Below are 57,671 nucleotides of genomic sequence, written 5' to 3'. Positions count from 1 at the left end.
ACTGACGGCACAAAAGCATTAGAGGATGGCGGCATTTTTGCTTTACGGATTTTCGCTTCGTCATTCCCCACTTCTTTTCTGACATCTTCCCGAATAACAATCGGGCTTTCGTCAGAGAAAATGACTTGAACGCCTTTTTTGATGCCCTCTTTGCGTAGTTTCGTACGAACGACCTTCGCAATTGGATCAGTGTGCGTTTTTGAGATATCAGCGATTTGAAAGCGTGTCGGATCCGTTTTATTCGCGGCCCCCATGCTGGAGATAAGCGGAATATCACGTTTTAGACATTCTTTCATTAAATGAATTTTATAATAGATGGTGTCTGACGCATCAATGACATAGTCAAGATCATAGTCAAAAAATTGCTCATATGTTTCTTCGGTATAGAACATTTTTAACGCGATCACTTCACACTCTGGGTTAATGTCTGCGATCCGCGCTTTCATTAAATCAACTTTCGGCTGTCCGACAGTTGAAAGCAGCGCATGAAGCTGGCGGTTTACATTGGTAATGTCGACATCATCTTTGTCAACGAGCAAAATGCGGCCAACGCCTGACCGTGCGAGAGCTTCCGCTGCGAACGATCCGACTCCGCCGACCCCAAGCACAGCAACCGTGCTGTTTTTCAGCGTTTCAAGGCCTTCTTTTCCGATAGCTAATTCATTACGTGAAAACTGGTGTAACAAGAACCTCACTCCACATTCGTATTCTGGTTTCATCTATAAAATGGCTGATACTGGAACAGCCGTTTTTCTGCGCACAAAAAATAAAGTCCCAATAGTGCCGTTGCAGCTTTCCTTTGTTTTGAACCCGCTCTCAGCAGGTGGGTGCCCTCTTTTAAATCTTGTAAGTCCTCTTTACCGAATGAAAAGAGGCATGTACGCCATTTAAAAATGCGGGCTCCCAAATCAAAAAAATGTTCGGTCAAAACTAGGTGTACAACTAACACATCAGGACTTTATTTAACTTGTCAAAATCATATCACAGACGATTTTGATTTTCAAGAATCGAACTGCTCATTCAGCTCTTAACTTTTTTCTTGATAGAAAGATGAAGCTCGTCAAGCTGGGCTTCGCTTACTTCCCCTGGCGCTTCTGTCATCAGGCAGCTTGCACTGGCCGTTTTCGGGAATGCAATCGTATCTCTTAGGTTCGTACGTCCTGCGAGAAGCATAACAAGACGGTCTAAGCCGAGCGCGATTCCGCCGTGCGGTGGAGCGCCGTATTCAAATGCTTCCAGCAGGAATCCGAACTGTTCAGCCGCTTCTTCTTGTGAGAAGCCAAGAAGCGCAAACATTTTTTCCTGAATATCCTTTTCGAAAATACGGATCGAACCGCCGCCAAGCTCATAGCCGTTTAAGACAAGGTCATAGGCTTGTGCTTTCATGTTTTCAGGCGCTGTTTCAATCAGCTCAAGATCTTCACGGACTGGCATTGTAAACGGATGGTGAGCTGCGTAAAAACGGCCTTCCTCCGGATCATGCTCTAAGAGCGGCCAGTCGATGACCCATAAGAAATTGAACAGGTTCTCGTCAATCAGCCCGCGTTCTTTCCCAAGCTTTAAGCGCAGGGCGCCGAGTGATGCGGCAACAACTTCGAATGAATCCGCTCCGAACAGCAGCAAATCACCTTCAGCAGCATCAAGCGCTTCGATCAGCTTAGACTGCTTTTCTTCATCAAAGAATTTAGCAATCGGGCCTTTCACTCCATCTGTCTCCACTTTCACCCAGGCAAGTCCTTTTGCTCCGTAGTTAGCAGCAAAAGCGCCAAGAGCATCGATGTCTTTTCTGGAGTAATCGCCGGCACCGCCTTTTACGTTGATGGCTTTTACCACGCCGCCGTTTGCCACAGCTGATGAGAACACTTTAAATTCGGTATCCTTCACAATGTCAGACACATCTGTCAAAAGCATGTCAAATCGCGTATCAGGTTTATCAGAACCGTATTTGTTCATTGCTTCGTCATACGTCATGCGAGGAAGAGGAAGCTTGATTTCCACGCCTTTTGTTTCACGCATAATCTTTGCCATCATCTCCTCAGCCAATGACATGATGTCTTCCTGGCTCATAAAGGACATTTCAATATCGATTTGCGTAAACTCAGGCTGGCGGTCCGCACGCAAGTCTTCATCGCGGAAACAGCGGGCAATCTGATAATAGCGTTCAATGCCGGATACCATCAGAAGCTGTTTAAATAGCTGCGGAGACTGAGGCAGCGCATAGAACTCACCTTCGTGCACACGGCTCGGCACCAAGTAGTCACGTGCGCCTTCAGGCGTGCTTTTGGTTAAAATCGGCGTTTCAATATCAAGAAACCCATTTTCATCTAAAAAGCTGCGGACAGCCTTCGTGACGTTATGCCGCATCTGCATCGTCTGAAACATAGCAGGTCTGCGCAAATCTAAGTAACGATGTTTTAAACGAACGTCCTCTGATACTTCCTCTGCTTGATCAGAAATTGCAAATGGAGGCGTCTTTGCAGCACTTAATACGGTTACTCCATCAGCGTGAATTTCAATGGCGCCTGTTTTTAAATTTGCATTAATGGTGCCTTCTTCACGCGCTACCACTTTCCCTTGAACATCAAGCACGTATTCGTTTCTGATGCCTTCTGCAATAGCAAGCGCTTCTTTTGACACATCAGGGTTAAAAACAACTTGAACAATTCCTGTACGGTCACGCAAGTCGATAAAAATCAATCCGCCGAGATCCCGTCTTTTTTGGACCCAGCCTTTCAGCGTTACAGATTCGCCAATTGCTTTTTCAGTTATATCACCGCAATAATATGTTCTTCCAAACAATACATTCCACTCCTTATCCCTTTTGGTTTGCCTTCATCACATGTATAAATTCATCTAGTGCCACTTCAATCTGTTCGCCCGTCTGTGCATCCTTTACATTGATTTTGTTTTGGGCAAGCTCATCTTCTCCCAAAATCGCAATAAATCTGGCATTCAGGCGGTCAGCTGTTTTAAACTGGCCTTTCATTTTCTTATTTTCATAATCGATTTCGCTGGAAATGCCTGCTTCTCTCAGTTTGTACACCAATGAAACAGAATAATCCTTCGCTTTTTCACCGAGTGTGACGATATAGCAGTCAATTCCCTGATCAACAGGCAGTTCTCTTTTTTCGGCATCAATGGCGGCAAGCAGGCGTTCAATGCTCATCGCAAATCCGATGCCCGGCGCTTCCGGCCCTCCGATTTGTTCGACAAGACCATCGTAGCGTCCTCCGCCGGCAAGTGTCGTAATCGCACCAAAGCCTTCCGCATTGCTCATAATTTCAAAGGCGGTATGGTTGTAATAATCCAGCCCTCTCACAAGGTTAGGATCAATTTCATACGAAATGCCAAGATCGTTTAAGTATTGTTTCACTTTTTCAAAATAAGCGGCTGATTCTTCATTTAAATACGTCAAAATGGAAGGCGCCGATTTCATCAGCTCATGATCTCGGTCTTTTTTGCAGTCCAAGATTCTGAGCGGGTTCGTGTGCAGACGTGACTGACAGTCTGAACAAAATTCTTCGATGCGAGGCTCAAAATGTTTTACAAGCGCTTCTCTGTAGCTTTTGCGGCTCTCTTGATCGCCGAGACTGTTTATGACAAGCTTAACGTTTTGCAGACCTGCTTTTTGATAAATACTCATCGCAAGCGCCATGACTTCGGCATCAATCGCAGGGTCTTTCGAGCCGATCGCTTCAATTCCAAACTGATAGAACTGGCGGTAACGGCCCGTCTGCGGACGTTCGTAACGGAACATCGGCCCTACATAATAAAGCTTTGTCGGCTGTACAGGATTTGCGAAAAGCTTGTTTTCATTAAACGCGCGTACCGCCGCAGCAGTTCCTTCCGGACGAAGCGTCAGGCTTCTGCCTTTGCGGTCCTGAAAGGTATACATTTCTTTTTGTACGATATCCGTCGATTCTCCGACGCCTCTTGCAAACAGTTCTGTATGCTCAAAAATCGGTGTGCGGATTTCTTTATATTGATAAGTGCGGCAAGTATCTCTCATAATTTGTTCAACAAACTGCCAGCGATCTGATTCTCCAGGCAAAATATCCTGTGTTCCTCTTGGAATGTTATATCCCATAGGTAGACCTCCTTATGTATCCTTATAAAATATACAATGATCGGTAATGATGAAAATGAAAAAACTCTCGTCCCTACTATACTTGTATAGTAGGGACGAGAGTTATACCCGTGGTGCCACCCTAGTTGGAATATGATCATATTCCCGCTCGATCCTTTAACGCAGGTTCACGTTCACTGCCTAATAACGGATTCACGCGTTCAGCAGGAAACCTCCGGAGTGTTGTTTCGAGAAAGACGCAATGGGATCCGCTTTCAGCCTGGGGCGGTTCCTCTCTAGCCATGCAATCTGACCTACTCTTCTCCATTATTGGTTCAAAATCATTCATCATTTGCTATGTACTCAATTTCTATTATAATAATGGGATTGAGGTTCTCTGTCAAGCTTTATTCCGGTTGTTTTTCCTCATCGCTGCTTCTTTGGACATAAGACCAAATTCAGATGCTGTTTCAGTGAGATAACCGGTTGTATCGGGGTCTGCATGATCGCTGTAATGCAGATTTGCTTCACCGTCGTGAAATGCGCGCCCCATTTTTGGATGATATTTCATGATTTGCACACCTTTTTGATTGTATTTACGCTTAGTATAAACAAATCATTTTATTTTTATTTAAAAATCAGAAAGGACTTTACGATATTAAGGAAGAATGCTTTTTTTATGATTATCGGAAAGGAGGACACAATGAGCAAGAAATACTTTGTTCTTATTGTATGTATTATCGTCGCCGGGGCTCTTTTCCCGCCTTTTTCATCCGTTACAGCCGCTCAGGGAGAAGCGGTCATCGCAACAGATGAAATGAACGTCAGAAGCGGCCCGGGGCTTAGCTACGGCATTACAGCGGAAGTGAAAAAGGGAGAGCACTACCCGATTTTAAAGGAAGACGGAGACTGGGTGCAGATACAGCTCGGTTCCGGAGAGAAAGGCTGGGTGGTCTCCTGGCTTATTACAAAGGCAGACCAGGTCAGTACAAGCACTTCGGAAAGCAGTGACACTGTGACCTCAACGGACCCCGATCTGCGGATGAGAACCGGGCCGGGCACTTCCTACGAGGTTATCGGCAAATTTCCGCAAGGCAGCCAAGCATCTGTGATTGATCAAGATTCAGGCTGGATCAAGATATCCTATCAAAATGCCACTGGATGGGTATCATCTGAATATGTCACGTCAGGCGGCAGTTCGGCGACTGATGAGAGTGACCAAACCGAATCTTCAAGTTCATCAAAGGGCACAGTCGGTGTTTCTTCACTTAATGTTAGAGCCTCCGCCTCACATGATGCAGCGATTATTACGAAACTGGACCGCGGAACAAAGCTGACGATTCTCAACGATAAAAATGGCTGGGCTCACATTGAGGTGGACGGGCTGAAAGGCTGGGTTGCAAGCCATTACCTTTTGACTAGTTCTGATCCAGCTGAAGACTCAGCAAATACCGGCAGTTCATCCGCCGCTAAAAAAGCCTATATCGTATACGGTGGAACGAATTTAAGAAGTGATGCATCAACATCATCTTCGATCGTTGAACGTGCGGCCAAAGGCGATTCCTATGTCATTACCGGTTCAAAGGGAAGCTGGTATGAAATAAAGCTTGATAACGGGCAGACTGCTTATGTTGCCAATTGGGTGGTCCAAACGTCTAAACGTGCAGAAGAAGCAGGTGAACCGCCTGTCTCTGATTCCCCGTCCGGAAACGGCTCTCTGAACAACAAAACAATTATTGTTGATCCTGGACATGGAGGAAAAGACAGCGGAACAATCGGCTATTCGGGTAAATTCGAGAAAAACCTGACAATCAAAACGGCAAAACTGCTCGCCGGCAAACTCAGATCGGCTGGAGCTGATGTGTATGTGACACGCCAGGATGATACCTTTGTCAGTTTACAGTCACGGGTCTCCACGTCACACTATCGCAACGCTGACGCCTTTATCAGCATTCATTATGACAGTTATGCGGATACTTCCACGAGAGGCAGCACCGCTTATTATTACAGTCCTGCCAAAGATCAGGAACTGGCATCAGATGTACATTCTGAAGTAGTGAAGCGTTCTTCTATTCCTGACCGCGGCGTGTTATTTGGAGATTATTATGTGCTCCGGGAAAACAGACAGCCCGCTATGCTGTATGAGCTGGGATATGTAAGCCATCCGCAGGAAGAAGCCATTGTACATAGCAATTCATACCAAGAAAAAGTAACAGACGGGATCGAAAGCGGATTAGAGAAGTATTTCCAATAAAAAAAGCTGCCTTTTGGCAGCTTTTTTTATTTTGAATCCATAATAAGCGTCACAGGCCCGGAGTTTGTAAGCTGAACATCCATCATTGCTCCAAACGTTCCGGTCTCCACTTTGATTCCTTTTTCACGTAGCAGGTCGTTCCATTTTTCGTAAAGACCTAAAGCTTTATCAGGCTTAGCAGCGTTCATGTAGTTCGGCCGGCGCCCTTTCTTCGTATCTCCGTAAAGCGTAAACTGTGAAACAGATAAAATCTCTCCTCCTATATCTAAAAGAGAGAGATTCATTTTTCCTTCACTGTCATCGAAAATACGAAGATGAACAACTTTATCGGCTAAGTAAGCTGCATCCTCTTCTGTATCCTCGTGAGTGATGCCAACCAGCACCATGAGGCCTTGTCCAATTTGACCAACAACCTCTTCATCCACTGTAACGCTTGCTTCTGTTACTCGCTGAACAACTAATCTCATTTTCTAACCCCTTTAGTTCATGACGCGGCGAACAGAATAGATATCTCTTATCTGTTTAATACGCTCGACGACTTTATGCAAGTGATTGATGTTCTGAATAAAAATCGCCATATGAATGGTTGCCACTTTATTGCGATCCGATTTGCCAGAGACAGATGAAATATTTGTTTTCGTTTCATTTACTGCCTGAAGCACCTCGTTCAGCAATCCACGGCGGTCATAACCTAGAATCTCTATCTCAACATTGTATTCCTTGCGCTTTTGAACCTGTGACTCATGTTCCCACTCTACAGGGATCAGCCGCTCCTGGGCTTCATTTGTTTTGACATTCGGACAGTCTTCGCGATGGACTGAAACCCCTCTGCCTTTTGTGATAAAGCCGACAATATCGTCACCCGGCACAGGATTGCAGCATTTTGATAAACGGACAAGGAGATTGTCGATGCCCTTGACGCGAACACCAGCTTCTCGTTTTCTGCCCTGCGGGTATGGCTTTGGTTCCGCAGTGACTTCCTGGACGATCTTTTCCTGTTCTTCCTGATCACGCTGCTTTCTCTCTTTTTCCGTCAGGCGGTTTGCCACCTGCAAGGCTGTAATGCCGTTGTAACCTACCGCTGCGTACATATCCTCTTCATTTGAGAAATTAAACTTGTCCGCAACCTTCTGGATATTCTCCGGCGTTAAGACATCCTTCACTTCAAAATCCAGATTTTTAATTTCTTTTTCTACCAGCTCTCGGCCTTTTTCGACATTTTCTTCACGCCGCTGTTTCTTAAAGAATTGACGGATCTTATGCTTCGCCTGGGATGTTTGGGCAAGCTTCACCCAATCCTGGCTCGGACCGTAGGAATGCTTGGAGGTGAGTATTTCAACGATATCACCAGTCCGAAGCTTATGATCCAGCGTGACCATTTTTCCGTTTACTTTGGCGCCAATTGTTTTATTCCCGATTTCTGAGTGAATCCTGTAAGAAAAATCAATCGGCACAGAACCGGATGGAAGCTCGATTACATCTCCTTTCGGCGTAAAGACATACACCATATCAGAAAATAAATCGATTTTGAGCGATTCCATAAATTCTTCTGCATCGGTTGATTCATTTTGGAATTCTAAAATTTCACGGAACCAAGAGAGCTTTTTCTCAAAGGTTGCGCCTTCATTGGCCGCCTTCCCTTCTTTATAAGCCCAGTGAGCCGCAACCCCGTATTCCGCAATTTCATGCATTTCAAAGGTGCGGATCTGCACTTCCAGCGGATCGCCTTTAGGCCCGATAACCGTTGTGTGAAGCGATTGATACATATTCGGCTTCGGCATTGCGATATAATCTTTGAATCTGCCGGGCATCGGTTTCCAGCATGTGTGAATGATGCCTAGCACCGCGTAGCAGTCTTTTATGCTATTTACAAGAATGCGGACAGCCAGCAAATCATAAATTTCGTTGAATTGCTTATTTTGCAGCACCATTTTGCGATAAATGCTGTAAATATGTTTCGGACGTCCCGAGAAGTCGGCCTTGATGTTTACTTCTTCGACACGTTTTTTCACTTCATTGACAACCTCTTCGACATAAAGCTCACGTTCTGCACGCTTCTTCTTCATGAGGTTAACAATTCTGTAATATTGCTGAGGATTCAAATAACGGAGCGCCGTATCTTCCAATTCCCATTTAATTTTAGAAATCCCGAGACGATGCGCCAAAGGAGCAAAAATTTCCAGTGTTTCGTTGGAAATTCTCCGCTGTTTTTCCTGAGGCAGATGTTTCAGCGTCCGCATATTATGAAGACGATCCGCCAGCTTGATCAGTATGACCCGGATATCTTGAGCCATAGCGACAAACATTTTGCGATGATTTTCCGCCTGCTGTTCCTCTTGAGATTTATATTTAATTTTGCCGAGCTTTGTTACGCCGTCCACAAGCATTGCCACTTCTTCGGAAAATGCTTCTTTCAGGTCATCGAGCGTCACATCTGTATCTTCCACGACATCGTGCAGAAATCCGCCCGCGATTGTGGAAGGGTCCATTTCAAGATCAACGAGAATGCCCGCAACCTGAATCGGATGAATAATATATGGCTCGCCCGATTTGCGGTATTGCTCGCGATGAGCATCTTCAGCGTACAGATATGCTTTTTCGACAAATGCGATATGCTCATCGGATAGATAGCTGCGCGCTTTATCAATAACTTGCTCGGCAGTCAATACTTGTTCGTTCGCCATGGAATCACCTTTTTTAAAATGTAAACTGTATTGTAGTTTATTATCAAGAAAAAAACGAAAGATGTAAAGAGCAGAAGTTCAAATCGCCAAATATTATATAAAATAAATGTAAAACAATAGGAAAAAAGCACCCTGACATGGAGTGCTTTTTCCGTTATGCGATTATCCTCAGTATTTCATTAATGTTAAAATGTCATAATCATCAAGCTTCTCTCTGCCATCAAGGTAAGAAAGCTCGATTAAGAAAGCGATACCAGCAACAACGCCGCCAAGCTCTTCAACTAGTTTGATTGTGGCTTCAATTGTGCCGCCTGTTGCAAGCAGGTCATCTGTAATAAGCACACGCTGACCTGGTTTAATTGCATCTTTGTGGATCGTTAATACGTCTTTTCCGTATTCCAAGCCGTAGTCCACTTTGATCACTTCACGAGGCAATTTGCCTTCTTTGCGGACCGGCGCAAAACCTACGCCAAGCGCGTAAGCCACCGGACAGCCGATAATAAAGCCGCGCGCTTCAGGGCCGACGACCAAATCAATTTGCTTTTCTTTCGCATATTCAACAATTTGATCCGTGGCATAGCGGTATACATCGCCTTTATCCATCAGTGTCGTAATATCTTTAAATTGCACGCCCTCTTTCGGGTAATCCGGTACAATTGTTACGTATTGTTTTAAATCCATCTGTTTTATGTCCTCCTCGTACTTTCATAAGCCTCTGAATCTTGTTTCATCAGCTTATTCAGCCATTCCTTCAGCTCTTCAGCAGAAGAATAATTCAGCTTTTGGTCCAGTTCCATCAGCTGCTGTTTCTCCTGATATGTTTGTGAGTCTGTTAAGTCGCGTTTCTTTGCTCCGCTTACCACAGACAGCACACCATTCTCTATTTTAACAAAACCTAGATCAAAAAACACCTTTGTCATGAAATTGATTGTTTCAACGGACCAGCCTTTATGTCTTGCAAGCTCTGAACCGTGTTTTTTCACATCAAAAGCGCCTCTTTTCAGCAAGAACGCATAATACCATTTAAAGTGGTCTCTTGCTGGAAAAGTTGATAAAAAGTGGTTCTCATGATTGAGAAAAATAAAATATATTCGCTCAGGCGCCTTGCCTTCCAGCAAATGCGCGAGCATGTCCAACGAAGGCGGCGGATCCAGTAATACAATATATGCACCATCGAGGTTAAACGCCTTCGCTTGATCTTCTGAGCTGATGACGTGCACTTCGCGGCGTAGGTCTTCAGTTTGAAGAAGTGTTGTTGAGTCTTCTTTGAAAGAGACAATGGCCCGCTTAACAGATGGAAGGGCGGAAACTGTGTCTTCCCACATCCGTTTCCCCCTTAAATCAAACAGCTGCCATTCAGAAACAGCAGCATCCTTAATCATAAGCTGCGGTTTTTTTCTATTGTTCCATTCATTGATTGACATCTCACCGACAATTGAAATTCTTGAACCCGGGACGATGCCTTCTTCAAGCTCACCTTTATTAAAACCGACGCAATCAAGCTGAGTTGACTCGTTTCTGACCGTCATTTTGACATGATTTTTATTTGCCCCGATCTTGCGGACATCTTCCAGCACTGCGTTTTCTACGAGCACGTGCGGTTTCGGGTTCAGCATGCCAAAAGGGGACAGCATGTTCATTTCTGTAATGCTTTCAACTGTAATGTCCTCGACGCCGCAGACAAGATCGACTTCCTGTACAGGAATAAAATCCTCTTCCGTAAGCGTATTATCCGCGATTTCATTCAGCCTGTTTCGCAATTCCGGCACATCTTCGGCTTTCAGCGTCATCCCCGCCGCCATTGGATGGCCGCCGAAATGAGGGAGAATATCTCTGCATTCAGAAAGGCTCTCGAATAAATTAAAGCCCCTGATGCTTCGGGCCGAACCTTTAGCGATCCCTTTTTCTTCATCAATGCCAAGCACAATAGCCGGCCGGTAAAAACGATCTACAAGCTTTGAAGCCACAATCCCGACGACTCCTGGATTCCATCCGGCTTTGGCCACGACGATTGCAGCTTGATCCATCCCTTGCTGTTCAACCATTTCAATCGCTTCATCCGTCATTTTGCTGACCATCTTTTGGCGCTCTTTGTTCAGCTCGTCAATCTCAGCGGCGAGCTCTTCCGCTTCAAACGAATCCTCCGACATGAGCAAATGAACAGCGGGATCCGCCTGCTCAATTCTCCCAACGGCATTCAGCCTTGGTGCAAGCTGGAATCCGACTGTTTCTTCATTCGCTTCTCCGATGTCACCGCCTGACAGCTTGATCAGCTCTTTTAAACCCAGCCGATTCGTTCGCCGAAGCCTTTCAAGTCCCAGTGTTGCAATTAATCTGTTTTCGTCATGCAGCGGAACAAGATCGGCAATCGTGCCGATTGCCGCCAGATCAAGCAGTTCATCTGGAAGTTCGCCCAATAAAGCGTGGGCAAGCTTAAACGCCACTCCGACCCCGGCCAGCTCTTTAAACGGGTAAGTGCAGCCCGGCTGCTTCGGGTGGACGATCGCGTGAACATCCGGAAGCTCAGGTCCCGGCTCATGGTGATCCGTAATGATGACATCCAGTCCGAGTTCCTTTGCCACCTTTGCTTCATGCACAGCAGCAATGCCTGTATCAACCGTAATAATCAGAGAGAAGCCCCGTTCTTTAATTGAACGAAACGCCTGTTCATTAGGGCCATATCCTTCTTTAAAGCGGTCAGGTATATAAAAATCAACTTGAGCCGACAGTTTTTGCAGCGTGTGCAGCATCACTGACGTACTGGTAACTCCATCGGCGTCATAATCGCCATATATCATAATCTGTTCTTGTTGTGAAATCGCCTGTTTTATTCGCTCTGCCGCTTCTTTCATGCCCTTCATTTCAAAAGGATCATAAAAATCGGCATCTCTTGTATGTAAAAACAGCCTTGCGCTTTCTGCCGTATCAAAGCCTCTTTTTACAAGCAGGGACGCAACAAGAGGTGTTATATGCAATTGTTCTGTGAGTGATTTGACCTTATCCTGATCTGGTCGCTGGATTTCCCATCGCATTTTTGACGCTAACATAAATTCACCCCTCAACCACCCTATTATACTAGAGCAGGCTGAGGGGTTTCAAATATTATTCGAAAACTAGTCTTTTTTCTCAATCACGGCTGATGCATCCTGTGTGTCGGTCTGATCAGCAAGGTGGGTATCCTCTTGTTTATGTATGGCATTTTTGTTTTCTTTCCGCAGCGTTTTTATTTCCCGCTTTAATTTCATCACCTGAAAAATACCGACAGAAAATACGATCAGCGCTCCCATTAAAACTGAACCCAAAATAACAAGAATGAGCGGCCATTCTGATCTGCCAAACAGGTAATCAACTTCTACGGATCGAACATTAATGACTGCAAAAATAGCAACAATTAAGGTGAAAATAAGTGCGAAAATAATGGTCCATTGTTTATTCATTCTCTTTCCCCCAAACTTTTTATTGAGGTAACTTTCCCTATCAAGGCCGGTTTTAAACACGGCTTAACGCTAAGTTAAGCCTCATTTGCGGTTAATTTTTCCCGGATCAGCCTCTTCAGCCCGTTTCTCTCACCGGAAATCACCAGGGTATCCCCTTCATCAATGACTGTTTCAGATCCCGGATTCAATTGTTTTTTTTGATTCTTTTTAATAATCGCGATGACAGTCACCTGATATTCCTTCCCTGCATCCAAATCACCAATTGTATGGTGAATGGCAGGCGCTCCCGTCTCAGTTTTAAACCATTCTATGATCAAATCATCGAGGGCTGCCTCGACGCTTTCCAATGCTTTCGGTTTATATGCCATTCCGCCGAGAATTGCAGAAATTTGCCTAGCTTCAGCATCGTCAAACTGCACGGAGGCCACACATTCTTCATGATCGTTTTCGTCAAAATAGTACAGCTCTCTCCGGCCGTCATGATGAATGATAATCGAAATCTTATCGTGGTTTCTTGTGATCATTTCAACTTTTTGCCCTATGCCCGGCAGCTCCGATTCGCGAACCCTCATATATAACCCTCCCACATTCTGAAAACCTGTCACAAACACTTTTAACACCATATATATGTTTAAATGTAAGCGTATGTCATTATAGCAAATGTCTATTTTAAGTTCAATGAAACTTCAAAAAACAGGCTGCCCTCAAAGGACAGCCTGATATTTTTTATTGCGCCGAATCTTTTTTCAATTCTTTTCCTTTCCATGCAAGCCAAATTTGTGCGGCAATGTATAGAGAGGAATAAACGCCTGTTAACAGCCCGACCAATAAAGCAATTGAGAAGTTTGTAATAGAAGATGCTCCAAAGATCAGCAATGTCACAACAACGATCACGACAGTTAATACAGTGTTAATAGATCGTGTAAAGGTTTGCTGCAGGCTCAGGTTTACAATATGGTTCAGGTCGGCAAATGTTTTCGGCTTACGCTTTTTCATATGCTCGCGGATCCTGTCAAATGTAACGATTGTATCGTTAATGGAATACCCGATAATCGTCAAGACGGCCGCGATGAACGTAACATCTACCTCAAGCCTTGTAATGCTGAAAAACGTGACAATAAAGAAAGCGTCATAAAGCAGTGAAGCTATTGCGGCAATGGCCATTTTGTATTCGAATCGGATTGAAACGTAAATAATGATGCCAATAGAAGCTATAGCAACTGCATACAGCGCATTTCTTGCCAGCTCTTTACCGACTGTCGGTGAAACTGTGCTGACATTTGGCTCAGAACCGTATTTGTCTTTGAAATACGTTTTTACTTTGGCAATGGTTTCTTTATCTGGCACCCCAACAAAACGGGCAACACCGATATTGCTCTTTTCGCCTGACAGAACGACGGTATCAGGGTCCATACCCAGAGATTCAAAATCCTTCTCCACCTGCTCTGTCGTCAGCTTATGGTCGCTTTGCACTTCAATCCGTGCACCGCTCGCAAAGTCAATGCCAAGATTCAGCTTGAACACGATCAGGATAATAATCCCAGCAATCGTAACCGCACTGGAGAAAATAAAGAAATATTTGCGTTTGCTCGTGAAATCCCATTTTTGGAACGGGGTATGCGGCTCTGTATTTTCGTCCGTATCCTGAATATCCATGATGTGTTTCTTGTTGACGCCGAACCAGCCTTTTTTCCGATCAAGCCATCTGCTTTCCACAAGAAGAGAAAGGAGAAATCTTGATAAGAAAACGGCAGTGATAAAACTTGTCAAAATCGACAGAATCAGCATCGTCGCAAACCCTTTAACAGAGCTTGTCCCAAAGATAAAGAGCACAACCGCTGCAATAATTGTTGTAATATTCGCGTCAAAAATTGTCGCAAATGACCGTCTGTTTCCTGAACGGAAAGCAGAGCGGACCGATTTTCCTAGCTTGAGCTCTTCTTTAATCCGCTCATAGGTGATGATGTTGGCGTCAACAGCCATCCCGACACCTAATATGAGCGCGGCAATTCCAGGAAGTGTAAGTACAGCATTCATCCAGTCAAAAATCTGGAGTGTAATGTATATATAAACTGATAGCGTAATCACCGCAATTAATCCCGGCAGGCGGTAATAGAAAAGCATAAATAAGAAAATGATTGCAATACCGACAATGCCTGCAAACACCGTATCATGAAGCGCCTGCTGGCCGAATTGTGCGCCTACAGATGTTGAATATTTTTCAGTCAGTTTCACAGGAAGCGCGCCGGCGTTTAAAATGCTGGCTAAATCTTTCGCTTCTTGAACCGTAAACTGCCCTTCAATTGTAACGTCAGTTGTGTTTAATTCTTGACTTACATTCGGAGCGGATACATATTTAGGATGCTCTTTTTGAACTTCTTTTTTAAAGGAGTCCCCTTTTTCATAATCCATCCAAATGACAAGCTGGTTATTGGGCGCCATCTTCATGACCTTTTTGGTCACTTCTCCAAATTTATCAGCATCTTTCAGTTTAATGCTGACAATCGGTTCATTTGTTTTGGCATCATATGTTTGTTTAGCCCCGTTTTCGACGAGGTCAGAACCATTCAGCAATTCTTTGTCATTCGTATCCCTGAAAGAAAGCTGAGCTTCAGTCGCCAGAATTTCACGCGCTCTGTTTTGGTTTGTCACCCCAGCGAGCTGCACGCGAATCCGGTTATTTCCTTCAATTTGGATGTTCGGTTCGCTGACACCAAGGACATTGGCCCTGCGGTTCAGCGCCTCTACTGTGCTGACCAGAACGTCTTTTGTGATTTTGTCACCTTTTTTTACGGGCTGTACATCATACAGCACTTCAAATCCGCCTTGCAAATCCAATCCTAACGTAATATTGTTAGCGGCAGGCTTCGTAAAGTAGCCCAAGCCCGTGCCGATCAATAAAACGAAAAGGAAAAACGCAATCAAGCGCCCTTTTTTCATTATGTATATCCTCCCTTAAACCTGTGCGAATCAACCTGCTATCTCAGCAGTTCTTCCAATGCTTCCTGGCCTTCTTCACTTCCCAGCCAATTAGACGATTTAAATGACTCAACGGTTGCATAGTTCATAAATTCGCCAATTTTCACTGATAAAATATCGCTCGTCATTTCATAAATGTGCAGTTCCGTTTTCTTTTTCCACTTCTTATCTGTTAAGTATGACCACAAACTTTCAAGTTCAACATCATCATACCCGAGAATCTTAAACTCTTCCAGTTTGCTGTAAAGAAACGGCCTGACGTGGTCTTTATATAGATCGGCGGGATGCTTCTCCATGAATTCCACGCTCCTTTTTGTTGTTTTTCAAGAAGACTTGTCATGCTTGGACGACATATACGCATATCTTTATTGTATATGATTACAGGTAGTTTGAGAAGGCAGGGGGTAAAAATGGCGAAACAGACGTTTTTAAGGGGCACTCTTATCCTAATCGCAGCAGGAATGGTTACAAGAATGCTCGGGTTTGTCAACCGGGTGGTTATCGCCCGTTTTATCGGTGAAGAAGGAGTCGGGCTTTACATGATGGCGGCGCCTACCTTTTTCTTAGCCACTACATTAACTCAATTCGGTCTGCCGGTCGCGATCAGCAAGCTTGTGGCTGAAGCAAGTGCACGCGGCGATCACCAAAAAACGAAAAATATTTTAGTCATGTCTCTGACGATTACAGGCGTGCTCAGCCTGATTTTTACGCCGCTGTTTCTGTTTTTCGCCCCGGTTATGGCTGAAACAATGCTGACAGATAAGAGAACATTGTATCCGCTCCTGGCCATTACGCCGGTAGTGCCGATTATCGCCATATCAAGTGTGCTGAGGGGATACTTTCAAGGAAAACAGAATATGAACCCGCTTGCCGTGTCTCAAGTCCTTGAACAGGTCGTCCGCATTTCACTGGTCGCTGTGTGCACGACGATTTTTCTCCCTTACGGAATTGAATACGCTGCAGCGGGGGCAATGATCTCCTCAGTCGCAGGGGAACTGGCGTCACTCCTTTATTTATTCATTTGCTTTAAGTATAAAAAGACAATCAAAATCAGAAAGCACTTTTTCCAGTCAATAAAAAACGGAAAACAAACGTTTTCCCAGTTAATGAGCGTATCTCTTCCAACGACCGGGAGCCGCTTTATCGGCAATCTCTCTTGGTTTTTTGAGCCGATTGTTGTCGCCCAAAGCCTTGCTATCGCCGGCGTAGCGACAGTTGCTGCAACAAAGCAATACGGGGAATTGACCGGCTTTGCCATGACACTGCTGACTCTGCCCAGCTTTATTACATATTCTTTGTCGACCGCGCTTGTTCCTGCGATCAGTGAAGGAATGGAGCAGAAAAAATTGCAGGTGGTGGAATATCGCTTAGAACAAGCCATGCGGCTCTGCCTGCTTAGCGGGGGCATTTCAGTTGTCATTCTATTCGTATTTGCGGATGAGCTGATGAGGGTGATGTACGGTTCCTCAGGAGCAGCTGTCTTTATAAAAGTCATGGCACCGTTTTTTCTGCTTTATTATTTCCAAGGCCCTCTTCAGGCTGTGCTGCAGGCGCTTAATTTGGCCGGAGCCGCGATGATGAACAGCTTAATTGGAGCGCTTGTGAAAACAGGCCTTATTTTCGTCCTTGCCACCAGACCGTCTCTCGGGATTATGGGCGCAGCATTAGCCATTGTGACTGGCATGGTGCTCGTCACGCTTTTACACGCCGCAACAGTAAGCAAGGTGCTGCCGATCAGTATCAAAATTAAGGAGTACGCACTCAGTTTCGCTGTTATTGTGATTTCCGGATTCATCAGCTCCGCCATCAAACAATTTGTAAGCTTTGGGGCATCTGAGGCTGTGAATGTCGCTGGATGGGTTGCAATGAGTGCTGCCATCTATATCATCCTTCTGCTCGTTTTCCGTTTAATTAAAAAAGATGAGCTTCGCCGCATTCCTATTATTGGACGTCTGATCATCCGATAAAGATTACGTGCGGTGCCCATCTTTTTCATCAATAAATAACTCTCCGTCAGTAAACGAGCAAAATGAAATAACTGAAGGATTGGTATATCCGTGTTTTCGTAACTTTTCACACAGCCACTTTTTGTCTTTGCCGATTCTGGACAGGTTTTCTGTTTGAATAGAGCCATCTATAATGAGCGGCATTTCGAGCTGCCGATGCTCTCCGCTGTTTTCTTTCTTTACAACAGTCAGTTTGCCTGACGGCTCTAAAATGGCAAATGACACATCGGCTACTCTGTCGATACTATTTTCCCTGAGCTGAACCATTAAATCATCAAAATTATAACGCTGTGACTTCATAGCATCTTCATCAATTTTCCCATATTTGATAATAATGGTTGGCTTACCGTCCACAAGCTGGCGGACTTTTCGGTTTTTTAAAGATAAGTATGCGAATGTCACTTGGATAATCATCAATACAAGCATTGGCAAAATGGTGTGAAATAGATGATCATCTACGTTTTCTATGGCTAAAACGGCAATTTCAGCCATCATGATAAAGACAACGAGGTCTAAAATGCTAAGCTCCCCGATCTCCCGTTTGCCCATAAAACGAAAAATGACCAATATCACAAAATACAATATGATTGTGCGAAACGCAATAGTGAGAAGCTCTTCCATCATTCACCTCCGACTCCTCATAGGATGCAACAAGACGAACAATTTATGTAAGAAAAACCGAACGTATTTCATAAAGCTTTTACGTCTAATTCATGGGATAAGGGAATACATTTTTACAAAGACGAGCCGTCAGCATGTCTGACGGCTTCGTTCAAAAAGTACAGAAGCCTTTTAATACAGGCAGAGAGGAGACATTCATGGAGGAAACGAAACAAGTTGGAAAAGGCATTCTTTACGGCTTAATCGCCATATTCTCAGCCATGCTCCTGACGAGTCTAGCCGTTTCACTATTACTGACCGCAACCTCGCTGGAAGAATCATCATTCAACTGGCTGATCACCGCCATCTCATTTCTTTCTTTATTTATCGGCGGGTTCATTTCAGGCGGGAAAGGGAAGGAAAGAGGCTGGATGATCGGGGCATTGACTGCCTTAAGCTTTTCCCTGATTATTTTATTGTTTCAGTATTTAGGATTCGGAAAGACATTTACAGCAGAACAGCTGCTCTTCCATCTGGGGTTTTTAGGGGTATGCATGCTGGGCGGGATTTTCGGCGTGAACATGAGGGGAAACAGATCTTCCACATAAAAAAGAGCGGGATCACCCGCTCTTTTTTGTTTACTATGTATCGCTCCTGCTGTTATTCAGCAGCAGAAACTTCTCTGATCGCGCGGCGGTCAAACGTAAGACGTGTGTTATCACCAGTCTTAATGACGACTTTGCTTTCGTCGATAGAGTCAACAGTCCCGTGCAATCCCCCGATTGTCACTACTGAATCGCCTTTTTTCAGTTCCTCTTGCATTTGGCGTACAGCCTTTTGCTGTTTTTGCTGAGGACGAATCAGCAAGAAGTAAAGGACTGCAAACATTAAAATAATAGGAACCAATGTGCCTAAAGTGCCTGTCATAATTTTCACCCCTTTCTGTAAGCCTGTCATTCATTTTATTTAGAAGCTTTTCGCATTTGGCTTGTTGTAGCCGTAACGCTCAAAGAACTCTTCTCTGAAATCACCCAGACGATCCTCGCGAATAGCCTGTCTTACCTGCTCCATTAAGTGTAACAGAAAATGAAGGTTATGGTAAGTTGTTAATCGAAGGCCAAATGTTTCATTGCAGCGGATCAAGTGTCTGATATACGCGCGAGTGTAATTTTTACATGTATAGCAATCACATTCTTCATCTATCGGACGGAAGTCTCTTTCGAATTTCGCATTTTTCATATTGAGACGGCCTTCAGCTGTAAACACTGTGCCGTTTCTTGCAATCCGGGTAGGCAGCACACAGTCAAACATGTCAACCCCGCGGATCGCTCCGTCGATCAGCGCGTCCGGTGAACCCACTCCCATCAGATATCTCGGTTTATCCTTCGGCAAGAGCGGTGTTGTAAACTCAAGGACACGGTTCATGACATCCTTCGGTTCACCGACAGATAATCCGCCTATAGCATATCCCGGAAAATCAAGGGAAATCAAGTCCTTCGCACTTTGTGTACGCAGATCTTCATATTCTCCGCCTTGTACAATGCCAAACAGCCCTTGTTCATCCTGGCGGCTGTGGGCATTCAGACAGCGTTCCGCCCAGCGGCTCGTCCGCTCAACAGATCGCTTCATATAATCGTACTCCGCCGGATATGGCGGGCATTCGTCAAACGCCATCATAATATCAGAGCCGAGTGCGTTTTGGATTTCCATCGCTTTTTCCGGAGATAAAAACAGCTTGTCTCCATTTAAATGATTGCGGAAATGAACGCCCTCTTCCTCTATATTACGAAACTTGCTTAAAGAAAAGACCTGAAAACCGCCTGAATCTGTTAAAATTGCGCGATCCCAATTCATAAATTTGTGGAGCCCGCCCGCTTCTTTGACAATATCGTGGCCCGGGCGGAGCCAAAGGTGATAAGTGTTGCTTAAAATGATGCCTGCATCCATTGCTTTCAGCTCTTCAGGCGCCATTGTTTTAACTGTCGCCAATGTGCCGACCGGCATAAAAACCGGCGTTTCAAAGGAGCCGTGAGGCGTGTGCACTTTGCCCAGCCGCGCCCCTGTTTGTTTACATTCTTTTATAAATTCATAGCGTATCGGTTGTTCAGCCACTTTTCATGAGGCCTCCTGTTCTCAAAATTATATTATCAGCATCGCGTCTCCAAAGCTGAAGAAACGGTATTCCTCTTCCACCGCATGGTTATAAGCGCGCAGAACGTTTTCTCTTCCCGCAAGCGCACTGACCAGCATAATCAATGACGATTTCGGCAAATGGAAGTTTGTAATCATTCCGTCAATGGCTTTGAATTCATAGCCCGGATAAATAAAAATAGATGTCCAGCCGCTTGATGCTTTAAATTGCCCATCATGTTCCCCGGCAATCGTTTCAAGCGTGCGTGTCGATGTCGTGCCGACAGAAATAATCCGGCCGCCATTTTCCCTTACTTTGTTTAAGGCTGCAGCCGTTTCTTCTGACATTTGATAAAACTCTGCATGCATATTGTGCTCTTCCACTTCATCGGAACTCACAGGGCGAAACGTTCCAAGACCTACATGCAGTGTGATGAACTCAATTTGCACGCCTTTGTCTTTCAATTGCTGTAAGATTTCTTCCGTGAAGTGAAGGCCTGCTGTAGGCGCAGCGGCAGAGCCAATTTCTTTAGAATACACGGTCTGGTAGCGCTCTCTGTCATCAAGCTGTTCTTTTATATATGGCGGGAGCGGCATTTCTCCAAGGGATTCCAGCACCTCGTAGAAAATACCGTCATATTGAAATTCCATTTTTCTGCCGCCGTGCTCAAGCTCTTCCGTGCAAATGGCCTTCAATCTTCCGTCTCCAAATGTAACAACGGTTCCTTTTTTCACCCGTTTCGCCGGTTTGGCAAGTGTTTCCCACTTGTCACCGGCTTCCTGTTTCAGCAAAAGAAGTTCCACTTTCGCGCCGGTATCCTCTTTTGTCCCGAATAACCGGGCAGGCAGCACACGGGTATTGTTCAGCACAAGACAATCTCCTTCTTTAAAGAAACTGATAATGTTTTTAAACGAGCTGTCAGTCAGCTCTCCTGTTTGTTTATCAAGCACCATCAGCCTTGAAGCATCACGCTGCTCCAACGGCACTTGTGCAATTAAACGTTCCGGTAGTTCAAAATCAAATAAATCGACTTTCATGATATTTCACCTTTATTCTAGTCTTTTGTTATTTCATTCTGCCGAAAAGATTAAGCAAAATTGATAATACCACACTTATGATGATACAAGTGACAACCGGGAAGAAAAACGTGACATTTCCTTTTTTCACAAAAATATCTCCCGGCATCTTGCCGACAAAATGCAAAATTGCTCCGATGATAAGCAAAACAGCGCCAAGAATCATAATGATCTTAGGGAATTCAGTCATATCGGGGAGCCTCCATTTGGAAATGATGATAAACGGCCGGTGTCACGATCCTTCCACGCGGCGTTCTTTGGATAAATCCAATTTGCAGAAGATACGGTTCGTATACGTCTTCAATCGTATGCGGTTCTTCGCCGATCGTGGCTGAAATGGTATCAAGACCCACCGGGCCGCCGTTAAACTTTTCGATCATGCCCATCAGCAGCTTGTGATCAATATGATCCAAACCAAGCCGGTCAACCTGAAGCCGCTCCAGCGCGTCCTGAGAAATCTCTTCCGTTATCCGGCTGTCACCCAGCACCTGGGCAAAATCACGGACCCTTCTCAGCAGGCGATTCGCTACGCGCGGCGTACCTCTAGACCTCCTTGCGATTTCAAGAGCTGACGGTTTATCAATCTCAACCTCAAATACGTCTGCAGTTCTTGTGACAATATCCGCCAGCTCTGCTTGTGTATAGTACTCAAGGCGCGACATTACGCCGAATCGATCTCTTAACGGCGCCGTCAAAAGCCCTACCCTTGTCGTCGCTCCTACCAGCGTAAAAGGCGGCAGGTCGAGACGGACAGAGCGGGCAGAAGGGCCTTTGCCAATTACGATATCGAGACAAAAGTCTTCCATCGCAGGATAAAGCACCTCTTCAATTGATCTGTGCAGCCTATGTATTTCATCAATAAATAATACATCTCCCGGCTCCAGCGCTGTTAATATGGCAGCCAAATCACCGGGTCTTTCAATCGCAGGTCCTGATGTCGTCCGCAATTCCACTCCCATTTCATTGGCAACAATGGAAGCAAGCGTCGTTTTCCCGAGTCCTGGCGGCCCGTACAGAAGAACATGATCCAGCGTTTCCTGTCTCATTTTTGCCGCATCTATAAATACGCGCAAGTTTTCTTTCACCTTATGCTGCCCAATATACTGCGCCAGATTTTGCGGTCTCAGGCTTTGCTCTATCACTGATTCATGGTTGTCTGCTTCACTTGAGACGAGCCGTTCATCCATGAACATCACCTTACTTCAATAGTTTTTGTAATGCTTTTTTCACATATTGGTCTGTTGTCAGCCCAATATCTTCTTTTAAGTGAGGAAGCACCTTTTTGATTTCTTTTTCAGCATATCCGAGAACCCTGAGGGCCTCAAGCGCTTCTTCAAGAGCCGTTTCTGCTGTTTGCTTATCAAGCCTTTCTTCATGATTAAACAGATTTTCAATCATTTCAGGCACAACGTCTGCGAGCTTTCCTTTCAAATCAAGAATAATCTGGCGCGCGGTTTTCTTGCCTACACCAGGAAACTTGACCAAAAAGGCTTCATCCTCATTTTCAATTGCTTGGATAACCGCTCCCGGATCACCTGAGCCCAAGATGGCGAGTGCACCTTTAGGACCGATTCCGGTCACGTTTAAGAGCTTTGTAAAGAGCGCTTTCTCCTCCCTTGTTGAAAAACCGTAGAGCGAAAAAGCGTCCTCTCTGATATGATGGTACGTAAAAATTGTTTCTTGACTTCTCTCCTTATATATAAAGGGATTCGGCGTGAATATCTGATAGCCAATGCCGCCGTTCTCTATCACAATATATTGGGGAGATACATAATCAATCGTCCCTTTAACAAATTCGATCACGCAAATTCACCTCTTTGACTGTTCTTCATTGTACCATAAAAACAGCCAAAGTCTTATAGAAAAGTTAACATACGTTCGCTTCTCTCTCATTCTTCCACGAAAAAAAAGACATGAATACATGTCTTCTATCAGCGGACATCACCCGCTGTATGTCTTTATATGTTCTATGACGTCCTCGAACTCCGCTTTTGTCCGAAATGGAATGCCTTTCAGCAGATTTTTTTGCATATGGCTCTCAAGCCTTTCTAAATCAATTTGGAAAAAAGACTGAATCGGTTCCGAAGCTGACTCAGGGCGTCCATGAAAAGTGGAAATCACTCCATTATCCGATACACCGATATACCCGTTCACCTTGCTGAGCGGAGAAATATCGTCCATTTGCTTCCGGAAGAGTACATACCCCTTTTTTTGTTCAACTAGCGTCCAGCCGGCATAAGCTGCCCAAAAGTCATCCATAGAAAGCACTTTTTCACGCTTATGCTCAATGCTGACATCGCCGTCCAAATACACTTTTTCAAGCTGCACATGCACCTGCAGCGGTTCATAGTGCTCCACTTCCGCCCCAAGTGCGCGGGGAGGAGCACCAATCAGAAATGCTGCGGCTGAGCAAAGAATGCTCAGCAATAGATACGCCGTGCTGAATCGTTTCACCCTCTACACCTCTTTGCACACGTTTATGACTAGTTTGACCAAAGAGTCTACTGCTTAACCGTTTTCTCGAAATTTGTTTGCACGTTTTCCCTGACCAGCCGTTCTTCCGTATATACATCAGCGCTTTGCTCAGGAATCGTCAAAAATTGTGTCAGAAAAGCACTGAAAAAATATAATGCCGCAAAGATCCAAATGACGCCGCCAACGCCAAGCGGCCCAATGAATAGACTGACAATGCCCGGTGCAATAAACGCACATAAACCAGACCCCAAGTTCAGCACTGACATGGCAGCACCCTTATTATCAGGTGCAAGTGTCGGCAAAAGTGCGCTTAATGGCACGTAGCCGGCCAATGCCGCACCGTAGCAGCAGGCGATAATCATCAGCACCCAATACTGATGCCCGATTAACTGAGGCGTGTAATAAAGCGCCAGCGTAAAAATGCCGCACCCCACACCGCCAAACCACATCACGGTATTCCGCCAGCCCAGTTTATCTCCGACTGCACCGAAAATGATATTAAACAGAATATTAACAAAAAACAGCGTCCCCCATATTTGCAGCCATTCTGAAACAGAATATCCGTAACTTGCTAAATAAGTCGGAAGAAAGATGGCAAATCCAAATTGTCCTATGGCATTAATTGTTTTGACCACTCCGCCGATGCCGACTTTAGGGTTTTCAAACATTATTGTAAAAGCCTTCGACAGCTCTTTCCATTTCGGCTGATCTTGTTTTTGCACAGGTGTAAATTTATCTTTGTTAAAAAATAGGGCGAGACATCCACCTGCCGCTACAAACAGTAAAGCGCTCCAAAGCGTATTGATTTCCCCAAATGCCGGAACCGCATAGCTTGAATAGAACGGGCCGAGCACATTAAGACCGCACGTAAACATAAACCAAAACCAGCCGACGGCTTTTCCTAGAATCTTTTGAGAGGTGCTGTATGACACCCATACAAGAAAAGAGTATGCAAACAGCGGATATCCCAAGCCTCTAAGCGCATAGCTTCCTAAGAGAGCCGGATAATACATATGAGGAATCGCCCAGCCGATAAAAGCGGCCGAACCGAGGATAAATGCAAGCAAGCCGACAGTCATTGTTTTTCTTGGCCCCCAAGTTTGGACAAACGTGCCTGAAAGCCAAGCCGAGATGGTGACAGCAATGCCGTACATAGTAAATAACGATGCGGATTGCTGCATACTGAGACCATGATCAACGAGAAAAGGAGACAGCCAGCCTTGTTCGAGGCCGTCTCCAACCATAAAGATGACAACGCCAATGTAACCCCAAACCATGTGAGAAGGAATTCCGATTTTGTTCAAAACATTTCCTTTAGCATGTGCTGTATTCATTTTCTCCACCGCCTACTTAAAGTATCAATGGAGTATATACCCAAGCTTGCTGAAATGTAATCCTGCTTGATTAAAAAACAATTTTTTCAGTATGCTCAATACTGACAGGCATGCCAATGGCGAGCGATTGCTGAGCCGCTCTGGCAATCCGTTCCGCCTGAAAGCCGTCATTGCCGGTGCAGGCTGTCTCCTGATTTGTGTCAATCGCTTCCGCAAACCGAAGAATCTCTTCCTCATATGCATCCTTATAGCGTTCAAGGAAAAAGAAATGCGGCTTATCCTTCATCACAAAGTCAGCGGTTGACACTTCGACCGTCGTCGGCCTGCTATTGTCCGCCGCTGCCGAGCCTTTCGTCCCGAAGATCTCAACTCGCTGGTCATATCCGTACACAGCTTGGCGGCTGTTGTCAATCACAGCCATGGCACCGTTTTCAAAAGTCAGTGTAATGACAGCCGTGTCAATATCCCCCAGCTCTGCAAAGGAAGGATTCACCAAAGCCGCCCCCTTTGCATACACCTCCGTCACTTCGCTTCCCATAATATATCTGGCCATATCAAAATCATGGATCGACATATCCATAAACAAGCCGCCTGAAGTACGGACATACTCTATATTCGGGAGTTCTGGGTCCCTAGAAGTAATTTTTAATAAATGGGGCGTACCAATTTCATCATTTTCAACAATCGTTTTGATCTTCTTAAAATGAGGGTCAAAACGGCGGTTAAAACCGACTTGAAGTGCAACCCCGTGTTTTCGGACTGCTGCAAGCGCTTCTTTTGTTTCATCTAGAGAAAAACTGATAGGCTTTTCACAAAAAATGTGTTTTTTCGCCTCGGCCGCTTCTCTGATCATCTGCGTATGTACAGCTGTCGGGGAGCAAATAAAAACAGCGTCAATATCAGGGTCATGCAATAAATCACGATAGTCAGAGGTTATGTATTCAATCTGATGACTGTCAGCCCAGTTTTTTATACGATTTGCCTGAATATCAGAGACCGCCTTTATTTTCATATGAGGAATCCGGCTTATATTTTGAACATGAAGTTTCCCGATGCGCCCTGCGCCGATAATCCCTGTCACAATCTGTTTGGTCATAGCTTGTTCCCCCTTGGATATTCACGAAAGCGCTTTATTTAAAATTAATACTATCCCATTTGTAAGCGCTTTTCAAGAAGGGAAATGACCGCTTTATATCTCTTTAATCACAATCAAGGCTTATAGGTAGCCTTCTTCTTCAAGACCAGATACACTAGATATAGGCTCTTTTTCCTGAACAGTTTATGATTTTCCTATAAACAACTGCATAAAATAGAGCAAAGAAGGTGAATGAAATGCTGACAAAAGCAGAGGCACTGGCCCATTCAGTCATATACCGCAAGAACAGCAGATTTGATAAAGTCAAAGAAAAACCCGAGGAATTAACCCTCATCGGCAAGGGAAGAAGCGCCTATGTGTTTGCCTTAACAGAAGGCAATCGAAAAATGGCGCTGAAAGTATTTTTTCCGGAATATCAAGCGACAGCCGTCAAAGAAGCCGCGATTTATGAAAAATTAGCCGGGTCCGCATTCTACCCTGACATTTATGAAACTGGTGATTCATTTATTCTCATGGAATATATTAAAGGTGAAACCTTTTATAACTGTCTGAAAAAAGGCATTGCGATCAGTGATGACATGATTCAGCAAGTTGAAGACGCACTCGCTGACGCACGGGCAGCCGGTCTGAACCCGTCAGACATTCATTTGCGGAATCTGATTCTGACAGAAACCGGAGCAGTGCGGGTAATTGATGTTGCGAGGTTTGAACAGACAAAAACCTGCACTCAGTGGGACGACTTAAAATCAGCGTATCATGCACTCTATAAAAAACCGATATTCCCCAAAAAGATTCCGGGTTTTTGGCTTGAGATTATTGCATTTTTATATAAGAAAGATTGGTTTCAAAAGCATTTCGCGCAACGGAAGAGAAAGTATTCTTAATTCAAAAAGGCAGCCGCTCAAGCGGCTGCCTTTTTCTAGTTATATTTACTTTCTGACAGCAGAAATCAGTTTCATTTGTTCAGGTGACAGCTTAATTCGATAGCCTCTCACAGTTAAGTAAACCGCTTCTGAGCCCTTCTCGCCGGAATCACAATATGTTTTCTCCATTTCTGTCTCCCCCACCCTTTATCTGTTTGATTTCATCATACCAGCAGTTTATTGAGGGAATTTTAAGGAAATGTAAAGATAGCATAAACCCGTTATATGGTAAAATGAAAAAAAATGAGGGAGTTACATCAATACACGCAGCAACATCGCGCTTATCATGTTTCTTCTAATATTCTTTTGCGGCGCCGTCTATTGGATGCTATTTTCACTGAAAAACGTTCCAAAAGGCAGTCTTGTCCAATCGGTTGAATCACCGGACGGCAATTATACGTTAAACACGTATGTATCCCAAAATACCTTAAGCTTAGATGCAGCCAGAGGAGAACTGGTGAATGAAAAAACACTTGTTAAAAAAACAATTTACTGGAATTATCCGGACAGCAGCCCAGCTGTTAAATGGATGAATCACAATACAGTGAAAATCGGCAATCAGACCCTACATCTTGATACTGATGAAACGTATGATTGGCGAAGGGATGATCATTGGATCCGTGAAGAACCGCCGCAGGCGTCAAAAAGGTGATAAACATGAATGAGCTAAATAAAACAAATGAAAAACGATTTCAACACTTCCTGATTGTTTTTCCTTTTATATACGGATTAACAGAGCTCGGCTATTTGTTGCTAAAGGATTTTATCACACTTGCTATCAATTTGCCTCTGTAAGAAAAACGCGGCGTCATCAATATGCCGTGTTTTCTTTTTTTCTTCCTCTTCTCATTGAATATTACCAGTCATATAATGTGACAAATCGATTGTAGAAATAGTTCGATTAGACCAAAATCCTTTTTATACATGTATTCCAAATGAAGTGAGGGGGAAGGTTGATGGCAGATTTTGTGGCTAGTTTGAATGCGGTCTTATGGAGTACGCCCGTTATTTATATTTTATTGGGAATTGGATTTGTCTTTTCTATCATGACCCGTTTTTTGCAAGTCAGGCATTTGAAAGAAATGGTTGTGCTGATGTTCCAGGGAAAGAGCTCTGAAGCCGGTGTTTCTTCCTTTCAAGCATTATCGATTGCGCTGTCCGGCCGAGTGGGAACAGGAAACATTGCGGGTGTGGCGACAGCGATTGCCTTCGGCGGGCCTGGTGCTGTGTTCTGGATGTGGGCGATTGCCTTTATCGGCGCAGCGAGCGCCTTTGTTGAATCAACTCTTGCTCAAATTTACAAGGTGAAACAAAGCGGCCAATACAGAGGAGGCCCCGCTTATTATATAGAAAAAGGCTTAGGCATTAAATGGTTTGCCGTCTTATTTGCAGCTGCTGCCCTTATTGCAATGGCCCTTCTCATGCCGGGCGTTCAGTCGAACTCCATAGCGGCCGGCGTCCAAAATGCATTCGGCATCTCTCCTGCCATCACAGGCTGTGTTCTCGTTTTATTATTAGGGTTTATTATTTTTGGCGGCGTTAAACGAATTGCCAATGCCGCTCAAATGATTGTTCCATTTATGGCTATTGGATATATCCTGCTGTCTTTGATCATTATTGTCATGAATATTACTGAACTGCCTTCTGTCATCTCATTGATTTTCAAAAGCGCTTTTGCTTTGGATTCCGCTTTTGGCGGCCTGATCGGCATGGCGATTTCCTGGGGTGTTAAACGAGGCATTTACTCAAACGAAGCCGGCCAGGGAACAGGCCCGCATCCAGCGGCCGCTGCAGAAGTTTCCCACCCGGTCAAGCAGGGGCTGGTTCAGGCATTTTCGGTTTACATCGACACCTTATTTGTATGTTCCGCAACAGCATTCATGATCTTGTTTACTGGTATGTATAATACTCAGGCTGCAGATGGTTCCTTTATTGTGCAACATCTTAAAGGCGTAGAGGCGGGGCCTGGCTTTACTCAAGCGGCTATTGACAGCGTGCTTCCCGGATTCGGTGCAGGCTTTGTCGCCATCGCTTTATTCTTCTTCGCATTTACAACAATTATGGCGTATTACTACATCGCGGAGACAAATATCGCCTATTTAGCCCGAGGCAGAGAAAGCAAATGGGCAATGCTTGGCTTAAAACTGATTATTTTAGCCGCGACATTCTATGGAACAGTGAAAACTGCTTCACTGGCTTGGGCATTAGGCGATGCAGGGCTTGGCATAATGGTCTGGCTGAACGTCATTGCCATTGTACTGCTTGCCAAACCGGCGCTTCTCGCTTTACAGGATTATGAACGCCAAAAGAAGCAGGGGGTAGATCCTGTCTTTGATCCGAAGGCACTGGGCATCAAAAATGCGGATTTCTGGGAGAAAGAATACACACAAGAAAATGAGCGTGTTTCTTAAACATGAAAAAAACCGGCCCGATATCACATCGGCCGGTTTTTTTTATAAGCGGTAATTGGTATACACTTCTTGAACGTCATCGTCATCTTCAAGGATGCCAACCAGCTTTTCCAGCTTCTCAACAGCCTGTTCATCGGCATCTGCATAGGTTTTCGGAAGCATGGTCACTTCCGCTGAAGAAATTGGATATTTCGATTCAAGAGCTGTTTTTACCTCTTCAAAACGCTCGGGCTCTGTTAATACCTCATATTGGTCTTCTTCTGTCTGCAGCTCTTCTCCCCCAGCTTCCAGCACATCAAGCATGAGCTCATCTTCTTCTATTTGCTGCTCTGTCCGGTCGATTGCAATGTATCCCTTCCGTTCAAATAAATAGGCTACACATCCGCTTTCTCCCAGACTTCCGCCATTTTTATTAAATGCTGTCCGCACGTTTGATGCCGTTCGGTTTTTGTTATCTGTTACACATTCAACCATGACGGCGATCCCTGATGGGCCGTAACCTTCATAGGTGATTTCCTCATAGCTGCCTCCGTCCTGGCTCCCCGCTGCTTTTTTAATGGCACGGTCTATATTTTCATTTGGCATATTGGCGCCTTTTGCTTTTTCAATGACAAGACGCAATGCTGAATTTGCTTCCGGATCAGCTCCGCCTTCTTTTGCTGCCACATAGATTTCTTTCGCAAGCTTCATAAATATATTCCCGCGCTTTGCATCCTGCGCATTTTTTCTTTTTTGTATGTTTTTCCATTTGGAATGGCCTGCCATATGTTCACCTTCTTTTTACGATTTTCTATGTACACTTTAATGGGTATTGTTTGTTGTTGCAAAGAAAAAGGCTGCCGAATAGAACGTCCGGCAGCCTTTCAGTCCTAGCGCTTGTTCATTTTATGCAGTTTCGTGAACAGTCCTTTATCTGTGGACACTTGGACGTCACGGCCATCCGCATAGTTGCGTGCTGCTTTTGCAACATTTTCCCTGTCAGACTGAGTGAATTCTCTATGACTTCTGACTGCAACGACGACTCGGTCATCTGTTACCATCACTTGTGTGTCGTTGACATTTTTCACTTGTTTCACACGATTGGCAATTTTGGCAGCCAGTCTTCTGTTTTCTTGGTTGTCGTATCCGTTGTTCGTCGCGTTTCGATTCATGTTTCTGTTATTCGTGTTGTTATATGTTCCGTCAGTTGCCAAAGGAACACGGTCATCAGCAGTAACACGGTCACGGCGGTCATTTACATTCGTGGTGTTTCCGTTGCCGCCGTTCTGGTCCTCCATTAATTCAGTAACAGGACCATCATTGTCAACAATTCCTTCTCCCTGTCTGTCAGCGTCATTTTCATTTGTATAATATCCGATTGGACGGGTATTGCCGTTATTGCGCGTATCATTCATAGCATTATCGTTTGCTCCGCATGCTGTTAAGCCGGCTGTCATTAGAATCAAGCTCGCGATCGTCATTTTTTTACCCAATGGAAAAGCCCCCCGTGGACGAATTTGAGCATGTTTGCTCTTTTTTATCATGTGCGCCTGAGGGGCATGTTAAGCGTGTCAGTTCTGTCCATTTGACAGTGATCTGCTTGAAAACAAAAAAAGGAACGATTTACATCGTTCCGAACAATTACTCATTTTCTTCTTCCGGCCGGCCAAACATTTGGTTTACAGATGGCTGATTCGTCATCGGCATAGAAACACCGGCGCCATATGGATTTTGATTAGGATTAGGATTTGGGTTTGGGTTAGCTGCGCCATAAGGCAAATTAGGGCTTCCATAAGCACCTAATCCCGAATATCCAGGTGCGGAGAAATATGGCTGATGATCATCGTCACAGCCGCAGTCGTCATGATCTTTGTACGGCATGAATCCTGGAGCTGCACCCGGCTGGTATGCTCCCATCACTTGAGGTGCACCGTAATGAGGGCCGTACGGCATATGTCCATACGGAGATCCATAAGCCGGAGATGCGAATTGAGGCGCCCCGAATGAACCATAATGTCCATGATGACTGTTTTCATGATGCTGGTTTTCATATTCACCCGGATGATACTGAGGCGATACAAAACCTGGCTGATATCCATGAGTCTGATACATTGGATAAGGCTGTGCCGGGAAGAACGGGTAGCATAATCCTGATCCCGGAAGAATCGGTGAAACAGGAACCGGACACGGCACAAAATGAGCAGGATAATGAAAATGGGGCTGAACAGCCGGCATATTCGGAACTGTGTGATGAACGTTTTCTTCTTCCATACCGCCTACCTCTGGCGCCTTTGGCATATTAGGCATATTCGGATAATTTGCATTTTCCATATTACTCATAGCCTCCTGTTGTGGAAATTGATCTTGCATGTGATGCAGATGATCTACATTTCCGTCATGATGTTTTTTCGGCTCCTCCGGTTTAGGAGGCGACCAAGGCTGGAAAAGCTGTTTCATATCATAATAATCGTTCACATCAGCTTCAGGATACACATTTTCCTGTAAATTAGGCATCGGCGGGACATATGGCACAGACTTTTTTTCTTTCGGCTTTGTGTCTTCTACGTCAACAACGGATTTAGGCTTTTCTTTCGCATACGGATGGTCTTGCTTCACACTCCCGCCCGCCGCCGGACTTTTGCCTGCTTTTGTCTCTTTTCTGACCAAGACCCCTTCAGACGGCACTTTTATTTTCATTCCAGGCATAATTAAGTCTGGATTGCTGAGCTGCGTATTGAGTTTTTTCACTTCCTCAACATCAACTCCGTACTTTTCAGCTATTTTCCAGAGCGAATCGCCTTTTTGAACGATATGGATTTTCAACGTTTTCCCCTCCTATGCAAAACGTGAACAGTTCAGCTGTGATTACAATATGTTTCTTCACAACATATGCCCGAAAAAAAGAAGTTATGAGTACAGGAGGGGAAATATTTCTGATTTACGTGATTGTAAGCATTCGATTCAAGGCAAGAAGGGCATCCTGCTGAATGGCTTTTGGCACTTTGATCACGCCTGTAGGTGCTCCTTTATCTATTTGCTCCAAAGACCACAGCAAATGCGGCAAATCGATTCGATTCATTGTCAGACACGGGCACATGTCAGGATTGAGTGATTCGATTTGTTTATCAGGGTGCTCGTGAATGATCCGCTGCACAAGATTCATTTCTGTTCCAATTGCCCACTTGCTTCCCGCCGGTGCCTGATTGATTGTATCGATAATATATTTCGTTGATCCGCTATCGTCACTTAATGTTACGACTTCATGTGAGCATTCCGGATGGACAATGACCCGAATTTCCGGATCACGCTCTCTCACATCATGGATATTTTTTACGGTGAATTTTTCGTGAACAGAGCAATGCCCTTTCCACAAAATCACTTTCACATTCTTATAATCAAATTCAGTCACTAATTCATCTTTCATCGGATCCCACACAGCCATTTCCTCAAGCGCGATACCCAGATCATATGCCGTATTTCTCCCTAAATGCTGATCAGGCAAAAATAAAATTCGTTTTTTCTGTGTGAACGCCCACTCAAGCACTTTTTTCGCATTCGAAGAAGTTACAGTTGCTCCGCCATGCTTACCGACGAAAGCTTTGATCTCCGCCGTGGAGTTCACATAAGTTAATGGTATGATCGTATCTCCGAATGTATGCTTAAGTTTCTCCCACGCCCTATTGGTCTGCTGCATGTCAGCCATGTCAGCCATAGAACACCCTGCTCTCATATCAGGCAGGATGACCGTCTGTTGTTCGCCGGTCAGCATATCAGCAGTCTCTGCCATAAAATGCACGCCGCAAAATACGATATAATCCGCTTCTTTGTTTTTTTCCGCAATGTGGGCCAGCTGCAGGGAATCGCCTGTTTGGTCAGCAAATTGTATCACTTCATCCTTTTGATAATGATGGCCTGGTATAAAGAGCCTGCTGCCAAATTTTTTCTTGATGGCGGCAACACGCATTTCCATATCCTTTCTCGATATTTGTTTATAGCCTTCTGGCATCATATCATTCGATTGTTTGATTACATCAAGAATTGACATAACGGCATTCCTCCACAGATTTATTTGGTAACGCAACATCCATGCTGATATCTAAACTTTTAACGGAATGGGTCAAAAATCCTAATGAAATATAATTTACGCCGGTCCCCTTAAAAGCAGGTAAAGATTGTAACGTAATCCCGCCCGAAGCTTCTGTTTTTATATGGTTCGGAGTGAGATTTGCAAAATGGCGTACTGTATCAGGCGGGCAGTTATCAAACATAATAACGTCTGCTCCTGCCTCAATTGCTTCCTTTAGCTGTTCCTCCGTTTCAATTTCCACCTCGATATTGACCATATGACCTGCAGCCTGACGCGCTTTTTTGCATGCCTCTAAAATAGAGCCGCATGCTGCAATATGATTATCTTTAATCATGATACCGTCATACAATCCGAAGCGATGATTATACCCGCCCCCGGCTCTGACTGCGTATTTTTCCAGCATTCTCAACCCCGGTGTTGTTTTTCTCGTGTCACAAATTTTAATCTGTTCATCATCCAGCCGCCGAACCGCCTCCCTTGTCATCGTCGCAATTCCTGACAGCCTCTGAATAAGATTTAATACGACCCGCTCTCCTGAAAGAAGTGCAGCCGCCGGACCGCGCAACACCGCAATCACTTCGCCTTTTCGCAAAATATCCCCATCCGTTTTATGTAAAATGGTTTGCACATGTTTGTCTAATAAAGCAAAGCCTTCTTTTATCACCGCAGCCCCGGCAAAGATCCCGTCTGACTTTGCAACAATCTCCGCTTCACAGCTCTGTTCTCCAAAGATAGACTGTGATGTAAGATCACCTGTCCCTATATCCTCAAGAAAAAAGTGATTCAGCAATTTTTTCAGCTGTAAATGATTCATTTTTCCCAATCCCCTCGTTTTTTCTAATCTTTGTTCCCTTTTTCGTATGGACAATTTGCCTACCTTGCCAGCGCACATCAGCTTGAGGAAAATCGGTGCGAAAGTGTGCTCCCCTGCTTTCCTCCCGCAAAAGCGCGGAAGATGTCATCAGCTTTGCAGCCTGCCATAAATGAGAAAGCTCCAGCTGAGTTATTGTGATATCCTTCACATTCACTTCCTGACATGGCAGCTTATGAAGCCAGTTGCTCAGCTCAATCAAATTTCCTTGTTCCCGCAAGATAGACATGTGGCTCGTCATTCTGCTTTGCAGTTCATACACCTCTGTGTGGGGCACCTCATAGATTACACTGGTTTTAGGTGCAGATTGATATCGTAAGTTATAAACCGGATTTTGCATGATATGCTCTGCTGCTCTTTTTCCAAACACCAGCGCTTCCAATAAGGAATTGCTTGCAAGCCGATTGGCTCCGTGTAAACCGGTGCATGCAGTCTCTCCTATTGCATAGAGCCCCGGCACTGTCGTTTCCCCCCAGCAATTAACTGAAACACCCCCCATTAAGAAGTGCATTCCCGGGGCAACAGGTATTTTTCCGCTTCGGATATCAACCCCTGCTTTTTCACAAATAACGGTGATGGTAGGGAAACGTGCTTTAAAATCAGAAATCGCACTGCAGTCGATATAAACGCGGTTTCCTTTTGCCATTTCTTCATGAATAATCCGTGAAACGATATCCCTTGGAGCCAAGTCACCTAAAGGATGCCGTCCAGCCAGAATCCGGCGGCCGTTTTCGTCAACCAGACTTCCGCCTTCCCCTCTGACAGCTTCTGAAACAAGCCCATATGAAACACCATTTTTCACAAGCAGTGTCGGGTGAAACTGGGTAAACTCTAAATCCGTTAATTCCGCACCGGCCCGATAAGCCAGAGTAAGGCCGTCACCTGTGACAGATGGATCGTTCGTATGGTGAAGAAACAGGCTTCCGCATCCGCCGGCCGCCAGCACAACTGCATCCGCATGTCTTACTTTGATCCGCCCTTTGCTGTCTTTTGTGATGACACCGATACAGCGTCCATTCTCCATAAGCAAATCTGCTGCTGTTTCATGCTCAATTAGCTCGATATTGCTGTCGATCTGTTTCAGCAAATAATCAACCAGCAGTCTGCCTGTTGCATCCCCGCCTGCATGAAAAATCCGGTTGTATGTGTGGGCTCCTTCTCTGCCAAGACAAACATCGCCTTGTTCATTGCGATCGAAAGGGAATTCGCTCTCCAGCAGGTGTTGAATCATATTTTTCCCATCTTGTAAAACGTCTGCTGCAATCGTCAGATCGTTATGTCCGCACCCGGCATATAACGTATCCTTCAGATGAGCTTCAATTGAGTCACCTTTTGAATAAGCTGCTGCAATACCGCCCTGCGCATAGACAGAATTGCTGTTTTTGATGCTTTTCTTTGTGATGACAGTCACTTCGTATGAGGACGGCAAAGCGGACGCTAAAGAAAGTGCCGCCGCCCCAGAACCGATGACTGCAATCGTCTTTTTAGACATATGCTACCCTCCTGTTGTTCACACCTGTCTTGACACCTATATTTACACAAGGATAAAATAAACTCAAGAGTTTTTTATGGAGAACGGATGGAGGACAACCGGATGATTTATTTAGATTATGCAGCGACAACACCTATTTGCGAAGAAGCTCTTAACGTTTATCAAAAGCTCAGTATGGATATGTACGGAAATGCCAGCAGCCTGCATGATGCGGGAGGAAAAGCAAAGCACATACTGGAGTACTGCCGTGAGAAAGTTGCTGAGATCATTAGCGGAGATGCAAGCGGCATCTATTTTACAAGCGGGGGCACAGAATCCAATTTTCTGGCCATTCAATCATTGCTAAACGGCCTGCCAAAAACGAAAAGACATTTTATAACGACTGCGATGGAGCATCAGTCTATTCATAACTGTGCTGCTTTTTTAAAACAGCATGGATATGATGTAACGATCATTGAACCGAATGAATACGGACTTATTACCGAGGAAATATTAGCAGCTCATATCCGCCCGGAAACAGGCGTGGTATCTATTCAGCATGCCAACTCTGAAACTGGGATCATTCAGCCTATTCAAAGGCTGTCTTCATACCTGCACAAAAAAGGTATTCTTCTTCACTGCGACGCTGTTCAAACATTCGGGAAAATTCCTATTAATACAGAAGAACTGGGAATGGATGCACTCTCAGTGTCCAGTCATAAAATCCACGGCCCTAAAGGAGTTGGCGCGGTCTATATTCGGCCAAATGTCCCTTGGAAACCCGTTTATCCGCTCACCTCTCATGAACACGGATTCAGAGCCGGCACCGTGAATGTTCCCGGGATCGGAGCCTTCACTGCCGCTGCAGAGCTGATTATAAGTGAAATGGATAAACAAATATCCCGCAATAAGGCATTAAGAACATACTTTTTAGACCAAATCAGCATCCGGTCTCTCCCTGTATCCCTTGCGGCAGATACTGCAAAAACAGAGTATCTGCCGCATATTATAGGGTGTTTTTTTCACTCATTTGAAGGACAATATGTTATGTTAGAATGTAATCGGAGTAATATTTGCATTTCAACGGGCAGCGCTTGTTCTGCGGGTTATCACGGTCCGTCTGCAACGATGAAAGCACTAAGAAAAACAGAACAGGAAGCCCTGCAATTTATCCGTATCTCTTTTGGAAGGCATACAACATCTGAACAGCTGGATAAGTTATTACATACGTTTACAGCGCTTTGGGAACAAAAGAAAGGAGAATTTGATATTGACCGAAGAATTAAAGCTTATGGGCGCCAACAGGCGTGACCAGCTTCTTCTGTGGCTGAAGGAATCCAAATCACCGCTTACAGGAGGAGAACTCGCAAAAAAAGCGAACGTTTCAAGACAGGTAATTGTTCAGGATATATCGCTCTTGAAAGCGAAAAATGAACCGATTATCGCCACAAGCCAAGGGTATGTATACATGGATACAGCCGCTCAGCAGCATCAGCAGGCAGAAAGAATCATAGCTTGTCTCCACGGCCCTGAACGGACAGAAGAGGAATTGCAGCTCATCGTGGATGAAGGTGTTACAGTAAAAGACGTAAAAATCGAACACCCCGTCTACGGAGATTTAACTGCAGCCATCCAAGTAGGCACCAGGAAAGAAGTTAGCAATTTCTTAAAAAAAATCAATTCCACGAATGCAGCCTATTTATCACAGCTGACGGACGGCGTGCATCTTCATACACTGACAGCTCCCGAAGAATACCGCATCGACCAAGCCTGCCAAGCACTCGAGGCAGCCGGTATTTTAATTAAAGACTAAAAAAAGCCCTTTTTGGGCTTTTTTATAATTGGTAGGACTGATATGCACCAAGAAGCTTCACTTGGCAGCCGAGCGCTTCAAGCTCCTGCATCGCACCTGGAATCAATACCTCATCAAACGCCTTCTCAATATCAATAATAAAGAAATAATGGCCTAATCCGGTTTTAGTCGGACGTGATTCAATTTTTGACAAGTTTAAGTTTCTCCAAGAAAAAGCGGACAGTACTCTGTGCAGCGCCCCGGATTGATCATCCGGAAGCATCACCATCAGGGTCGTTTTAGGCCTTGAGCTCAATTTTGAATTCACTTCAAAAGATATGTTTTCATCAGGAGACAGGATAACAAATCTTGTATGATTGTCCCTATAATCCTGTATATCTCGTTTCACGATTTTTAATTCATATGTAGAAGCTGCCATTTCATTGGCAATGACCCCGATATTCAGTTCGGGATGGTCACTGACAAATTTTGCTGCCGCCCCGGTTGAGTTGGCGTATTCATATGGAACGGAAGGAAAATGTTGATGAAGAAATTTATGGCATTGCGCAATTGCATGAGAGTGCGAATAAATTTTGTCGAGCTCTTTCCAAGCATTCTCTCTGGAAGGATGGACAAGCAAGTGCTGATGAATCGGCAATGTCATCTCACCCACAATTGGCAAGGGCTGTTCATGGATTAAATAGTCTATCGTTAAGTTTACTGATCCTTCTAATGCATTCTCTAAAGGAACAAAAGCGAAATCCACTTCCCCTGAAACTGCCGCATCTATACACTCCGGTATGGTGCGGTAAGCAACATGTTCGGCGCCGTTTTGAAAACAAGAACTGACTGCTAAATGTGTGAATGTTGCTGCTGGACCTAAATAACCGACTTTCATGACGATATTCTCTCCCTTATGCACCTGAACCTAATATTTCAACCTTTTCTACAAAATCAAACTTCCTGAGCTTATTCATTAACGTATGAATGTCTTCTTCCATTGCGGATGTACTGATCGACAGTGTCACATTTGCTCTGCCTTGAAGCGGGATGGTCTGGTGAATGGAAAGTACATTGCTTCCAGAATCAGCCACTGCCTGCAGGAGCTGCGATAACGCACCTGACCTATCCTCCAAATGAAAGAAAAGTGTGATAATTTGTTCTTTAACCATAGTGTAGAATGGAAAGACAGCATCTCTGTATTTATAAAACGCACTTCTGCTTAAATCGACTTTTTGAACGGCATCTGCCACTGAATCTGCCTTTTTTCGATCAAGCAGCTTTTTGACTTCCAATGTTTTTCTCATCGCATCGGGCAATACATCTTCACGGACAAGATAAAATGTCTCCTCTTTCATTTGCATCCCCCCTTTAAAATAGAGAGCCTGTTAACCAGGCTCTCCTAAAAGCCATCATTAATCAATAAATTCAAATTCGAATTCCAGAAGCCTGATAATATCTCCATCCTTGGCTCCGCGTTCTCTGAGCGCTTCATCGACACCCATGCCGCGCATCTGTCTTGCAAACCGTTTAACCGATTCATCACGCGAGAAATCAGTCATCTTGAATAACCGCTCAAGACTGTCTCCTGAAAGGACAAATACACCGTCTGGATCGCGTGTAATGTTAAATGGCACTTCTTCATTCTCGATCGTGTACATGACACGGTTTTGTGTAAGCTCTTCCTCATCATACAGCGGGAATTCTGGTGTGTTCTCCAGCTGGTTGGCCACTTCAAACAGAAGCTCACGAAGACCTTCTCTTGTCACCGCACTGATCGGGAATACCGGGTAATCATCGGTCAGCTTTTCTTTAAAGGCTTCAAGATTTTCCGCAGCCTGCGGCATGTCCATTTTATTGGCAACAATAATTTGCGGACGCTCAGTGAGACGCAGGTTGTACTCGCTCAGCTCCTGGTTAATCGTCACATAATCCTCATACGGATCGCGGCCTTCCAAGCCGGACATATCAATGACGTGAACGATAACCCTTGTCCGTTCAATATGGCGCAAAAACTGGTGTCCAAGTCCGACCCCCTGGTGTGCACCTTCAATCAATCCCGGTAAATCAGCCATAACAAAGCTGCGTCCGTCATCTGTTTCAACCATGCCGAGATTCGGGACAAGCGTTGTAAAGTGATAATCCGCAATTTTCGGTTTTGCAGATGAGACAACAGACAGCAAAGTGGATTTTCCCACACTCGGGAACCCGACAAGCCCGACATCCGCAAGCACTTTCAATTCAAGAACAACGTAACGTTCTTTTCCCGGTTCGCCGTTTTCTGAAAGCTGAGGCGCGGGATTAGCCGGTGTGGCAAAGCGGGTATTTCCTCTTCCGCCTCTACCGCCCCTTGCAATGACAGCCTGCTGTCCGTGCTCTGTTAAATCAGCAATAACCTGCTTTGTATCATCATCTGTCACAACGGTGCCTGGCGGAACTTTAATGACCATATCATCAGCATTTCGCCCGTGCTGGTTTTTGGACATACCATGCTCGCCGCGAGTCGCTTTAAAGTGTTTTTTGTATCTAAAATCCATCAAGGTGCGGAGACCTTCATCTACTTCAAAAACGACGTCTCCTCCCTTTCCTCCGTCACCGCCGGCAGGGCCGCCTTTCGGCACATATTTTTCACGGCGAAACGCAACCATCCCGTTGCCGCCGTCGCCGCCTTTTACATATACTTTCACCTGATCTACAAACATAATGTCCTCCGTTCTAAACCGTTAAAAACTCCGCTAGTCCAACCCAATTTCAATCAGACATTCGTGACTTGTGATCTCAAAACGCATGATATCAACGCCCTCATGTCCATTTTGCCGAATATCATCAAAAGCAGATGGATCGGCAAAGGCGCCGTGAAAATCAAGGTACAGAATCAGCTGTCTGTCAGGATGATCCGTTTGGAGCGAAACCGTTAAATGATTTTCACTCTCTCTGCTGACTGCTTGATCAAACAGACCAAACAGCTTTCTCATCAGTTTCGCCAGCTTTTGATCATAAGGCGATAAATCCTTAACTTCTCCAAGAACTTCATATTCAAGCGTCATATAATGGGTCTTCCAATTGAACGTTAGAAAATCAAACGCCAAATGCGGTGTTTTCAGGTTTGAGAGCTTTGATTCGTGCTTTGCGTCTATAACCATTTCTTCAATCATTTCAAAGACGCGGTCATACTTCTGCAAGCTTAAGTTTCCTTTAATCAGCTGCAGCTTATTCATCCAATCATGCCGGGAATGACCCAGCAGATGAATCAGTTCGTTTGTTAATGCCGTGTCGCTTATATTTTCTTCTTGATTTTTTGAAACATCCTTCATTTTCGCACTCCCAATCATTTAATTTCTTATTTAGGAGTCTGTATAAGTGTGTATTATGAATTATAACAGAGAAGGCTTTGTTAGAAAAACAATTGTTTTTCCCAGAAATATCATGTTCCTTTTTTCTGGCTTTGGTTGATTTGCAGCCAGGCAGAACATTTTATGTATTACTGCTTGGGGAACATATCCAGTGGGTTTGAGATGTTTATTCTCATTCTTGGCGGGGTCTGCTCGCACATACTCTGCATTTCATTCTTGGTGTTTACTCCGCATATTGCAAAAAAAACTCCAGTCATCATCGACCGGAGTTTTTTGAATCATTATTGAGCTACAGGATATACGCTCACTTTTTTGCGGTCACGACCGAAACGTTCGAATTTAACAGTTCCGTCGATTTTCGCAAATAGAGTGTCATCTCCGCCGCGGCCCACGTTTTCACCTGGGTAAATTTTTGTTCCGCGTTGACGGTAAAGGATAGAACCGCCTGTTACGAATTGACCGTCAGCACGTTTAGCACCTAAACGTTTAGCCTCAGAGTCACGTCCGTTCTTTGTAGAACCTACTCCTTTTTTAGAAGCGAAAAACTGAAGATCTAATCTAAGCATGTAGCTCACCTCCTATATTATGTTTGTGGTCACACGCAAATGATCTTTGTAATCCCGTTCGATTGTATCCAACGAGACAATCATGCCCTCAATCAGCAGCTGAGCTTTTTGGCGCGCCTCCGGATCAAGAGATTCAGGGAATTCAAAATAAAAATAACCCCCGTCCTCCCCTATATCAAGAAGCGGCTCGAAGCCTGCGAGCACAATGACCGCGTTAACGGCTCCAAACACAACGGCTGTCACTCCGGCACAAACAAGATCTTGTCCATGTTCAGCAAAATTCGCATGGCCTGTCATTTCAAAAGACAAAATGCCCTTATCATGAGACCTTCTGATTGTTGCCTGAATCATGCTTACGCGTTGATTTTTTCGATCGTCACTTTAGTGTAAGGCTGACGATGACCTTGTTTTTTATGAACGTTTTTCTTTGGTTTGTATCTGAAAACAGTGATTTTTTTCGCGCGGCCTTGTTTTTCAACTTTAGCCGTTACTGTTGCGCCTTCAACTGTTGGGTTGCCGACTTTCACGTTGTCTCCGCCAACAAACAAAACGTCTTCAAAAGTAACTGTTTCACCTGCTTCAGCAGCAAGTTTCTCGATGTAAACAGTTTGGCCTTCTTCAACTTTGATTTGTTTTCCGCCTGTTTTAATGATTGCGTACATTCTCTGCACCTCCTATTAGACTAAGACTCGCCAGATACCAGGGGGCTAAAAAAGCTCTTAACACCTGTACTGAGCGGTTGTAGCAATGGTGCTACATCCATAACATTAAAAAATATACCAAAATACAAGGCGTTTGTCAATTGATTTTAGTAAGGCAGCAGCAGTTCCTCCATAGAGGAATTCGTCCGCTTATCGGCAAAGTAGGCGTGCAGCACTTCATTTTCGTCAAGCTGGCTGAGTTTCTGCCCTGATTTCTCTATAATAATCGGATGTTTACAGCCGCGCTTGAACTCGGCCATCACATGATAGACTTTATCCTCCGCCTTTACTGTCAGCGGCAGCAGTTTTTCAAGCTCCCGGTTTTTCCCGTAATACCTTTCAAGGAGGAATCTCACATGGACATAGTGCCTCTGCCTGTATTCCTCAAACAGAGAAACAGCCAGAAAGACAAACAAAACCCATGCGCTGATTTGCAGAGGAATCACAAATAACACCCAGCCCCCAAGCAGCAGGCAGAAGCAGAGCGACGTCTTTAAATTGAGCCGGTGTGCCTTTTGAAAAGGAAGCTGCTTGGAAAACAACAAAAATAATAGCTTTCCGCCATCAAGCGGCCAAATCGGCAGCAGGTTCACAAATAAAATAGAAAGATTATAAAAGGTGAAGAGTTCAAAGGTATGCTGATGAATCACTGAGAATTCTGCTAGCATCCAGGCAGCAAGCTGAAGCCAGATATGCTGAAGAGGGCCGGCAATAATCACCGCAAACTCTTCCTTTAACGGCCGATTCCCGTGCTCTTCCACTTCAACCGTTCCTCCAAACGGCAGCAAAAAAACACGCTTGATTCTCCAAGAAAAAAACACGGCTAGAGCAGCATGCCCCAGCTCATGGATCAGTACAATCAGGAGCAGACATAATAATGCTTTTATATGGCCTGTAAGCAGCCCCAGCGCCGCGATAATCCAAAGAAAAGGATGCACATGAATCTTCAAGATAAGGTCAATCCATTTATTCAAATGAAATCACCTGTATCGGATCAATAAATTTATCGCCGTCTTTCATGGCAAAATAATAGACCCCTTTATTATGATCATCAAGTTTAATGGAACCGAGCTTTTTGCCTTTATCCACAAAATCATATAAAGCAACATCCACATCTTTAAGCTCGCCATAAATGCTATAAGTATTGTCAGCATGCTGCACCTTAACTGTCAGTCCCGTCTGGCTGTCTTTGCTGACTTCGACTACATAGCCTTCCTTTATGCTATCAATTGTATCGCTGCTGGTTTCGACTTTAATGCCTTCTCCGTTGTCCTGAAAATCCTGCTGCACTTTCCCGGATGCAGGCGCAACCAGGTCTTGGCCCACTTCAACCTGCTGTTCCTTATTTTTATGTTCAGGAGCCAGAAAAGCGAGTGGATTGCCAAATTTCGTTTCAAACCAATGGCTTGCTGAAGCAAATTGAAATTCAGTTTCGAAGGTTTTGGCAACGGCGGGTTTTATTTGGCTGACGGGCCCGATGTTTGTTTTATAGGCTATGGCGGAAACGAGGACAAGGCAGGCCGACAGAAGACATTTCAGGATAATAGAATCTGTTTTAACCAAAGGGTGTTTCCCGTTAAATGTTGATATGTTATCTTCATAGACCGGCAGAGTTCCATGCTTTTCCTGATCCGTGACCATCACCCATGACGGGGGTTTTTGCTTTTCAGAAACGGTCTGAGTAGAGAGACGTTTCGAGCCGGAAAGCTGTTTTCTTCTTTTCTCTAATCGTTTTCTGATTTCATCTGCTCTGTGACTCATTGCCATCATCCTTTGCATTCGTTGGGTTTGTACATCATATGTCTTGTCCATGGCAAATATTCGTTTTACTCAGCACAAAGCAGACAAAAACAAAAAAACCTGACACAGCATTCGCTTTGTCAGATTCTTCTCTTTGATTCTATCACATTAAGATCTTACTCCGAAAAATGATTTAATCTTAGCCATCATTCCTTTGTTTTGCTCTTCAAGCACCTGCAAAGGAACAGATTCACCTAAGATACGGCGGGCAATATTGCGGTATGCAATGGAAGCTCGGTTTTTCGGGTCCATCGCAATCGGTTCACCGTGGTTGGAAGCTTTAATGACTTCATCATCATCAGCCACGATTCCGAGCAAATCGATCGACAAATGCTGTACGATTTCGTCGATATCCATCGTGTCACCGTTTTTCATCAAATGATTTCTGATTCTGTTTACAATGAGCCGCGGCGATTCAATACTTTCCTCTTGCTCCAACAGTCCTATAATACGGTCAGCATCACGAACAGCTGAGATTTCAGGGGTTGTGACCACAATCGCTTTGTCTGCTCCGGAAACGGCATTTTTGTAACCTTGCTCAATGCCGGCAGGGCAGTCTATGATAACATAGTCAAATTCCTGTTTGAGCTCTTGTACCATATTTTTAATTTGCTCAGGAGCAACAGCTGTTTTATCGCTCGTTTGTGCAGCGGGCATTAAATAGAGCAGATCATCGAAACGTTTGTCTTTTACGAGCGCCTGATGCATTTTGCATCTGCCTTCTACAACGTCTACAAGATCGTAAATAATTCTATTTTCAAGACCCATTACAACATCAAGGTTGCGCAGTCCTATATCAGTATCTACTAAGCATACACGCTTCCCTAAAATGGCTAAGGCGGTACCGAGGTTCGCAGATGTTGTTGTTTTACCTACTCCGCCTTTTCCCGAAGTTATTACGATAGCCTCACCCAATTCACATTCCTCCCTCAAGCCTTGTTAGATCAGGTCTTAAATGAGCCAAATGTTGAAGGCGTTCAATGACCATATTTCCGTCTGTATCTAAATAAGCACATTCCATTTCGTTCCCTTTTTGAATGTGGTCTGGGGAGCGATTTAACACGTGGTTGATTCTTAATTGTGTCGGCAGCATTTCAGAGGCGGCGATGACCGCTTGATTATTTCCATTAAACCCGGCGTGCGCAATTCCTTTCAGTGAGCCCAGAACAAAAATGTTTCCCCCGGCCCTGACTGTTCCGCCGGGATTCACGTCACCGATCAGGAGTAAGTCGCCTTTGACCTGCAGCACTTGGCCAGAACGGACAATTTTTGAAACAGATATGATTTCGCCTTCCTCTTTCATACGCTGTGCTTCTTTTTTAGTAATGACTTCACTGTCAATAGAATGAACAAATAAATCTTTCTTTGACGCAATCAATTCAGTCAGCTGTTCCTCTTGCTCCTTATATAAAAAGCGATTTCCCAGCTTAACATGGACGCTGATTTTCTGGCCTTTTCCATCCGTATATTGTTCAATTGACAGCATATTCTGAAGACCATCGAGAAGCTCATCAAAAGAACACGCATCATCAAGATGCAATGTTAATCCATTTTTTGTTCCTTTTATTGTTACATATTGCTGCTTTTTGGTCTTCACAATACTCACCTCAACAACATACTCATTTCGTCAAAAAAAGATAAAATCCTTTTTACTCATCTCTCAATTCTTTCTTTAGACTCATAAAAAATAATTTAAATGGCAGAACCAGAATAAGAGCGGCTGCAATATTTAATAAAATTGTCGGTATAAACCGGTCAAGCACAAATCCGTTAAACGTCATGATGTCTTTATGAATCAGCGACTGAATGCCAAATACGTAAAATTCAAGCAGGCAGACAGCGAGCACAGCTATCAATATCACCACAAAAGCATTTGTATGTAGCACTTTAAACGCTTTTGAAGCCAAATAGCATAACCCGGCAAAACCAAACATATAAACGCCTAATAGACTTGTATAGTTCATGTCATATAGAAAGCCAAAAATAAATCCGTAAATCATCGCGTGCTTTTGGTTGATGAACGCTGACATAAATATCAGTACAAGCATCAGAAAACGCGGAGCAAGCACCTGATCATCTGTAACAAACGGAAAATGCACCAAATCTGTAAAAATGCTTTCCGCAGAAAAAACAAGCATCATAACGAAAGGGAGAAGGAAACGTTTCACGATCCTTCCTCCTCTGTATCGACAGTCGGCACATCACGGTTAACCACGATCACATTATTTAAATCGGTAAGGTCAGCCGCAGGTTTTACGTAAGCAACTTTCGTTAATCCATAGGAATCCGACTCGATATCAGTCACTTCACCGATTGTCAGCCCCTCTGGGAAAACCCCGCCTGTGCCTGATGTTTCAATAAGATCGCCCTTTTTCACGTCTTGTTTATCCTTGCGCTCAATAATTGTCATCTTAAGACGCTTTTTGTCTTTGTCATAGCCTTCGATCAGGCCGTAGCCTTTGCTGCCTTTTTTTCCGGAAATTTTCGTCGCAACTCGGTTATTGCGGTCAGTATCGCTTAAAAGCTGAACCGTAGACGTAAAATTGTTAAGTCCGGAGCTTTTAATCTTTCCGATTAATGCGCCTTTTTCGTTTGTAACAGCCATATCTTTCGCAACGTTTTGCTGAGAACCCTTATTAATCGTGACCTGTTTCGCCCAATTATCAGGGCTTCTGGCAATGACTGTCGCTAAAATCGGCTTGTAATCTTTAATCGATTTGACATGGCCAAGCTCGTCACGCAAGGATTTGTTTTCTTCTTCAAGTTCTTGAAGCTTGGCTTCATATTGTGTCTGTCCGTCAAGCTTCTCTCTCAGACGCTCGTTTTCTTTGTATGTGTTTTTTAAATCATTAATGTTCTCAAATATTCCTGCAAAAAATTCGGCAGGCGTATGAAAAGTATTTTGAAATACTCCCGTCGTATCGCCGATCACTTTCTCAGGCCAGGTGGTATTGCGGCCGCCCTTCAGCGAAAATCCAATCATAGCCACCAATATGATAATACACAGAAGTAATAGCATTAACCGTTTATTCGGCATCGTGTTACACCTCTTCTATTGAACTCCCGATTATCTCGTTTTACCTTTGAAAAGATGGATGTGCTCCAATGCTTTCCCTGTTCCGATCGCTACACAATCAAGCGGGTCTTCGGCGATAAGGACCGGCATTTTTGTTTCCTCACTGATCACTTTGTCCAAATTGCGAAGAAGCGCTCCGCCGCCGGTTAACACAATGCCTCTGTCCATAATATCTGCTGCAAGCTCTGGCGGTGTTTTTTCAAGTGTGCTCTTCACTGCTTCAACAATTGTAGATACAGTGTCGCGCAGCGCATTAGATATTTCTTTTCCTGTAATTTCGATGGTTTTCGGCAGACCTGTCAGTAAATCGCGTCCGCGGATTTCCATTTTATCGGATTCTTCAGGCGCTTCTGCAGATCCGATCTCCATTTTAATCGCTTCAGCTGTACGGTCGCCGATCATCAGGTTGTACGTTTTTCTGATGTAGTTGATAATCGCATCATCCATCTCATCACCGGCTACACGGATTGATTGAGACGTTACAATGCCTCCGAGGGAAATAATCGCAACTTCTGTCGTTCCGCCCCCGATATCAACAACCATGCTTCCAGTCGGTTCCCAAACTGGCAGATTGGCACCGATTGCTGCGGCAAACGGCTCTTCAATCGGATAAGCGTCACGCGCTCCGGCCTGTCTTGTCGCATCAATAACAGCACGTTCCTCAACAGCTGTAATGCCTGATGGAACACATACCATCACATATGGTTTTCTGGCAAACATGCCTTTATTTTTTATGGCCTGATTGATGTAATATTTCATCATCGTAGCCGTTGTTTCATAATCAGCAATAACGCCGTCTTTCATCGGGCGAAGAGCGACAACGTTACCCGGTGTCCGTCCGATCATATTTTTCGCATCATTTCCGACAGCAACAATCGACTTCGTATCCGTTTGCAAAGCGACAACTGACGGCTCTCTCACAACAATTCCTTTTCCTTTTACAAAAACAAGCGTATTCGCAGTTCCAAGATCTATACCAAGGTCTCTTGCACCAATTCCAAACATATGTATGTATCTTCCTTTCTTAAAGCAAAAATACCCTAAAGGGAAAAACTCATAAACTCTATTATAGCTTAATTCGACGAAAAAAAAAGTGTTACAAATATCCTTTTTCCTTTAAACTCACAAATTTTTTGTCGCCTATCACCAAATGGTCAAGCAGCTCGATGCCAATCAGATTTCCGCATTCAAACAGCCGTCTTGTCACTTCAATATCTTCCCTGCTCGGCGTCGGATCTCCAGAAGGATGATTATGAACACAGATAAAGGAAGCGGCAGATCGTTTAAACGCTTCTTTAAACACCTCTCGCGGGTGGACAATAGATGAATTCAGGCTTCCGATAAATACGGTGCGTTTATGGATGACTTGGTTTTTTGTATTTAAGTATAAACAGACAAAATGCTCCTGGGTTAAAAAACGCATATCCTCCATGACAAGATTAGCGCCGTCTTCCGGGGAGCGAATAACGAAATGTTCTTCGTTGGCTAATTTATGAATCCGGCTTCCAAGCTCAACTGCCGCCAGTATTTGAATCGCTTTTACCATGCCGATTCCCGGGATGCTTGACAGCTCTTCAACCGATGCTTCCTTGAGCAGACGCAGCCCGTCAAATGAGCGCAGCAGCCGGTTTGACAGGTCCAAAACAGATTCGTGTTTAGTCCCTGTCCGCAATAATATAGCCAAAAGTTCATGATTCGCCAAGTTCTCGGCTCCGACTTTCAAAAGCCGCTCTCTTGGCTTTTCTTTCGTTGGGAAATCTCTGAGTTTTAATGGCAGATCGTGTATGACCAAGCACTCCTTTTCTTTCCCTTCCCGTTTATAGAACCGTCATGCCTTTATATCAAAATGGCGAAGAGCTCTCATCGTTTTTGATATAGGAAGACCCATGACTGAATAATAATCTCCGTCTATTTTCTTTACAAAAAGCGCGCCTCTTCCTTGGATGCCGTATGCACCTGCTTTATCCATCGGCTCTTTTGTTTCAATATACGTCCAAATCTCTTCTTCACTGAGGGACCAAAACGTAACTTCTGTTCTATCATAAAAAGTCTCGCTGTGATTTTCAGCTTGAATGCTGACCGCGGTTATTACTGAGTGACTTCGGCCTGAAAGCCTCCGCAGCATGGTAGCAGCTTCTTCTGGATCCTGCGGTTTGCCAAGACATTCGCCGTCCAGGCATACCATTGTATCAGCGCCGATGACGATTGCATGCGGATGCAGATCAGCTACAGCCTTAGCTTTTTGTTTTGCCAACCATTGGACGTTTTCTTCAGGTGAAAAGTTTCGATTTAATTTTTCCTCTACTTCACTGACAATAATGGAGTAGGGCAGCTGGAGAAGATCGAGGAGTTCTTTCCTGCGCGGAGATTGTGATGCAAGTATTAGCGGCTTTTTCATGTCCGTCATCCTTTCAGGGTTTGCTTAAGAAAAAAAGATACTCGTTTATCCTACCAAATCACGAGGCTTGTCACAATTTCAGAAAAATAACTTTTTCATGACAAAATAAAAAAAAGCCTGTCACTAAAGGACAAAGGCTCAGGCACTTTCTCTTATTTAACGACGGCTAACAGCTCCTGCTGAGCCTTCCACCCGGCTTCAGCGCTTGGGTCCTCTAATTCCTTTAAAGCCTGTAAAATCGCTTTTTTCTCCCCTGTTTCAGACGCTTCTGTTTTACCGAGTGACTTTTCTATTTTCTCTACACTCGCTCTTGTAATATCTTCTCCGAGAATCGCCTTTGCTGCAAGCTCCGCTGTTTCCTTGAAGGAATCTGTCATATCTGACTCTATTGATAAGGAAAGCTCCTTGCCACCCCATGCTTCAAAATCGCTGTCGATTAAAAGCTGCCCTAACTGCTGTGACACGTCCTTATCACTGGCTAAGCCTGCGATGACATACGTATACCCGTCATCCTTTGACAGTGACACGGCGGAATAACCTTTTTCTGTCAGTTGTTCTGTTAACGTTTCAGCACCCTTTTCATTTGAAAATTTTCCGGCCTGCACAGCATACGTTTTATATGTACCTTCAGTATGTGCCGCCTGTTTTTCTGCGCCTGAGCTTTGTTTATCAGCAGATGTATCTCCGGCTTTTGCTGTTGGGCTGCCCAGTGAATCATCTAAAGATGCCGGGGCAGACGCTTCTTTATTGCCAGAGATATTCAACGCGAATAACCCTAATCCAGTGCCGATGACTGCCGCAAAGGCAATTGTTGCCGCCACCCTTTTTACCGGTTTGGCCGATCCGGACTTTCCTTTTGAATACACATTTGTTTTATTCTTTTGATAGGGCGGAACGACTTTTGGATCCTCTTTAAACACCTTGTCCTCCTCGGAATCCCAATTAAATTCATCTTCGTCAGGATGCTCATGGGATGCCGCAATCTCCTGTTCAGCCTTTCTCTTTTCCTCCCAATTCGAAAATGTCATGCTCTTATCCGTCTCAGTCTCAGGCGTCTCCTTTTCGTATACCGTCTCTTCTTTTCCATTAATCGTCACCTTGAGGGCTTTTTCTGCGGCTTTACTGTTTTTTTTATTCTTCCTTTTTTTCAATTCCGCTTCCTCCCTTCATTTGTTTGACCGTTCTTGTCGGCTTTTCATGCTACACACTTTAGCACAGGCGAAAAAAAAAAGAACAAGACTTTTGTCGTCTTGTCCAAAAAACGTTCGTCAAATTTTTCAGCAGTCAGCCCAATGCCAGTTTGATATAAAAAGAAACGATAGAGTCACCGTATAGATAGGCCAAAATGCTCCCTGCCGCAATTGCAGGGGCAAAGGGAAGCGGCTGACTTTTGGCTAGCCTTCCGGTCAGGACAGCTGCAGCTCCATATAATGCACCTATCAAAACAGAAAAGAAGAAGGCAGCTGCCAGCATTTTCACACCGAGCATAAAACCAATTACCGCAAATAATTTAATATCTCCTCCCCCTATTCCGCCATGGGTAATTGCAGCCATTAAGGCCAGAAAAAGAAATCCGGCGGCTGCACCTAACAGGCCTGTATACCAGGAATCAAGCGGAGAAATCAGTCTTGCAGCGGCCAAAATGGGGAGAAAAAAGATCAATATTCGATTTGGAATCAGCATAAAATGAATATCTGTCACTGTAACTATAATGAGAAGAGAAATAAACACGACGGCGGGAAATAGTTCTGAAGACGTGCCAAAGCGTATTCCGGCAGCTGTAAATAGACACGCTGTCACAAGCTCTGCCGCAGGATACATAAAAGAAATTCTGTGCCCGCAGCTTTTACATTTGCCTTTTTGGAGAAGGAATGACAGGATGGGGATTAATTCTGCCGGGGTTAATGTCTGCCGGCAAAACGAACATGCCGAACGGGGTGTGACAACGGATATCTGTAAGGGGATACGGCACCCGGCCGTATAATAAAATGAGCCAAGAATAAGCCCGAGGATAAAGAGAGCGGGAAGCATACACAACACACCTTTACTCACTGTAGATTCTGGTTTGGATTGTAGCAGAGTGAGAGGCCTGAACTCTAATCGAAACTATTTCATTTTACATATAAAAACCCCGGCAGAATCTCATTTTTCATACTGCCGGGGCTGGACGCGTTTATTGTAATCTTTTGCGGATATCAGAAATAAAGTAAAGTGATCCGGTAATAAGGACAATGTTATTTGAGCCTTTTTTGCTTTCTATGAATTCGATCACATCATCAGGATCTTCACTCCAGCTTTTATTGCTGATTTCACTTGCCTCATAGAGATCTTTTGCAAGAGCAGCACGCGGAAAATCAAAAGAAGCAAAATGAATCGCATGCGATATGGTTTCCAATTTCTTAATCATATCGTGATACGGTTTGTCCTTTAATGCACTAAACACCACAGAAATGCGGGTATCAGGAAAACGCTGCTTCATCGTTTCCACCAGCTTTTCAACGCCTTCCTCGTTATGCGCACCATCTAAGTATACCAGCGGATGTTCCTGAACAAGCTCTAACCGTCCCGGCCAAGCAGCCTTTACCAGCCCGCTTCTTAACGCTTCATCACTGATACGGGCAATATTCTCCCTATTGAGCCATTCAGCAGCCAAAATGGATAAAGCCGCATTTTGTCTTTGATGTGTGCCAATCAGAGATGTCCGAATATCTTCATAGCACTTCTCGCCCGTTTTGAATGAAAACTGTTCTCCGGCAGGCAGAGCCTCTTCATTGAAAATCACACATGTATCATGCAATGACTGGAACGGCGCAGCATGTCGTTCAGCTTCATGACGAATGACCTGTAAGGCTTCCGGCTGGGTAACAGCTGTAATGATAGGAATACCTTCTTTTATAATTCCGGCCTTTTGCCCGGCAATTTCTTCAATGGTATTACCCAAAATGTTCATATGGTCGTGTCCGATGCTTGTAATAACTGTTAAGAGCGGTTCAACTACATTTGTAGAGTCAAATCTTCCGCCCAGACCAGTTTCAAAAATAACAAAATCGACCTTATGAAACTCGGCAAAATATAAAAATGCACAAGCCGTCATTATCTCAAATTCTGTCGGCTGGCCGCAGTCCGTTTGATCAAGCGCTTCAACGTGCGGTTTAACCTGATTGACGAGTGTTGTCCATTCTTCATCTGAAATCGGTGTCCCGTTTACGCTGATCCGTTCATTAAACGTAATGATATAAGGTGACGTAAACGTGCCAACCGTATATCCGGCTTCTTGCAGCATAGTACGAATAAAAGCAACAGTTGATCCTTTACCGTTTGTTCCTGCTACGTGGAACGCGCGGATTTTCTTTTCAGGATGGCCTAACCGCGCCATCAGCTGCTCCATTCGGCCGAGACCGGGCTTCACTCCGAATTTCAGCCGGCCGTGGATCCAGCTGCGCGCTTCTTCATATGCAGTAAACAATGATAATCCCCTCTTTTATAAGGCAAGGCGGTTTCCCTAGAAACCGCCCCGGCTTTTCATTAACCCTTTAGCTCAGCCATTCGTTTTTGAACAGCGTCACGCTTTGCCACATAATCTTTTTCTTTTTCACGTTCTTCATCAATTACGTGCGCAGGCGCTTTTTTCATAAATCCTTCATTTCCAAGTTTCTTTTGAACACGCTCGACTTCTTTCGTCAGCTTATCGAATTCTTTTTGCAGACGGGCAATTTCTTCATCAATATTGATTAAGCCTTCTAGCGGAAGAATAACCTCTGCTCCTGAGACAACGGCTGTCATCGCTTTATCAACAGCCTCGATATCGGTGCCGATTTTAAGCACGCTCGGATTCGTAAAGCGTTCAACATATGAACGGTTCGCTTCGAGGCGGGCTGCTATTTCATCTGTGCTTGTTTTAATATACAGTTCAACCTGCTTGCTCATTGGCGTATTGACTTCACTGCGGATATTACGCACGGAACGGATCAGCTCAACAAGAAGCTTCATGTCAGCTGCCGCTTCAGTATCAGTATGCTCCGGCACCACAACAGGCCATTGGCTTACTGTAATCGATTCCCCTTGGTGAGGAAGGTGTTGCCAAATTTCTTCCGTTAAGAACGGCATAAACGGGTGGAGCAGGCGCATCGTTTGATCCAGTACGTAAGCAAGGATAGAACGGGTTGTTTTCTTAGCCGCTTCGTCTTCCCCGTAAAGCGGAAGCTTCGCCATTTCAATATACCAGTCACAGAAATCATCCCAAATAAAGTTATATAAATGGCGTCCGACTTCACCAAATTCATATCGGTCAGCGAGCTGGGTCACATGCTCGATCGTTTCATTTAATCGCGTTAAAATCCACTTGTCAGCTACTGATTTTTCGCCTGACAGATCAAGCTCATCGTATGTCATGCCATCCATGTTCATTAATGCAAAACGGGAGGCATTCCAAATTTTATTGGCAAAATTCCAAGTCGATTCCACTTTTTCATAGCTGAAGCGCAAATCCTGTCCAGGAGAGCTACCAGTCGCAAGGAAATAACGAAGAGAATCAGCTCCGTACTTGTCAATGACGTCCATCGGATCGACACCGTTTCCAAGAGATTTACTCATTTTCCGGCCCTGCTCGTCACGAATTAAGCCATGGATTAAAACATCTTTGAACGGGCGCTCATCTGTAAATTCAATGCCTTGGAAAATCATGCGTGACACCCAGAAGAAAATGATGTCGTACCCTGTAACAAGAACGTCAGTCGGATAGTAGCGTTTAAAGTCTTCAGCTGTTACATCAGGCCAGCCCATAGTGGAGAACGGCCAGAGCGCAGAACTGAACCATGTATCCAGCACGTCTGTATCCTGCTCCCAATTTTCGCTGTCCTCAGGCGCTTCAAGCCCGACATATAACTCGCCTGTTTCTTTATGATACCAGGCTGGAATGCGGTGGCCCCACCATAATTGACGGGAAATACACCAGTCGCGGATGTTTTCCATCCAATGTAAATACGTTTTTTCAAAACGGTCAGGCACAAAGTTGACTTTTTCCTCTTTCTTTTGCAACTCAATCGCTGCATCAGCAAGCGGCTGCATGCGCACAAACCATTGTGTAGAAAGGTAAGGCTCAACAACAGCCCCGCTTCGCTCACTATGGCCGACGGAGTGCATATGATCCTCGATTTTGAAGAGAACTCCCGCCTCCTGTAAATCTTTCACTAGCTTTTTGCGGCATTCAAAACGATCCATGCCTTGATATTGCAGGGCATTTTCATTCATCGTTCCGTCTTCATTCATGACAAGAATGCGCTCTAAATTGTGGCGGTTGCCAAGCTCGAAGTCGTTCGGATCATGAGCAGGCGTAATTTTCACTGCACCTGAGCCAAATTCCATATCAACGTAGTCATCACCGACAATCGGAATTTCACGATTTGTAATCGGCAGGATTACCGTTTTTCCGATCAGGTGCTTATAGCGCTCATCTTCAGGGTGAACGGCAACGGCTGTATCACCGAGCATTGTTTCAGGACGTGTCGTCGCTATTTCAATTGAGCCTGATCCGTCAGCGAGCGGATAGCTCATATGATAAAACGCGCCCTGAACATCCTTATAAATAACCTCAATGTCGGATAGAGCTGTTTTTGTCGCAGGGTCCCAGTTAATAATATATTCGCCTCTGTAGATCAGGCCTTTTTCATAAAGCTTTACGAAAACTTCGCGAACCGCTTTGCTTAAGCCTTCATCCAGCGTAAAGCGTTCACGGGAATAATCAAGGCCAAGCCCTAATTTCGCCCACTGGCTGCGAATGAAGTCAGCATATTCTTCCTTCCACTTCCACGTTTCTTCGAGGAATTTCTCGCGTCCCAGATCGTAGCGGGATTTGCCTTCCTCACGAAGTTTCGCTTCCACTTTCGCCTGTGTCGCAATTCCAGCGTGGTCCATACCAGGAAGCCACAGCACGTCATAACCCTGCATGCGTTTCATTCTTGTTACGATATCTTGCAGCGTCGTGTCCCACGCGTGGCCAAGGTGAAGTCTTCCTGTTACGTTTGGCGGCGGAATGACAACAGAATATGGCTCTTTTGTCTGGTCGCTGCCCGCTTCAAAAAATTTGCCTTTTAGCCAAAAATCATATCGGTCTTTTTCAACCGCTGCCGGATCGTATTTCGTCGGCATTGTTTGTTCATTCGTTTCCATGATAACCCTCCAGCATGTTTAAAAATGGCTGAGAACGAAAAAAGAGCTCTTCATCCCTGTAAAAGGACGAAAAGCTCTTTCGCGGTACCACCTTTTTTCATGAACTCTATCAGTTCATGCACTTACAACGGATAACGGGTGTTTCCCGAATTTCTCTACTCTTCTTTCAAGAAATTATGCTCCCGGGCGACCTTCCAATCAGACAACATAAGAAGCCTTTCAGCAAACGGCTTCTCTCTCTGCATGCGTCTTTTTTGTACTCTTCCCGTTCTAAGCAGGTGTATTTATCAGCTCATTATATACATTATTTATGTTCTTTATTATAGTAAAAGTGTTTTTGATTCGTCAATCATCTTTTCCAAAAACACCGCTTTCTATACAGAGGGGCAGGCACCTATTGCCCAAGTTTACATATGATGCTTGTAAATGCGTAGAGGAGGATGCACCTTGAAGAAACGATTCAGCTCTTATTCCCTGCCGCCGTGGGTCAGGCAAATTCGGCTTGTATCCGCGCAAGTGATTATCCCCATTACAATTTTTCAAGGGATCAGAACCATTTTCTTTCCGACAACCTTTGATGTTTTGCTGCTCGCAATCCTGATCTTGTTAGCTTGCGCCCTTCATTTAGACTGGATATAAACAAACAAGTCCGCGCCATTAAGACGTGGACTCGTTTTCAGCCTGAAATTTTTTCTCTTGTTCAATCTGATGAATTTTCATTACAAACGGCTCAATATTTTTCATTTGCCAGTAAGCCTTTAATAATTGCGTACATTCATCTTTTTCATGCTGTCTCTTCCCGGTTTGATAACGGTTCAACACCTTGTACATGGCTGCAGGATATGCCATATAGCTGAGAAAAAGACTGACTTCCGCTTCACGCAATGGAAATGATTTCGTGTATGCATAAAACCATTCGACACACTCAGGACAAGCTTTCGGAAAGCCTTTGAACATTTTTGTATAAAAGCCGAGCAAGTCGTTTTGCGGCGGCCCGACAGACGCTCTTTCGAAATTCGTGAAATACCCGGTTCCTGCATCATTATACAGAAAATGGTGGATAGACAGGCTGCCGTGGTTCATCACAACCCTTGAAACGCTTTGTTCTTTAGCTGACTCATACCAGTCCTCCAACCGCTCCAGCGCAAAGTTTACAGCGGATATGGTTTCTGAAAAATAGGTTACGGCCTGGAGTTCAAAAGGGGATAGATACCATTCCTTCTCTGCACTGTCTACAAACTGTTCGTAAAGAATTTTATCATCTTCCCACTTTTTTTTCGTTTGTCCGTAATAACGTTCAATGTCATCTCGTCTGACCTTTATTTCCTGAGCGGTTCTCTCGTGAAGACGGGCTGTTTCTCTAAATAAATATGCATGTTTCTGATCCCGTTCTTCCTCCTGGTCAAATTGGAGCCAAGGCATTAAATAATAGGAATCCCCTGATCGTATGCCACCTGAGAAAAATTCACCGTTATTTGTTCTGTAAACGGGAACAAATGAACGGAAACCTTTTTCCTCAATCGCCACCATATGATCGGTAAACTGTTTGCTGCGGGCCGATTTCAATTTTTTCAGGGCAAATACGCCGTAGTCTGTATACACTTTCCACACAAGAGGACTGACAGGCTCAATAAATTGAGCAGTCAGCCCGTATTCCTGAAGAACCGATTGGGTATCTTCCATTCCATTCACCACATTTTCCGATCGCTTACGGCTTACGCATGGCTGTTGTTATATTGAGGAATATAAAGGATCTGTCCTGCTTTCAATTCATCGTCCAACGCTAAGGAATTCATTCTGATCAGCTGCTGGGAGGTAATATCGTACCGTTCGCATAAACGTTCGATCGTGTCTTCCTGCTGAACAATGCATATTTTCATTCTCGAAAACTCATCCTCTTCCCTCGTAAAGAGTTTTGTTAAATAAAGAGAATTATC

The 57,671-nt window shown here is 44.5% G+C and carries 62 protein-coding genes, 1 other RNA gene and 3 other annotated features (2 of these 66 only partly in view); of the genes, 11 read left to right on the top strand and 52 right to left on the bottom strand.

Translation table 11 applies throughout. The annotated features are described in order from the left end of the window. The 5 genes from MOC09_RS11080 to MOC09_RS11060 form a co-directional block, all read right to left on the bottom strand. Positions 1-686: the 5' portion of a tRNA threonylcarbamoyladenosine dehydratase gene (locus MOC09_RS11080; protein ID WP_015384240.1), read on the bottom strand. The gene continues 79 nt to the left of window position 1, outside the view; the window shows 686 of its 765 coding nt (coding positions 1-686); its start codon is at positions 684-686; the stop codon falls past the left edge of the window. Positions 687-767: 81 nt separating this feature from the next. Further along, a non-coding RNA gene (gene ssrS, locus MOC09_RS11075) (6S RNA) lies at positions 768-960 on the bottom strand. Between the two features lie 60 nt (positions 961-1,020). Beyond that, positions 1,021-2,799, bottom strand: coding sequence for an aspartate--tRNA ligase (aspS, locus tag MOC09_RS11070; protein ID WP_268362048.1), 1,779 nt, complete (start codon positions 2,797-2,799; stop codon positions 1,021-1,023). Positions 2,800-2,812: 13 nt separating this feature from the next. Next, entirely contained in the window at positions 2,813-4,087 is a 1,275-nt protein-coding gene (gene hisS, locus MOC09_RS11065; RefSeq protein ID WP_268362045.1) for a histidine--tRNA ligase, read from the bottom strand. Positions 4,088-4,175: 88 nt separating this feature from the next. Further along, positions 4,176-4,406, bottom strand: a binding site (T-box leader). A gap of 60 nt (positions 4,407-4,466) precedes the next feature. Continuing rightward, entirely contained in the window at positions 4,467-4,637 is a 171-nt protein-coding gene (locus MOC09_RS11060; RefSeq protein WP_003237500.1) for a YrzK family protein, read from the bottom strand. Between the two features lie 132 nt (positions 4,638-4,769). Here MOC09_RS11060 and MOC09_RS11055 point away from each other — a divergent pair, with 132 nt between their 5' ends. Then, on the top strand, positions 4,770-6,320 hold the full coding sequence (locus tag MOC09_RS11055) for an SH3 domain-containing protein (RefSeq protein ID WP_268370516.1): 1,551 nt from the start codon (positions 4,770-4,772) through the stop codon (positions 6,318-6,320). Between the two features lie 26 nt (positions 6,321-6,346). On the opposite strand, the gene dtd is transcribed toward MOC09_RS11055, so the two are convergent. The 8 genes from dtd to comN all read right to left on the bottom strand — a co-directional run bounded on the left by dtd (position 6,347) and on the right by comN (position 15,716). Then, entirely contained in the window at positions 6,347-6,787 is a 441-nt protein-coding gene (gene dtd / locus MOC09_RS11050) for a D-aminoacyl-tRNA deacylase (RefSeq protein WP_268362042.1), read from the bottom strand. 12 nt (positions 6,788-6,799) lie between these two features. Continuing rightward, positions 6,800-9,004, bottom strand: a complete 2,205-nt coding sequence (relA, locus tag MOC09_RS11045; RefSeq protein WP_268367076.1) for a GTP diphosphokinase — start codon at positions 9,002-9,004, stop codon at positions 6,800-6,802. 168 nt (positions 9,005-9,172) lie between these two features. Beyond that, complete coding sequence (locus MOC09_RS11040; RefSeq protein ID WP_268359700.1) at positions 9,173-9,685, bottom strand: adenine phosphoribosyltransferase; 513 nt, start codon at positions 9,683-9,685, stop codon at positions 9,173-9,175. Positions 9,686-9,690: 5 nt separating this feature from the next. Beyond that, positions 9,691-12,051 carry a single-stranded-DNA-specific exonuclease RecJ gene (gene recJ, locus MOC09_RS11035; protein WP_268370513.1) on the bottom strand — a complete coding sequence of 787 codons (2,361 nt, stop codon included), beginning with the start codon at positions 12,049-12,051 and terminating at the stop codon, positions 9,691-9,693. Between the two features lie 66 nt (positions 12,052-12,117). After that, positions 12,118-12,441, bottom strand: a complete 324-nt coding sequence (locus tag MOC09_RS11030) for a LapA family protein (protein WP_268359704.1) — start codon at positions 12,439-12,441, stop codon at positions 12,118-12,120. A gap of 74 nt (positions 12,442-12,515) precedes the next feature. After that, entirely contained in the window at positions 12,516-13,013 is a 498-nt protein-coding gene (locus MOC09_RS11025) for a cation:proton antiporter regulatory subunit (protein WP_268359707.1), read from the bottom strand. Positions 13,014-13,167: 154 nt separating this feature from the next. Continuing rightward, positions 13,168-15,381 carry a protein translocase subunit SecDF gene (secDF, locus tag MOC09_RS11020; protein ID WP_268370511.1) on the bottom strand — a complete coding sequence of 738 codons (2,214 nt, stop codon included), beginning with the start codon at positions 15,379-15,381 and terminating at the stop codon, positions 13,168-13,170. A 38-nt stretch (positions 15,382-15,419) separates the two neighbouring features. Then, positions 15,420-15,716, bottom strand: coding sequence for a post-transcriptional regulator ComN (comN, locus tag MOC09_RS11015; protein WP_268359712.1), 297 nt, complete (start codon positions 15,714-15,716; stop codon positions 15,420-15,422). Positions 15,717-15,830: 114 nt separating this feature from the next. Here comN and spoVB point away from each other — a divergent pair, with 114 nt between their 5' ends. Then, on the top strand, positions 15,831-17,387 hold the full coding sequence (spoVB, locus tag MOC09_RS11010; protein ID WP_268359715.1) for a stage V sporulation protein B: 1,557 nt from the start codon (positions 15,831-15,833) through the stop codon (positions 17,385-17,387). A gap of 3 nt (positions 17,388-17,390) precedes the next feature. Here spoVB and MOC09_RS11005 read toward each other — a convergent pair whose 3' ends face one another. Next, a complete protein-coding gene (locus MOC09_RS11005; RefSeq protein WP_268359776.1) occupies positions 17,391-18,047 on the bottom strand; it encodes a DUF421 domain-containing protein in 657 nt (218 codons plus the stop codon). A gap of 197 nt (positions 18,048-18,244) precedes the next feature. Here MOC09_RS11005 and MOC09_RS11000 point away from each other — a divergent pair, with 197 nt between their 5' ends. Further along, complete coding sequence (locus tag MOC09_RS11000) at positions 18,245-18,634, top strand: TIGR04086 family membrane protein (RefSeq protein ID WP_032727405.1); 390 nt, start codon at positions 18,245-18,247, stop codon at positions 18,632-18,634. Positions 18,635-18,686: 52 nt separating this feature from the next. Here the strand turns inward: MOC09_RS11000 and yajC are convergent, their stop codons facing one another. The 9 genes from yajC to iolG all read right to left on the bottom strand — a co-directional run bounded on the left by yajC (position 18,687) and on the right by iolG (position 26,138). Further along, positions 18,687-18,953, bottom strand: a complete 267-nt coding sequence (gene yajC / locus MOC09_RS10995) for a preprotein translocase subunit YajC (protein ID WP_004398708.1) — start codon at positions 18,951-18,953, stop codon at positions 18,687-18,689. Positions 18,954-18,992: 39 nt separating this feature from the next. After that, a complete protein-coding gene (gene tgt / locus MOC09_RS10990) occupies positions 18,993-20,138 on the bottom strand; it encodes a tRNA guanosine(34) transglycosylase Tgt (protein WP_129508044.1) in 1,146 nt (381 codons plus the stop codon). Positions 20,139-20,165: 27 nt separating this feature from the next. Then, positions 20,166-21,194 carry a tRNA preQ1(34) S-adenosylmethionine ribosyltransferase-isomerase QueA gene (gene queA / locus MOC09_RS10985; RefSeq protein ID WP_268370509.1) on the bottom strand — a complete coding sequence of 343 codons (1,029 nt, stop codon included), beginning with the start codon at positions 21,192-21,194 and terminating at the stop codon, positions 20,166-20,168. Positions 21,195-21,222: 28 nt separating this feature from the next. Then, positions 21,223-21,423, bottom strand: a complete 201-nt coding sequence (locus tag MOC09_RS10980; protein ID WP_010335134.1) for a DUF2905 domain-containing protein — start codon at positions 21,421-21,423, stop codon at positions 21,223-21,225. Further along, the gene (ruvB, locus tag MOC09_RS10975; RefSeq protein ID WP_268359721.1) at positions 21,416-22,420 is read right to left on the bottom strand and encodes a Holliday junction branch migration DNA helicase RuvB; all 1,005 of its coding nucleotides are present in this window, start codon (positions 22,418-22,420) and stop codon (positions 21,416-21,418) included. The genes MOC09_RS10980 and ruvB overlap by 8 nt, the downstream gene beginning before the upstream one ends. Positions 22,421-22,430: 10 nt before the next feature. Further along, positions 22,431-23,036, bottom strand: coding sequence for a Holliday junction branch migration protein RuvA (gene ruvA / locus MOC09_RS10970; protein ID WP_268359724.1), 606 nt, complete (start codon positions 23,034-23,036; stop codon positions 22,431-22,433). A gap of 138 nt (positions 23,037-23,174) precedes the next feature. Continuing rightward, on the bottom strand, positions 23,175-23,687 hold the full coding sequence (gene bofC / locus MOC09_RS10965; protein WP_268370507.1) for a sporulation cell-cell signaling protein BofC: 513 nt from the start codon (positions 23,685-23,687) through the stop codon (positions 23,175-23,177). 47 nt (positions 23,688-23,734) lie between these two features. Further along, complete coding sequence (locus MOC09_RS10960; protein ID WP_268370505.1) at positions 23,735-25,042, bottom strand: MFS transporter; 1,308 nt, start codon at positions 25,040-25,042, stop codon at positions 23,735-23,737. Between the two features lie 70 nt (positions 25,043-25,112). Further along, the gene (gene iolG / locus MOC09_RS10955; protein ID WP_268359728.1) at positions 25,113-26,138 is read right to left on the bottom strand and encodes an inositol 2-dehydrogenase; all 1,026 of its coding nucleotides are present in this window, start codon (positions 26,136-26,138) and stop codon (positions 25,113-25,115) included. 236 nt (positions 26,139-26,374) lie between these two features. On the opposite strand from iolG, the gene MOC09_RS10950 reads away from it, so the two are divergent. Next, a complete protein-coding gene (locus MOC09_RS10950; protein WP_268359729.1) occupies positions 26,375-27,022 on the top strand; it encodes a phosphotransferase in 648 nt (215 codons plus the stop codon). 45 nt (positions 27,023-27,067) lie between these two features. On the opposite strand, the gene MOC09_RS10945 is transcribed toward MOC09_RS10950, so the two are convergent. Beyond that, positions 27,068-27,190, bottom strand: a complete 123-nt coding sequence (locus MOC09_RS10945; RefSeq protein ID WP_268359730.1) for a hypothetical protein — start codon at positions 27,188-27,190, stop codon at positions 27,068-27,070. 157 nt (positions 27,191-27,347) lie between these two features. On the opposite strand from MOC09_RS10945, the gene MOC09_RS10940 reads away from it, so the two are divergent. The 3 genes from MOC09_RS10940 to MOC09_RS10930 all read left to right on the top strand — a co-directional run bounded on the left by MOC09_RS10940 (position 27,348) and on the right by MOC09_RS10930 (position 29,472). Beyond that, positions 27,348-27,713 carry a DUF5412 family protein gene (locus tag MOC09_RS10940; protein ID WP_311766173.1) on the top strand — a complete coding sequence of 122 codons (366 nt, stop codon included), beginning with the start codon at positions 27,348-27,350 and terminating at the stop codon, positions 27,711-27,713. A gap of 5 nt (positions 27,714-27,718) precedes the next feature. Beyond that, a complete protein-coding gene (locus MOC09_RS10935) occupies positions 27,719-27,856 on the top strand; it encodes a hypothetical protein (RefSeq protein WP_268359731.1) in 138 nt (45 codons plus the stop codon). A gap of 161 nt (positions 27,857-28,017) precedes the next feature. Beyond that, complete coding sequence (locus tag MOC09_RS10930) at positions 28,018-29,472, top strand: alanine/glycine:cation symporter family protein (RefSeq protein ID WP_268359733.1); 1,455 nt, start codon at positions 28,018-28,020, stop codon at positions 29,470-29,472. A 42-nt stretch (positions 29,473-29,514) separates the two neighbouring features. Here the strand turns inward: MOC09_RS10930 and MOC09_RS10925 are convergent, their stop codons facing one another. From MOC09_RS10925 to nadB, 6 genes are all read right to left on the bottom strand, one after another. Beyond that, positions 29,515-30,237 carry a YebC/PmpR family DNA-binding transcriptional regulator gene (locus MOC09_RS10925; protein WP_268359734.1) on the bottom strand — a complete coding sequence of 241 codons (723 nt, stop codon included), beginning with the start codon at positions 30,235-30,237 and terminating at the stop codon, positions 29,515-29,517. 104 nt (positions 30,238-30,341) lie between these two features. Next, a complete protein-coding gene (locus MOC09_RS10920) occupies positions 30,342-30,944 on the bottom strand; it encodes a YhcN/YlaJ family sporulation lipoprotein (protein ID WP_268359735.1) in 603 nt (200 codons plus the stop codon). A 148-nt stretch (positions 30,945-31,092) separates the two neighbouring features. Next, a complete protein-coding gene (safA, locus tag MOC09_RS10915) occupies positions 31,093-32,274 on the bottom strand; it encodes a spore coat assembly protein SafA (RefSeq protein ID WP_268359737.1) in 1,182 nt (393 codons plus the stop codon). Between the two features lie 115 nt (positions 32,275-32,389). Further along, entirely contained in the window at positions 32,390-33,496 is a 1,107-nt protein-coding gene (nadA, locus tag MOC09_RS10910) for a quinolinate synthase NadA (protein ID WP_268370503.1), read from the bottom strand. Continuing rightward, positions 33,483-34,352: a carboxylating nicotinate-nucleotide diphosphorylase gene (gene nadC / locus MOC09_RS10905; RefSeq protein ID WP_268359740.1), complete on the bottom strand. Its 870-nt coding sequence runs from the start codon at positions 34,350-34,352 to the stop codon at positions 33,483-33,485. Before nadC ends, nadA begins: the two co-directional genes overlap by 14 nt. Continuing rightward, positions 34,306-35,901 carry an L-aspartate oxidase gene (gene nadB, locus MOC09_RS10900; RefSeq protein WP_268359742.1) on the bottom strand — a complete coding sequence of 532 codons (1,596 nt, stop codon included), beginning with the start codon at positions 35,899-35,901 and terminating at the stop codon, positions 34,306-34,308. Before nadB ends, nadC begins: the two co-directional genes overlap by 47 nt. 102 nt (positions 35,902-36,003) lie before the next feature. On the opposite strand from nadB, the gene MOC09_RS10895 reads away from it, so the two are divergent. Further along, on the top strand, positions 36,004-37,191 hold the full coding sequence (locus MOC09_RS10895; RefSeq protein WP_268359744.1) for an IscS subfamily cysteine desulfurase: 1,188 nt from the start codon (positions 36,004-36,006) through the stop codon (positions 37,189-37,191). After that, a complete protein-coding gene (locus MOC09_RS10890) occupies positions 37,151-37,693 on the top strand; it encodes a transcription repressor NadR (protein ID WP_268359745.1) in 543 nt (180 codons plus the stop codon). The genes MOC09_RS10895 and MOC09_RS10890 overlap by 41 nt, the downstream gene beginning before the upstream one ends. Positions 37,694-37,715: 22 nt before the next feature. Here the strand turns inward: MOC09_RS10890 and pheA are convergent, their stop codons facing one another. From pheA to spo0B, 4 genes are read right to left on the bottom strand one after another with little or no spacing between them, the layout of a single operon-like run. Then, positions 37,716-38,570: a prephenate dehydratase gene (gene pheA / locus MOC09_RS10885; protein WP_268359746.1), complete on the bottom strand. Its 855-nt coding sequence runs from the start codon at positions 38,568-38,570 to the stop codon at positions 37,716-37,718. A gap of 16 nt (positions 38,571-38,586) precedes the next feature. Beyond that, positions 38,587-39,030, bottom strand: a complete 444-nt coding sequence (gene thrR, locus MOC09_RS10880; protein ID WP_003222630.1) for a transcriptional regulator ThrR — start codon at positions 39,028-39,030, stop codon at positions 38,587-38,589. A gap of 57 nt (positions 39,031-39,087) precedes the next feature. After that, complete coding sequence (obgE, locus tag MOC09_RS10875) at positions 39,088-40,374, bottom strand: GTPase ObgE (protein ID WP_268370501.1); 1,287 nt, start codon at positions 40,372-40,374, stop codon at positions 39,088-39,090. 33 nt (positions 40,375-40,407) lie between these two features. Continuing rightward, positions 40,408-40,986 (bottom strand): sporulation initiation phosphotransferase Sop0B, encoded by a 579-nt coding sequence (spo0B, locus tag MOC09_RS10870; protein ID WP_268359749.1) that lies wholly within the window; start codon positions 40,984-40,986, stop codon positions 40,408-40,410. A 77-nt stretch (positions 40,987-41,063) separates the two neighbouring features. Here spo0B and MOC09_RS10865 point away from each other — a divergent pair, with 77 nt between their 5' ends. Continuing rightward, positions 41,064-41,186, top strand: coding sequence for a hypothetical protein (locus tag MOC09_RS10865; protein ID WP_003229671.1), 123 nt, complete (start codon positions 41,064-41,066; stop codon positions 41,184-41,186). Positions 41,187-41,306: 120 nt separating this feature from the next. Here MOC09_RS10865 and rpmA read toward each other — a convergent pair whose 3' ends face one another. From rpmA to valS, 16 genes are all read right to left on the bottom strand, one after another. After that, positions 41,307-41,591, bottom strand: coding sequence for a 50S ribosomal protein L27 (rpmA, locus tag MOC09_RS10860; protein WP_003222623.1), 285 nt, complete (start codon positions 41,589-41,591; stop codon positions 41,307-41,309). A gap of 12 nt (positions 41,592-41,603) precedes the next feature. Next, positions 41,604-41,942, bottom strand: a complete 339-nt coding sequence (locus MOC09_RS10855) for a ribosomal-processing cysteine protease Prp (RefSeq protein ID WP_268359751.1) — start codon at positions 41,940-41,942, stop codon at positions 41,604-41,606. A 2-nt stretch (positions 41,943-41,944) separates the two neighbouring features. Beyond that, positions 41,945-42,253 (bottom strand): 50S ribosomal protein L21, encoded by a 309-nt coding sequence (rplU, locus tag MOC09_RS10850; protein ID WP_003229668.1) that lies wholly within the window; start codon positions 42,251-42,253, stop codon positions 41,945-41,947. A 13-nt stretch (positions 42,254-42,266) separates the two neighbouring features. Beyond that, positions 42,267-42,342: a sequence feature (ribosomal protein L21 leader region), on the bottom strand. A 57-nt stretch (positions 42,343-42,399) separates the two neighbouring features. Continuing rightward, a complete protein-coding gene (gene spoIVFB, locus MOC09_RS10845) occupies positions 42,400-43,266 on the bottom strand; it encodes a stage IV sporulation intramembrane metalloprotease SpoIVFB (protein ID WP_268359752.1) in 867 nt (288 codons plus the stop codon). Further along, a complete protein-coding gene (gene spoIVFA / locus MOC09_RS10840) occupies positions 43,259-44,053 on the bottom strand; it encodes a stage IV sporulation protein SpoIVFA (protein WP_268359754.1) in 795 nt (264 codons plus the stop codon). The genes spoIVFB and spoIVFA overlap by 8 nt, the downstream gene beginning before the upstream one ends. A 147-nt stretch (positions 44,054-44,200) precedes the next feature. Next, entirely contained in the window at positions 44,201-45,007 is an 807-nt protein-coding gene (minD, locus tag MOC09_RS10835; protein ID WP_268359756.1) for a septum site-determining protein MinD, read from the bottom strand. A gap of 1 nt (position 45,008) precedes the next feature. Further along, complete coding sequence (gene minC, locus MOC09_RS10830) at positions 45,009-45,689, bottom strand: septum site-determining protein MinC (RefSeq protein ID WP_268359758.1); 681 nt, start codon at positions 45,687-45,689, stop codon at positions 45,009-45,011. 52 nt (positions 45,690-45,741) lie between these two features. Then, positions 45,742-46,260, bottom strand: coding sequence for a rod shape-determining protein MreD (mreD, locus tag MOC09_RS10825; RefSeq protein WP_077671543.1), 519 nt, complete (start codon positions 46,258-46,260; stop codon positions 45,742-45,744). After that, entirely contained in the window at positions 46,257-47,129 is an 873-nt protein-coding gene (gene mreC, locus MOC09_RS10820) for a rod shape-determining protein MreC (protein ID WP_268370499.1), read from the bottom strand. The genes mreD and mreC overlap by 4 nt, the downstream gene beginning before the upstream one ends. A 30-nt stretch (positions 47,130-47,159) precedes the next feature. Continuing rightward, on the bottom strand, positions 47,160-48,173 hold the full coding sequence (gene mreB, locus MOC09_RS10815; RefSeq protein ID WP_003222607.1) for a cell shape-determining protein MreB: 1,014 nt from the start codon (positions 48,171-48,173) through the stop codon (positions 47,160-47,162). Positions 48,174-48,264: 91 nt separating this feature from the next. Next, positions 48,265-48,960, bottom strand: coding sequence for a RadC family protein (gene radC / locus MOC09_RS10810; protein ID WP_071577134.1), 696 nt, complete (start codon positions 48,958-48,960; stop codon positions 48,265-48,267). A 36-nt stretch (positions 48,961-48,996) separates the two neighbouring features. After that, on the bottom strand, positions 48,997-49,566 hold the full coding sequence (locus MOC09_RS10805; RefSeq protein WP_268359762.1) for a Maf family nucleotide pyrophosphatase: 570 nt from the start codon (positions 49,564-49,566) through the stop codon (positions 48,997-48,999). Between the two features lie 152 nt (positions 49,567-49,718). Beyond that, entirely contained in the window at positions 49,719-50,717 is a 999-nt protein-coding gene (locus MOC09_RS10800) for an SPOR domain-containing protein (RefSeq protein WP_268359764.1), read from the bottom strand. Between the two features lie 133 nt (positions 50,718-50,850). Continuing rightward, positions 50,851-51,597 (bottom strand): prepilin peptidase, encoded by a 747-nt coding sequence (locus tag MOC09_RS10795; protein ID WP_268370497.1) that lies wholly within the window; start codon positions 51,595-51,597, stop codon positions 50,851-50,853. A 142-nt stretch (positions 51,598-51,739) separates the two neighbouring features. Next, positions 51,740-53,032 (bottom strand): bifunctional folylpolyglutamate synthase/dihydrofolate synthase, encoded by a 1,293-nt coding sequence (locus MOC09_RS10790; RefSeq protein WP_268370495.1) that lies wholly within the window; start codon positions 53,030-53,032, stop codon positions 51,740-51,742. Between the two features lie 59 nt (positions 53,033-53,091). After that, on the bottom strand, positions 53,092-55,734 hold the full coding sequence (gene valS / locus MOC09_RS10785) for a valine--tRNA ligase (protein WP_268359769.1): 2,643 nt from the start codon (positions 55,732-55,734) through the stop codon (positions 53,092-53,094). Positions 55,735-55,793: 59 nt separating this feature from the next. Beyond that, positions 55,794-56,016 (bottom strand) — a binding site (T-box leader). A 165-nt stretch (positions 56,017-56,181) separates the two neighbouring features. Between valS and MOC09_RS10780 the strand changes: the two genes are divergently transcribed. Beyond that, positions 56,182-56,373, top strand: a complete 192-nt coding sequence (locus tag MOC09_RS10780; protein ID WP_010330262.1) for a hypothetical protein — start codon at positions 56,182-56,184, stop codon at positions 56,371-56,373. 18 nt (positions 56,374-56,391) lie between these two features. Here the strand turns inward: MOC09_RS10780 and cotN are convergent, their stop codons facing one another. Further along, positions 56,392-57,417, bottom strand: a complete 1,026-nt coding sequence (cotN, locus tag MOC09_RS10775) for a spore coat protein CotN (RefSeq protein ID WP_268370493.1) — start codon at positions 57,415-57,417, stop codon at positions 56,392-56,394. 32 nt (positions 57,418-57,449) lie between these two features. Then, positions 57,450-57,671, bottom strand: partial view of a LysM peptidoglycan-binding domain-containing protein gene (locus MOC09_RS10770; RefSeq protein WP_268370492.1) — the end only. The gene runs 1,779 nt beyond the window's last position; the window shows 222 of its 2,001 coding nt (coding positions 1,780-2,001); the start codon falls outside the window, past its right edge — the gene reads right to left on this strand; its stop codon occupies positions 57,450-57,452.

It is taken from the genome of Bacillus sp. N12A5, from assembly GCF_026790125.1.
In the GTDB taxonomy this organism is placed as follows: Bacteria; Bacillota; Bacilli; order Bacillales; family Bacillaceae; genus Bacillus.
This window is presented reverse-complemented; position numbering and strand designations above follow the sequence as displayed.

Bases quoted from the DNA above. Each gene is read 5' to 3' on its own strand.
- hisS (WP_268362045.1), bottom strand. From the start codon at position 4,087: ATGGGATATAACATTCCAAGAGGAACACAGGATATTTTGCCTGGAGAA.
- MOC09_RS11060 (WP_003237500.1), bottom strand. From the start codon at position 4,637: ATGAAATATCATCCAAAAATGGGGCGCGCATTTCACGACGGTGAAGCA.
- MOC09_RS11055 (WP_268370516.1), top strand. From the start codon at position 4,770: ATGAGCAAGAAATACTTTGTTCTTATTGTATGTATTATCGTCGCCGGG.
- dtd (WP_268362042.1), bottom strand. From the start codon at position 6,787: ATGAGATTAGTTGTTCAGCGAGTAACAGAAGCAAGCGTTACAGTGGAT.
- relA (WP_268367076.1), bottom strand. From the start codon at position 9,004: ATGGCGAACGAACAAGTATTGACTGCCGAGCAAGTTATTGATAAAGCG.
- MOC09_RS11040 (WP_268359700.1), bottom strand. From the start codon at position 9,685: ATGGATTTAAAACAATACGTAACAATTGTACCGGATTACCCGAAAGAG.
- recJ (WP_268370513.1), bottom strand. From the start codon at position 12,051: ATGTTAGCGTCAAAAATGCGATGGGAAATCCAGCGACCAGATCAGGAT.
- MOC09_RS11030 (WP_268359704.1), bottom strand. From the start codon at position 12,441: ATGAATAAACAATGGACCATTATTTTCGCACTTATTTTCACCTTAATT.
- MOC09_RS11025 (WP_268359707.1), bottom strand. From the start codon at position 13,013: ATGAGGGTTCGCGAATCGGAGCTGCCGGGCATAGGGCAAAAAGTTGAA.
- secDF (WP_268370511.1), bottom strand. From the start codon at position 15,381: ATGAAAAAAGGGCGCTTGATTGCGTTTTTCCTTTTCGTTTTATTGATC.
- comN (WP_268359712.1), bottom strand. From the start codon at position 15,716: ATGGAGAAGCATCCCGCCGATCTATATAAAGACCACGTCAGGCCGTTT.
- spoVB (WP_268359715.1), top strand. From the start codon at position 15,831: ATGGCGAAACAGACGTTTTTAAGGGGCACTCTTATCCTAATCGCAGCA.
- MOC09_RS11005 (WP_268359776.1), bottom strand. From the start codon at position 18,047: ATGGAAGAGCTTCTCACTATTGCGTTTCGCACAATCATATTGTATTTT.
- MOC09_RS11000 (WP_032727405.1), top strand. From the start codon at position 18,245: ATGGAGGAAACGAAACAAGTTGGAAAAGGCATTCTTTACGGCTTAATC.
- yajC (WP_004398708.1), bottom strand. From the start codon at position 18,953: ATGACAGGCACTTTAGGCACATTGGTTCCTATTATTTTAATGTTTGCA.
- queA (WP_268370509.1), bottom strand. From the start codon at position 21,194: ATGAAAGTCGATTTATTTGATTTTGAACTACCGGAACGTTTAATTGCA.
- MOC09_RS10980 (WP_010335134.1), bottom strand. From the start codon at position 21,423: ATGACTGAATTCCCTAAGATCATTATGATTCTTGGCGCTGTTTTGCTT.
- ruvB (WP_268359721.1), bottom strand. From the start codon at position 22,420: ATGGATGAACGGCTCGTCTCAAGTGAAGCAGACAACCATGAATCAGTG.
- MOC09_RS10960 (WP_268370505.1), bottom strand. From the start codon at position 25,042: ATGAATACAGCACATGCTAAAGGAAATGTTTTGAACAAAATCGGAATT.
- iolG (WP_268359728.1), bottom strand. From the start codon at position 26,138: ATGACCAAACAGATTGTGACAGGGATTATCGGCGCAGGGCGCATCGGG.
- MOC09_RS10950 (WP_268359729.1), top strand. From the start codon at position 26,375: ATGCTGACAAAAGCAGAGGCACTGGCCCATTCAGTCATATACCGCAAG.
- MOC09_RS10945 (WP_268359730.1), bottom strand. From the start codon at position 27,190: ATGGAGAAAACATATTGTGATTCCGGCGAGAAGGGCTCAGAAGCGGTT.
- MOC09_RS10940 (WP_311766173.1), top strand. From the start codon at position 27,348: ATGTTTCTTCTAATATTCTTTTGCGGCGCCGTCTATTGGATGCTATTT.
- MOC09_RS10935 (WP_268359731.1), top strand. From the start codon at position 27,719: ATGAATGAGCTAAATAAAACAAATGAAAAACGATTTCAACACTTCCTG.
- MOC09_RS10930 (WP_268359733.1), top strand. From the start codon at position 28,018: ATGGCAGATTTTGTGGCTAGTTTGAATGCGGTCTTATGGAGTACGCCC.
- MOC09_RS10925 (WP_268359734.1), bottom strand. From the start codon at position 30,237: ATGGCAGGCCATTCCAAATGGAAAAACATACAAAAAAGAAAAAATGCG.
- nadA (WP_268370503.1), bottom strand. From the start codon at position 33,496: ATGTCAATTCTTGATGTAATCAAACAATCGAATGATATGATGCCAGAA.
- nadC (WP_268359740.1), bottom strand. From the start codon at position 34,352: ATGAATCATTTACAGCTGAAAAAATTGCTGAATCACTTTTTTCTTGAG.
- nadB (WP_268359742.1), bottom strand. From the start codon at position 35,901: ATGTCTAAAAAGACGATTGCAGTCATCGGTTCTGGGGCGGCGGCACTT.
- MOC09_RS10895 (WP_268359744.1), top strand. From the start codon at position 36,004: ATGATTTATTTAGATTATGCAGCGACAACACCTATTTGCGAAGAAGCT.
- pheA (WP_268359746.1), bottom strand. From the start codon at position 38,570: ATGAAAGTCGGTTATTTAGGTCCAGCAGCAACATTCACACATTTAGCA.
- thrR (WP_003222630.1), bottom strand. From the start codon at position 39,030: ATGAAAGAGGAGACATTTTATCTTGTCCGTGAAGATGTATTGCCCGAT.
- obgE (WP_268370501.1), bottom strand. From the start codon at position 40,374: ATGTTTGTAGATCAGGTGAAAGTATATGTAAAAGGCGGCGACGGCGGC.
- spo0B (WP_268359749.1), bottom strand. From the start codon at position 40,986: ATGAAGGATGTTTCAAAAAATCAAGAAGAAAATATAAGCGACACGGCA.
- rpmA (WP_003222623.1), bottom strand. From the start codon at position 41,591: ATGCTTAGATTAGATCTTCAGTTTTTCGCTTCTAAAAAAGGAGTAGGT.
- MOC09_RS10855 (WP_268359751.1), bottom strand. From the start codon at position 41,942: ATGATTCAGGCAACAATCAGAAGGTCTCATGATAAGGGCATTTTGTCT.
- rplU (WP_003229668.1), bottom strand. From the start codon at position 42,253: ATGTACGCAATCATTAAAACAGGCGGAAAACAAATCAAAGTTGAAGAA.
- spoIVFA (WP_268359754.1), bottom strand. From the start codon at position 44,053: ATGAGTCACAGAGCAGATGAAATCAGAAAACGATTAGAGAAAAGAAGA.
- mreC (WP_268370499.1), bottom strand. From the start codon at position 47,129: ATGCCGAATAAACGGTTAATGCTATTACTTCTGTGTATTATCATATTG.
- mreB (WP_003222607.1), bottom strand. From the start codon at position 48,173: ATGTTTGGAATTGGTGCAAGAGACCTTGGTATAGATCTTGGAACTGCG.
- MOC09_RS10805 (WP_268359762.1), bottom strand. From the start codon at position 49,566: ATGAAAAAGCCGCTAATACTTGCATCACAATCTCCGCGCAGGAAAGAA.
- MOC09_RS10795 (WP_268370497.1), bottom strand. From the start codon at position 51,597: ATGCTTCCCGCTCTCTTTATCCTCGGGCTTATTCTTGGCTCATTTTAT.
- valS (WP_268359769.1), bottom strand. From the start codon at position 55,734: ATGGAAACGAATGAACAAACAATGCCGACGAAATACGATCCGGCAGCG.
- cotN (WP_268370493.1), bottom strand. From the start codon at position 57,417: ATGGAAGATACCCAATCGGTTCTTCAGGAATACGGGCTGACTGCTCAA.